Source organism: Citrobacter sp. wls619 (assembly GCF_005281345.1).
Taxonomy (GTDB): domain Bacteria; phylum Pseudomonadota; class Gammaproteobacteria; order Enterobacterales; family Enterobacteriaceae; genus Citrobacter.
In genome coordinates, this window is record NZ_SZXJ01000044.1 from 181486 (window position 1) to 239156 (window position 57671).

A 57671-nucleotide genomic window follows, 5' to 3' on the forward strand; every position below is an offset into this window, starting at 1 on the left:
TGAGCGGGAAAAGAACAGTAATATTTATAGCGTTACGGTGCCGGTAGAAAAGGGCTGGTACTGTGACTGGAAATTGAGTAATGTTGAATTTAAACTGAAGTATNGGAGCGGGAAAAGAACAGTAATATTTATAGTGTAACGGTGCCGGTGGAGAAGGGCTGGTACTGTGACTGGAAACTGAGTAATGTTGAATTTAAACTGAAGTATAAAAAAAAGAATAATTTTTATGAGGGAAGACAGGATACTGCCTTTAAAAGAATAATATTCCGATTTGATGATCATCAGCCTGGTGCAACGAATGGATTATTTGACAGTAGGTATGGTAGAAGGGAAGTAATTAATGAAGATATTTACCCATTTAAGATCGAACATCATATCATTGGGGATTTTAATGAATTAAGGTTTACTGGTCGAAGTTTTTTTTATACGTATCAATTTGAGCGTGATGTTGAATATATTTTTTTTAAACCGATTATACATTTTAATGAAGTGGTTACCTGGATAGATCCTNATGAACCTCAGCCAGGGAGGAATAAAATAATTAACGAGGAATTTTACCCTCGAAAAAAGGAAAACCATTTAGTCGGAAATCTGGTGACGCTTTCATTTACAGGACGGAAAAATTTCTACGCATATAGGCTTGATAGCGATATTGAACGTGTCATTTTCAGGCCAGTTATACATGTTAATGAAGTGGTTACCTGGATAGATCCTTTAACCTGGGGGCATGGTGAACAGGTAAAACTGGTTTATCCGGATGGTTCAGTCGAGCTTGGAGAAACTGAACCTGATTTCGAACGACTGCAGAAAATCAGTAGTGAACGCAAGGCATCGGCAAACTAACACTCAGTAGATATATATTTGCCCAAAATGTAACAATTAATTTAATCAAGGATTATGCCAAACATTGCTAGTTCTTCAATGTTTATAGTGGTTCCAAAATACAATCATTATATTAAATGATTGGTGAGATTATTTAATAGATATTTTATTAGGAGGTTCATTATGTCAAAAGGTTTTGTTTTACTTGGTGATAAAACGACTCATGGAGGAAGTGTGATATCTGCATCTTCCACGATGTTTGTTCAAGGTAAAAAAGTAGTTCTTCTGGGTGATATGGTCAGTTGCCCGATACCATTCCATGGTATTAATCCTATTGTTGAAGGTTCATCAGAATGGTTTTCTGATGGTAAACCGATAGTTGTCGATGGATGCCATAGTCTGTGTGGATGTCAGGTTATTTCAAGTGCGCCGGAAGCATCAATAGGATAAAATCATGGGCTGGGAACGCCATAGAATTATCACGCCCGTAGCTCCTGAACCCCTCTCTCTTTGGCGATGGACACTGGTCGGTATATTATCAGTAATAGTAAGCATCTTACTTTTTGTATTGCATGCAACAGAGCATCTGTTTTTTATTAATGATGTCAACATCTGGCTGGTTTCACTTTTTCCAGTGTTTCTGTGGTTAATAATTGCCAGTATTAGAGGGTATTTATACGGGCGGGCGCTTGAATATTATGAGTTTTTGCAAAAAGAAATATTGATTTCTCAGCGTGAATGGCAGTCTTGGGGGCAGCGCTCTATTGTCGTGGTGAATAGCTGCGTATTGCTACCAGAGAAAATAACTGTTGCAATGATTACGGATAATCCAAAAAATATTGAGAACCAATATGGTTTTGTTCATCGAATCAATTATTTACCTCAGGTCAAAAATCAATGCCATGCCGCGGGTGTTTTGCTTAACACTATCGCTGAGTCTCTGAGCATATTACCGACTGGCATTCCTCTGCATGTAACTCTCGTCGCAGATGGTTCAACTGAAGAAATTTGCTTACTGCAAACCAACTTTCATCGCATCTGGCAGACAAGTTTACCTGACAAGCTGCAGCCTTCCTCTGTACGGATTGTCACTGAATTTCCGTGCCACCGACTGGATACTATCCTGAAAAATGCTGAAGTCAGAAGCGATCTTTTTCTGATTATACAATTTAATGGACAGGATAAATATTCTGATGGCATGGCTGTTTTTCTTTTAACCAGTGATGATGTTGCGCGCTATTACGGTTTGGAAGGCAAATGTCGCTTATTGCGTCCAATGCCCTTGGATAAATCGCGTTTGCCGCAAGATTTAACCACTTTTATTACTACACAGGTCAGTGCGAAAAAAACCAGGACCATTGTGTCTGATTACCAGTCAATTGCTTCGTTGAGTACGCAACTCTATCCAATTGCTCATGAAAACAGTGTTCATTGGCAGGTTGAAAACACCATTGTTCTTGAACGATTTATGGGGATCCCCGGTCCATTTTCCGGTTGGCTATGTGCTGGTGTGACCGCTGATATGTCAAAGCAATACTCAGCACCATATTTGATCGTTTCTGTTCAGGAACAACAGCCATATATCTGTACCGTTTTACCCTGGAGTGATAATGAATACGACAAGCCATCTATGGAGTAGGGGAAGTCAGGCTGCTTTGTTTTTGTTAATCCTGGCGGGATTATCATGGCTGGCGAATTGCTTTGGTGAGTATCTGGGCGCAGATTCACCTATGAAGAAATTTCTCTTAGTTGTAGCCACGGCAATTTTAATTATTTTGATTCGCCTGTATCCACATATCAGCCTTTATGCAAGGGAGCATCTGTTTCGCGTCAAAGAGGAAAACGTCGGTGTTTTTCCTGAAAATGAATCCCGAATCGAGGAAACACTCTCCAGGAATATGCGGATAGGGGAAATTCGTGATGTACTTAAAGAGAATTACGGCCGCCGCTGGCGCGCCAAAATGCGTATTCTGCTGGTGATGGGGGATGCCTCTCAGGTTGAGCTATTGGTGCCAAAACTCACCTCTCTGCGCTGGGTTGAAGGGGATGGCGTGGTGTTAATCTGGGGAGGTAGGCTCACTGAAACGCCAGATGCCTCGTTGTTTGATGCGATACGCAAGCTGCATCGGCGCCCGCTGGATGGGATTGTATGGGTAACCCCCACTTTTCAGCACCAGCAGGCATTGGTTCAATCGACACCCGTTGTCTCTTTAACCGCAGAACAAATAGATAATGCCGCCCGCCATCTTCAGGCTGTTTTTACCACGCTTCGCTGGCGAGTGCCGTTATACCTTTGGTCGCTGCATGGCGCTCAATTCGTCCGGGATGACGTAACCCTGCACTCTGTGACGTGTTTGTTCCCTGCTGGATGCACCACGGCGTTATGTCGTTCGCAGTTGACCTCGCTGGCAATGCAGGTGGCGGAGCAAGGCACGCAGCAGGTTACGTGCAATATCCGCGATAACTTCTTACTGAAAATGGCTAATTTGCTGATACCTGGAGCAGAAGCCATCAGCGAATCGTTGTCCACTTTTTTCAGCCCGCACCGGCCTCTGCCGCTGGCGGCGGTCATCCTGAGCCAGTATGCGGAAAATACCTCATCGCGCGTTGCGCATGCCTGGATGCGTGATGATCGCTGGCGTGCGTTGCTTGATTCACTCCCTGCGTTACCAGCTGGACTTAAGGCACAGCGTACAGGCCGTTCAGGGATGCGCGTGTTGGCCGTCTGTACAGCCAGTTTGATGCTGCTATGGGGGGCAGGAATGGTGGTGTCTTTCCTGGCGAATCGCAATCTGATCGGCGAAAGTCTGGATCAGGCGAGACTGGCTGGCGGCCCGGATGCACCGCTCGCTGAGCGTTTTACGGCGCTATCTGCTCTTCAGCAAACGCCAGGCATGCTTCGCTGGCGTCAGCAGAATGGGGTGCCGTGGTACTACCGCTTCGGCTTAAGCCAAAATGATGCTCTGCTGGATGCGCTATGGCCGCGTTATACGCGTATCGCTATTCCGCTCCTGCGTGATGAAGCCGCTCAACATCTCACTCAGGAATTAACGGCTTTAACCCGACTGGCTCCAGACAGCCCACAGTTTGCCGCTCGGGCAAAAATTGCCTACAACCAACTGAAAATGTATCTGATGCTCTCCCGGCCTGAACAGATGGAGGCGTCATTTTTTAGTCAGACGTTGATGCAAGACTGGCCGGAGCGAGCAGGTATTTCGCGCGCATCATGGCAGGGCGTTGGGCCTGGACTTTGGCAATTCTGGGGAGAACACCTTCAGGCGCACCCTGAATGGAAAATAGCAGCCGATAAAAATCTGATTAGCCAGGTGCGAACGCTGTTAATTCGTCAGATGGGGATCCGCAATGGCGAAGCCGCCCTGTATCAGAAAATCATTGAACAGGTAACGCCGCATTACACCGATCTTCGTCTGGAAGACATGACAGGTGATACCCGGGCAGAGCACGTATTTTATACCCGGAATTCGGTTGCTGGCGTGTATACCCGCAAAGCCTGGGAAGAAGAGGTTTTGCCCGCCATAGAAAAAATCGTCAACAACCGCCGGGAAGAAATGGATCAGGTGCTGGGGGATGATACGCATTCTGCAAGCGATCCTCTCTCTCCACAGGCGTTAAAGGCGCGTCTTAGCGAGCGTTACTTCACGGATTTTGCCGACAACTGGCTCGATTTTCTCAACAGTATTCGCTGGAAGCGCACCCAGACGCTAAGCGATGCCATCGATCAACTCACGTTGATTGCAGATATCCGTCAGTCTCCTCTGGTTGCGTTAATGAATACCCTCGCCGTTCAGGGACGCACAGGGTTAACCGGTGAAGCGCTGTCGGACTCACTGGTGAAGTCGGCAAAGGATCTGTTTAACACGAAAGAAAAGCAAACCATTGACCAGCATGCGCGGGAAGAAGGCCCTATGGCGAGTACCTTCTCGCCAATTCTGGCATTGATGGATGAACAATCGGCTGGGCAGGATATTAGCCACCTGAGTCTGCAAACCTACCTGACCCGGGTAACGCAGGTCAGACTGAAACTCCAGCAGATTACTAACGCTGCCGATCCGCAGGGAATGAGTCAGGCTCTGGCGCAAACGGTGTTTCAGGGCAAAACCATCGATCTCACCACCACGCGTGACTATGGCAATCTGGTGGCGGCCAGTCTGGGGCAAGCATGGAGTGGATTCGGTCAAACGATGTTTGTTCAGCCGCTGGAGCAGTCATGGCAGCAGGTGTTGCAACCGACCGCGGCGGGCCTGAATGCGCAATGGAAGGCGCTGATTGTGAATGACTGGAACAGCGCATTCGGCGGACGTTATCCGTTTCGCGATGTTGGCAGTGAGGCTTCTCTGCCGCTGCTGGCGCAATATCTGCGAAGCGATAATGGTCGGATCCCGCATTTTCTCGAAAGCCATTTAAGCGGTGTGCTGCATAAACAGGGTAGCCACTGGGTTGCCGACACGGTGAATGCTCAGGGACTGGTGTTTAATCCGGTGTTCCTCGAGGCGGTGGACCAGCTCAGTCAAATTGCGGATGTCGCATTTATTCGTGGAGAAGCCGGGATGCGTTTTGAACTGCGTCCTGGAACGGCGCGGGATGTGATGCAGACTGACCTCGTGCTGGATGGGCAGAAACTCACCTACGTTAACCAGATGCCAGCGTGGAAAAACGTTGTCTGGCCTGCCGATACGCAAGCGTCAGGGGCAACCCTAAGCTGGGTGAGCACCAATACGGGAACCCGGATCTACTCAGATTACCCCGGTACCTGGGGATGGATAAGACTGCTTGAGAAAGCGGAGATAACCGACAACGCTGGCGTGAGCAGCGGTTTTAATCTGCGCTGGACTGCGCAGGATGGATTGCCGCTGAACTACACCCTGAGAACGGAAGCGGGTGAAGGCCCGCTCGCATTACTCAAACTCCGCGACTTTGAACTACCAGAAGCAATTTTTATTGTTAGCAGCAAGATTTCCTCAGAGGAAGAAGAATGAGCGCTCTGAAACGCCTACTGGCTGCCAGCACGGCTTCGCCAGATGAACAACCGCAACTAATGGAACAGGCGCAAACGCAGACTGCGCTATGGAAAAACTGGCTATTGCCCATTTCAGCAGCCAATCCCGGTGGTGAAGATCCAGGCTATGACGATGATTTTCAGCGTATGCGAGAGGAGGTGAATAAACTTTCTGGCGCGCAAACGGATCTCATCATTGAGCTCGCGGAAAAAATTCTGACCCATACCTGTAAAGATGTCCGTGTTGTCACCTACTACACATGGGCGCGTTTGCATCAGGATGGTGAGTCCGGCCTGGCGGATGGTCTGATTTTGCTGGCTGGCCTGATGCAGCAATATGGCGATTCTCTCCATCCCTTAAAAGCCAACAGCCATAAGGCCGCCCTTGAATGGCTGGCAGGCGGACGGATGCTGGATAGTCTGGCGCGTTTTCCCGAGGTTTCACGACCTGACACGCAACGGATTGCCGGTGCGCTGATGTTGCTGGAGCAGCAGTTTAGTCAGCGAGAGGAGAGCATTCGTCCAGGACTTGGGGCGTTGTATAGCGCGCTGGAAAATCGGCTGGCACAGTCTGGCGGCGCTCAGGCATTGGTACCGCAAAATATCAGTGCTCAACCCAGCCGGCACAGCGCAGAAAACCTTGTCCTCAAAAGTATTGCTTCTGGCCGTGAGCTGCTGGAACAGGCACGGTTGTTGGCGAAATACTTAAGCGATCAGCCGGATGGCTGGCTGGCGGCGCATCATTTGATGAAAAGCGTGCGGCTCGACACGGTCAGCCAGCTTCCTCCGCCAGATGGCACCGGACGTACACGCCTGGAATCGCCCAAGAGTGATTACCGCGCGCAGCTCAAGCGTCTGTATTTACAGCAAAACTGGACTGAACTGATTGAGTTAACTGACAGCTTATTTGTTGAGGGAGTGAATCATTTCTGGCTGGACGTGCAGTGGTACCTTCATCAGGCGTTAACCAGGGCGGGTTCGCCATGGGATAAAAATGCCACGATTATCATCAGCGATCTGAAAATGCTGCTACATCGGATGCCGGGTCTGGAAACGCTGGCTTTTAACGACGGAACTCCCTTTGCTGATGACGTTACCCGCGAGTGGATAGCCCGTGACGTGCTGCAGGAAAGTAACTGGCAGACGGAAAAAGTCGCCGCGATTACCGCAGGGGCAGACGACGATATTCTGTTACTTGAAAGCGAGGCGTTGGCGCTGGCGGATAGCGAAGGCGTTGAAGCCGCGCTTGCCTGGCTTCAGACTCGCCCCGGCATTATTTCACGTCGACAGCGTTGGTTACGCCAGCTATTGATGGCCCGTCTGACCGAACAATGTGGGCGCAACGATCTCGCGTTGCATTTGCTTGGCGAATTGAATACGACAGCACACTCTCTCACCCTCAAACAATGGGAGCCAGAACTGCTGTTTGAAGTCAAAGCGCGACGGTTGAAACTTCTGCGTTTAAAAGCCAACCGCAGTGAAGGTGACAAAGCGCGTCTGGCGCCAGAGATGGACTCCCTGTTGTCCGGTTTGGTCGCCATTGATCCCGCCAGAGCTGCCGTCTTGTGTGGCTAAAACTAAATAAGCGAACTGTAAAATGGAAGATTTAACTCTGCGTTATTATGACGCGGAAATGCGTTATTTAAGGGAAGCGGCAAAAGAGTTTGCACAGGCGCATCCGGATCGTGCTGCGATGCTGGATCTGGATAAAGCCGGCATTCCCGATCCGTATGTGGAGCGATTATTTGAAGGTTTTGCATTTTTGATGGGACGCTTGCGCGCCAAAATAGATGATCATCTCCCTGAATTTACCGAAGGCTTGATGAGTCTGCTGTGGCCGCATTATTTACGTACCATTCCCTCCTTAAGTATTGTCGAGCTTTTACCTGATATTGATGTACTGAAAATGAGCGAACGGATTAATGCGGGGTTTGGCGTATTGTCCCAGCCCGTTGGCCCGAAAAAAACGGTATGTCAGTATCGTACTACTCAGTCCGTCACGCTTAATCCGTTGTCTGTCATGGCAGTGAATATAGATGCCGAATCTGACGGACGCTCGGTTATCCGTATGCGAATAAAGTGCAACCCACAAATGGACTGGTCGCAAACCGATCTGACACGCCTCAGCCTTTACCTGAGCGGCGACGCGCCGGTGACGCACACGCTGCACCTTGCTTTGACAAAGCGTCTGGCCTCTCTTTATTTGAGACTCCCCAACAGCGTAGAACGTATTCGACTGGAGGGTTATTTTTCCCCGGGTGGATTTGCCGGTGAAGACAGTTTATGGCCAAAAGGCGATGCGGCGTTTGGCGGCTGGCAATTATTGCTTGAGTATTTTACGTTCCGTGAAAAATTTATGTTTGTCCATCTTAACGGCCTGGAAAAGGTAACGTTTCCTGCCGGTATAGATTGTTTTGAAATAGAAGCGGTACTGACTCAACAGTGGCGTTCTGAGCTTCCTCTGGGGAGTGAAAACATCCGTCTTCATTGCGTGCCGGTTATTAATCTCTTCACGATCGAGGCCGATCCGCTGGTCGTTAATGGTCTGGAAAGCGAATATTTGCTGCGTCCGCGCAGGTTGCAGGATGGCCACACGGAAATTTATGCAGTCGATGCGGTTTCAGGTTCACAGCGAACGCGTAATGCTGTTTATGCTCCTTTTACCAGCTTTCGCCATAAGGGTGGCATGATGCGCCAGAACGCGCCCGAGCGTTATTACCATACTCGCGTCAGACGCGGCGTATCCGGATTATATGATACCTGGCTGATCCTCGGAGGAGATGCCTGGGAGCGGGATCGTCTTGCTGAGTATGAAACCGTGTCATTGAAAGTGACCGGCACAAACGGTCAGCTACCCAGACGAGCTTTGCAGAGTTCATTGCTTAATCGTTGTGAGCAGATCCTCCAGACGCCGCTTGCCGTGCGTAATCTGTGTAAACCGACTCTCCCCGCTTATCCTCCCGCAGAGGACCGTTTTCACTGGCGCGTGTTGAGCCACCTGGGATCCAGCTTTCTGAATATGATGGCCAGCGCTGAAGTGCTCAAAGGAACGTTGTCTCTCTATAACTGGCAGGATGATGAGCTTAATTATCGTCGTCTGGATGCGATCATGGATGTTCAACAACATGAAATACAGCGCTTTGAAAAAGGATTTCTACTCAGAGGTGTGGACATAGAAATAACGCTTGATGAGAACGGATTTACCGGTGAGGGAGATATTCATCTGTTTGGAGAAATGCTTAACCGCTTTTTTGCATTATATGCGGATATTCATTTGTTTAATCAGCTTACTTTAATCATACAGCCGGCAGGGAAAAGCTTGCGATGGAAAGAGAATCACAATCAGCGGCTACCCGGCTGCTAAATAGCCTTGGCGAAAACCTGCCTCGTACCAATTTTTATCGTTTCTGCCAGTTGCTGGAACAGGGGAACCCGCAAGCGCCAGGTCCTGGGAGCCAACAAAGTCCGCGCTTCGATGCCATTCGTTTTCGCCCTCATCCGGGGATGGGGTTTCCGGCGGGTGAGCTTAAAAGTGCAGAATATGATCCGCAGCAACCCACACTGCCGCCAACGGTTCGGGTCACTTTTATGGGGTTGTATGGCGTGGAATCGCCGCTGCCGACAACCTATCAGGATGATATCGCCCAGCGTCAGGAAGGTTCGGACGTTGTCGCTGAGTTTCTGGATATTTTTAATCACCGCTTAATCACGCAGTTTTATCGAGTCTGGCGTAAATACAGTTATCCAGCGACCTTTCGCTCCGGCGGTACAGATGAAACATCGCAATATTTACTGGGGCTAATCGGGTTGGGGATTCCAGGATGCGCCACACAAACGGAAGCCCCGTTATCGCGTTTTTTGGCGCTGTTAGGAATAATGAGAATGCCAACGCGTACGGCGGAAGGAATATCCGCACTGGTTTCTTTATTATCGCCAACAACAAATATCACCGTGACCCCTCATGATAAACGCTTAATCCTGCTGGATAAGGCGTTAAAAATGAGTGCGCGGCAACCCGCCAGCCTCCATTCTCGACCGGTGATGGGACATAGAGCCGTAGATATTAACAGTCAGGTGCTAATTACTCTGACAACGGATGTTCCCGATGAGGTTCGCGATTGGTTACCCGGTGGTCAGCTTTACCATGATTTTCTCGCGCTGATGCACGTTTATTTAGGTGCCAGAGTGAATGCGAGGCTGCAATTACGTATTCCTCGCTCGGCGCTTCCGGATGCTCAACTTACCAGTCATAAAAGCGAACGCGCGGTACAACTCGGCCGCACGGCTGTCATGCGTCTGGATAATCCGGAAATTAAGAATCAACTCATAACGATTAAACTTGGGCTCTGGCAGAGCCTTAGTCAACACGATCAGCGGAGGGAAGCCGATGAGACTGGCGATTATCGCTATTAATTTTGCCGTAATAACCGCAATGACCAGCCAAATCACCGGATGTGGTCTGACACAAAAAGTATCTGAAGGCACAGTGTCATTAACGAAGTCAATTTTTTATAAGGAAATTAAAATATTGCATTTGGATCTTTCCGCCAGAGAAGCTGCTAATAAAAATGCGCAGGGCATCGCGCTTTCAACAGTCGTACGTATTTACCAACTCAAAGATCGTAAAGCATTTGATTCGGCAAACTATCAGTCTTTATTTGCGCAAGACAGCACGGTGGTGAACGCAGATTTATTGGCTCAGAAAGATATTCGGGTACGTCCTGGTGAAAGCGTAACTGTCGATATTCCACTCGAAAAGGAAGCGCAATATGTTGGTGTGGCGGGAATGTTCATTTCTCCCGATCAGTCTGAGGATTCATGGCGTGTCGTATTAGGTCGTGAAGATCTCGATTCTGATAAAGCGCGAGTGATTGAATTAAATTCTCAGGCTCTGGTTCTTCAGATGCAGGAGGACGCGTCATGATTAAACGGCCTTCTCTTTATGACATCTTGTTGGGTAATTTTTCCGGTGGTTTTCCTTTGCACGGAGTCAGTGAAAACACACAGGTCATCTTGTCCGTTCTGGATAATATGCAGCGAATTTTGAATACCCGTGCCGGTAGCCTCAAACATTTACCCGACTACGGTCTGCCGGATATGACCAAAATCCTCCAGGGTATGCCAGGAACGGCACATCAGCTTATCAGCACGCTTTCTCAGGTTTTGTTGAAGTATGAACCGCGGCTAAAAGGTATTCAGGTAACGATGCAGAAACAGGAAACGCCGGGGCATTTGCGTTATGCAATCGATGCTGAACTGCAGGACCTTGGCATTGTTCGCTATGGCACAGACTTTACCCCCGAGGGGCGGGTTCTTATTCGCCATCTTAAGAAGCAGGGCTGGCTTGAGACGAGAGTGTACTGACATGGAAAAGAATCGCATCACCACCGGTGGCGACCCGCGTGCTTTTACGGAGTTCGGGCAGTTACGCGATGAAATCAGCAAACTGACTCACCCCGCGCGCCCGGATGTTGACTGGCACAACGTTGAACAGTTAAGCCTGACATTGTTTCGTCATAACGGCGTCGAACTGCAAACCCTGGCCTGGTATACCGTCGGCAGAATACGTAATGCGGGCCTGATGGGGCTTGCCGAAGGCGCGGAACTCATGGAAGCCTTATTGACGCACCACTGGAGTGCTATATGGCCGGCGCAGACGCATGCCCGCGTTGAGATTCTGGCATGGCTGTCTGCCCGTTTACAGCAAGAATTGCGTACGCTGACGCTGTCATATGCTGATTTATCAATGGTGTATCGGGTTGAACAGAGTTTAAAACATGTCTGCGAAGTGCTGCAACGGCTTGAGTTGAAAGCGCTGAGTAAACTGGAGGCTGTTGTTACCTGGATGCACAATGCTGCTTTGCGCCTGGAGAAGGCTGAAGCGGATTCGGGAGCGGCCGCTGTGATGATACCGGCTTCAGGTGCGACCATTAACGTTGAGACGTCTTTGCCACAGTTGGTCTTTGTGGTTAATGCACCCGTGTCACCAGAGCAATCGGGCGCAACGGTTTTTGCTACTCAAAACGAACAGGGAACCCGACGGATGTGGTTAGGGTTTGCTATCGGTGTCATGGTGACTGCGTTCGTAAGTACAGGTGCTTTTCTTGGTATCACTCATATGCGCGCCGACGGATATGAACTCGTGAAGCCATTGCCGCAGAGGCTGACGCCAGAGCAATTATCCACCCTGAGGCAATCTTCAGATTTGCAGGAGCAGAAGCAGGAAATAATTACCGCAACGCAAGGGCAATTGGACGTTTTACATGACCTGTCACCTCTATGGTCGAGGGAGTATGCCGCATCATTAGCGCAACAGTTAGTCACCCTGTGGCCGGAGGAATCGCAGACTACGACATTCGTTAGTGGGTTACAGAAAGCGTTAACCACGGAAGCGTTGCCGGAAAGCGCTCTGCAAAACTGGCATGATGCCCAGCAGGGTCTGGAAGCGTTAACCGCCAGGCTAAATACGCTTGATGAACGCAAAGGTAAATATCTGACGGGGTCGGAGCTGAAATCAGCCATTTTCACTATCCGCCACCAGCTTGACCAAACGCCGCCGACAGAAGAGTTATTGCGTCAAATAGATGAAGAATTAAAAAAGCAGGGGAGTGTATCACCCGCTTTGTATCAGCAGCTCGATATGCGGATTAATCAGCTTCTTAATCGTTATGCGCTATTGAAACAAAGCGCTACGGGGAGTGAGTAAATTATATCAAACAAAAGCAAAAACCCGCCTTGTGGGCGGGTTCTTCTAAAATTTTGGTGCCGGACTCGGACTAACGCCGTGGCGTTGAACAGCGCGCTTGTCGCGCTGGCCCCGCAGGGGTGAGCCGCTGGCGGCGAATAATCGAACGAAGTTCGATGGAGAGTCCGTTTCTCCAAAAGCAAAAAACCAGCCCGTAGGCTGGTTTCTCTAAATGTGGTGCCCGGACTCGGGAACATTCAGCTATCTATTAAATTGAAAATTATCATAAATCTGTTTTTGGTTAATTGTCAAGACCCGGAGTTTGACCCGTANAGGCGCATTAAACCCGATTCACTTCGTTTCGTCAACGAAATTTCTTCAAATCAATGCAGACTGCACAATCTATCACCACATTGCTGGTATTGCACGCATTCTCAGGCAAAAAATGCCGTCCATGCTGCGGAAAGCGGCATTGCCAGTAGCAGGGCGGGAAGCATATTCACCACCGCAAACATTTTGATTCCGCAAATACGTAGACCCGTCGCCAGCAACAGCAGTCCGCCTACCGCGCTGAAATCGGCCATCATGGCTGGGGTTGTCAGCGGTAAAATCAGAGCCGCGCAGGTGGCGAGCGTCAACTGGATTGCCAGCATCGGTATGAAAATGGCAGACACGGCGATCCCTAGCGAGCAGGCGAAGATAATAGCGGTGAAGAAATCGAGAAATGACTTCGCGATTAAAATATTCGGATCGCCGGTCATCCCTTCATGGATCGCCCCGAAGATCCCGGTCCCGCTGGCGCAAAACAGCACGATGATGGCCACATAGCTCTGGATGAAGGATTCGTGCGTGGTGTTGGCATCCGACCGGGTGAAAAGCTGCTGCGCTTTGGCGACCGCGGTATTGATCCCTTTTTCCAGATAACAGAACTCGCCAATTAATGCACCGACCAACGTAGCCAGAACCATCACCGGTAGGTTAGCGCATTTGATAACCAGCAAAATACCAATCCCCAAAGAGCACAGTCCGAATATGGAGGTCATGGAGGCACGAATGCGTTCTGGTAAATGCTGGCTGAGTAGTGCGCCGAGAACGCCACCAAATAAAATGGCGGCAGCATTAATAAAGGGTCCAATTACCACGTTTGCTCCTGCATACCCATTATCGTCTTGATGCTAAAGGCAATTCTCTGGGTAAATTATGTTTTCAGAATGCATTATTATGCCGCGAATGGCAGACGAAATGCTTGTTTATCTGTGAGGTCTATGCACTGGATTTTATCTTGCGCCTGATAGTGAAAGCTGCCATGATTGCGCGAATTTTCTCCTGTCTTAATGGGGCTGCCTGGGATGTTATTATTACCCTTACATCACCTTTCTGCGCGACGTTTGCCCCTTCCTGCGACATCTCTTTATTCTCTCACCATGCGGTGACGGCAGCGCACGCTCACTGCAGGATAACAGTAAAATCAGAGGCTATCTGCTTTTACTGATGTCTGGCGGTCGGGGCTGGTGACCAGTTTGACCTGTCATTTCGTGGGGCTTAGCAATGCGGCTTTGCCCGGGACTTTTGATTCTCCCGATACGGGTTTTTGCGCTTATGAAATCAATGAATATTGCCGCCAGTGGTGAACTGGTTTCTCGTCTGTCTACTCATCGCAAGGTGGTGACGCTGGACAGTACCGATTTTACTGACGTCGCGGCAGTCGTCATTACCGTTGCGGACAGCCGCAGCGGGATCCTGGCTTTGCTGAAACGCACCGGGTTTCACATACCGGTGTTTATATTTTCAGAGACCAACGTGGATATACCCGCCGACGTTGAGGCGGTTATCTGCGGCAATGCGCAGGACTGGCTGGAGCTGGAGTCTGCCGCCTGTCGCTATGAGGAAGATCTGCTGCCGCCATTCTATGACACGCTGACGCAGTATGTTGAAATGGGGAACAGCACCTTTGCCTGCCCGGGACACCAACACGGTGAGTTTTTTAAGAAGCACCCTGCGGGCCGACATTTCTACGAGTTCTTTGGCGAGAATCTGTTTCGCGCGGATATGTGCAACGCCGACGTTAAGCTTGGTGATCTGCTGATTCATGAAGGATCGGCAAAACATGCACAAAAATTTGCGGCTAAAGTTTTCCACGCCGATAAAACCTACTTTGTGCTGAACGGGACCTCTGCTGCAAATAAAGTGGTGACCAATGCGCTGCTGACACGTGGCGATCTGGTACTGTTTGACCGTAACAACCATAAGTCGAACCACCATGGTGCGCTGATCCAGGCGGGCGCTACGCCAGTCTATCTGGAAGCGGCGCGTAATCCGTTTGGCTTTATTGGCGGTATTGATGAGCACTGCTTTGATGAGGCGTATCTGCGCCAGCAAATCCGCGATGTTGCACCGCATAAGGCTGACCAGCCGCGTCCGTTCCGTCTGGCGATCATTCAACTTGGCACTTATGACGGCACGATCTACAACGCCCGGCAGGTGATCGACAAGATCGGTAGCCTGTGTGATTACATCCTGTTTGATTCCGCGTGGGTTGGCTACGAACAGTTTATCCCGATGATGGCCGATGGCTCGCCGCTGCTGCTGGAGCTTAATGCTAACGATCCGGGGATCTTTGTCACCCAGTCGGTGCATAAACAGCAGGCCGGATTCTCGCAAACCTCGCAGATCCACAAAAAAGATAACCATATTCGTGGTCAGGCGCGTTTCTGCCCGCATAAGCGCCTGAACAACGCGTTTATGCTGCATGCTTCCACCAGCCCGTTTTATCCGCTGTTTGCGGCGCTGGATGTTAATGCCAAAATCCATGAAGGCGAGAGCGGTCGTCGGTTATGGGCGGAGTGCGTAGCGCTGGGAATTGAGGCCCGTAAAGCGATACTTACCCGCTGTAAGATGATTCAGCCGTTTATTCCCCCGTTGGTTGATGGTAAACCGTGGGAAACCTATCCAACGGCGGTGATTGCCAGCGAGCGTCGCTTCTTTAGCTTTGAACCTGGCGAAAAATGGCATGGCTTTTCCGGTTATGCGCGTGACCAGTATTTTGTCGATCCCTGCAAGTTGCTGCTAACCACCCCCGGCATTGATGCACAAACCGGGAAATATACGGCGTTCGGTATCCCGGCAACGATCCTGGCGCACTACCTGCGTGAAAATGGCATCGTGCCGGAGAAATGCGATCTGAACTCGATTCTGTTCCTGCTCACTCCGGCAGAAAGCGCAGAAAAAATGGCACAACTGGTGGCGATGTTGGCGCAGTTTGAACAGCATATTGAAGATGACACGCCGCTGGCTGACGTGTTGCCGACAATCTTCAATAAGTATCCGGTACGCTACCGGGACTACACGTTGCGTGAACTGTGTCAGGAGATGCATTCACTGTACGTCAGCTTTGATGTGAAGGATCTGCAAAAAGCGATGTTCCGCCAGGAGAGTCTGCCTGCCGTAGCGATGAACCCGCAGGATGCCAACAGCGCTTTTATCCGCGGTGATGTTGAACTGGTGCGTATTTGTGATGCCGCTGGTCGCATTGCGGCAGAAGGTGCGCTGCCTTATCCTCCGGGCGTGCTCTGTGTGGTACCAGGTGAAGTCTGGGGCGGGGCGGTACAGCGTTATTTTCTGGCGCTGGAAGAGGGCGTGAACCTGCTGCCGGGCTTTTCGCCGGAGCTGCAGGGCGTTTACAGTGAGACTGATGCGGACGGTATTAAGCGTCTGTATGGTTATGTTGTGAAGTAAGCGCCATCTGGCCAAAAAGAAGGTCACCATTAGGTGACCTTCTTTCATCAATAAAGATTAATGTGCGATAGTCTGCGTGCCAGTCGGAACGCGTACGTGTTTGTATTTAAACAGTGCCACGAAAGCGAAGGCCAGAACCAGTGAGTAGCCAGCGAAGATCAGCCACACCGTCTGCCAGTCAGTGATACCATTCAGCGTGTAGTACTCAACCACTTTACCGCTAACCAGGCCACCCAGAATACAACCGAAGCCGTTGGTCATCATCAGGAACATACCCTGTGCACTGGCGCGGATTTCAGGACGTACCTCTTTCTCTACAAACACGGAGCCAGAGATGTTGAAGAAGTCGAAGGCGCAGCCGTAAACAATCATCGACAGAACCAGCAGCACGGTACCGAACGGAGTCGGATCGCCGTAGGCAAACAGACCGAAGCGCAGCATCCACGCCACGATACTGATAAGCATAACGTTCTTGATACCGTAACGGCTTAAGAAGAACGGAATGGTCAGGATAAACAGGGTTTCAGAGATCTGGGAAATCGACATCATCACCGACGCGTGCTCAACGATAAAGCTACCAGAGAACAGCGGGTTGTTATCGAAGCTGTGCAGGAAGGTATTACCGAACATATTGGTAATCTGCAATTCTGCGCCCAGCATCATTGAGAAGATGAAGAAAATAGCCATCCGCTTGTTTTTAAACAGCGCGAAGGCGTCCAGACCGAGCATTGATGTCCAGCTCTGGTTTTTCTGCTGATTGGCTACCGGAATGTGCGGCAGCGTCAGGGTGAACAGGACCAATACGACGGATAACGTTGCGCCGATATAAAGCTGCATGTGGCTCAGTTCAAAGCCAGAGAAGCTAACCGCCCACATGGCCAGAATAAAGCCGATGGTGCCCCAGATGCGGATTGGCGGGAAGTCGGTGACAATATCCATCCCGGCAGACTGCAGGCGATAGTAAGAGATGGTGTTGATTAACCCGAGCGTTGGCATATAGGCCAGCGAGTTAAGCAAAATCACAAAGAACATGGCCCCAGGCGTGGTCACTTCGGCTGCGGCGAACAGCGTTCCTGCACCGACCAGGTGGCAAAGCGCATAAACCCATTTCGCACTGATCCATTTGTCTGCCACGATCCCTAACAGGGTCGGCATAAACACGGCGGCAATCCCCAGCGAGCTATACACTGCGCCGATGGATGCACCGTCAAATTTAAGGGTGACAAACATATAGGAGCCGAGGGTTGTCAGCCAACTCCCCCACAGGCAGAACTGCAGAAACGAGAGAACTTTCAGCTGCAGCTTAAGATTCATGTTAATTTCCTCACACCGTAATGCGGATGGATGTTTTAAAAGGCACATTTGCCGTTGCAATATGATGTGATTCTATCAATGAGAGACACTCTTTTTTTGTTAGCTGTGACAAATATTTGCAAACAATTTCTAATTGCAAAGCAAAATAGTGACGGAGTTAACACTTTTCCCTCCTCTGCTGCGGGAATGAGCGAGCAGAGGAGGAGGGGATTATCGACGTCGATAGGTTTTCTGTGCGGAATTGACCTTGTAAAGATAGCGACGTGATTCTGCAGAGGGATGTCGTGTGGTCAGCGTTTGGTAAACGTCCCCTGGTGACATGCTATTGATAATATTCGCGGCCTGAATTTTATCGTTAGAGAAAACGCGCAGCACGCTTCCCGCGCCGCCGTTATAGGCGGTGATGACCGCATAGCGACGCGAGGTTGGATTATCAATACCGCCCAGATAGACGTTGTTGAGCATCGCCAGATAGGCCGTCCCCGTATCAATGTTGCTGGCCGGGTCAAACAGGAAGCTACGGCTTGGCGTACCTGAGCGCCCCTGAGAACGGAACACATCTTTCCCGGCGCTATGTTGTACTACCTGCATGAGCCCCAGTGCATCGGCATGGCTGACCGCATAGGGGTTAAAAGAGGATTCGGTCTGCATGATAGCCAGAATCAGCGACTCATCAACGCCATACTTCCGTGATGCCTGACGCACCATACCAACGTACTTATGCGCACGCTTATCAAGGTGGTTTGGCACCAGATTAATGGTCACGCTATAGATGATACGCAGCCCGTTGCTGCGGCTCTTCAGTCGCGTTTGCAGCAGGTAGTTGGCAAAGTTGGTGGCACGTCCCTCCCAGCGAATCGGTTGGCCGGTGTTATCCACCACCTGCCCGTAGAGGAACGGTTCTTTGGAAATTTTGATGTCATCGACATCGGAATAGAGATCAATAGATCCCGGATCATCACCCATCAGCAATGTCTTGATGATCGCCCGACGCAGGTGTCCGGCGGGATCTGTCCCGGCAATGGTCTCGACGGTGATTGTACCGTCATCGAAGTTGATATGGCTGCGGGTTTGATACTGATCGGTATACTTCACGTAGTCCTTCGGACCCGCAATCAGCACTTCCTTAAATCCCCACAGATTCTCAATGTTATGGGCAAACTGCCCCATCAGAATATCAAAACCGTTGGTATCCTTGACCCAGGCTTCATTATAGGAATCGCCCTTTTTGGTCGAACTGGAACAGGAGATGAGCAACGGCGCAATAACGGCAAGCGCGAGAAATTTTTTCATCATTCCGGGAGTGCGTGTTGTGTTTGTTATTTGCAAGGACCAGATTAAATCGTAGGCCGGATAAGCGCAGCGCCATCCGGCTACGGTTCTTATGACTCTGGCGTATAGCCTTCAATATGCACATCCTTACCTTCAAACAGGAAGTTAATCATTTCCTGTTCCAGTAACTTACGGTGTTCGACGTTCATCATATTGAGTTTTTTCTCGTTAATCAGCATGGTTTGCTTATGCTGCCATTGCGCCCATGCTTCTTTAGAAATTTCGTTATAGATACGTTTTCCCAGATCGCCCGGGTACAGCTGAAAATCCTGTCCTTCTGCTTCGCGTTGCAGGAAAGTGCAAAAAATCGTTCTGCTCATAAAAAATCCTCTCTATCGACCGGTACGTTAAACCTGGGTGCCGGCACGTAATTGCTGTAACAAACGCTCCACGGGGGCCGCCAGTCCGACCGACGGCGGTTGCGCTAAGTTATACCAGAGCGCGTTGCCTTCATCCATGCATGAGCTGAATGAAGACACGGGAAGCCACATAGGCACAATATCTAAGTGGAAATGGCTAAAGGTATGGCGAAACGCATTAAGTTGGGTCAGATTATCTGCGTTAATTTGTCGTTGCGCCAGCCAGTTGCGTAGCCCATCTTCATCGTCAAACTGCGGAAAACAGTATAAGCCACCCCATAAGCCGCTGGGTGGCCGCTGTGCAAGCAACACGTCATCGCCTTGCTGCAACAGTAAAAAATAGCCTGTACGTTCGGGTAGCGTCTGTTTGGGCTTTTTACCTGGGTACTGCGCCCAGCTTGCATTGGCGCTTGCCACACAGCCATTTTCTAACGGGCACAGGGAGCACTTAGGCTTTGAGCGCGTGCAGACCATGGCCCCTAAATCCATCATTGCTTGGTTGAAACGCTCAACGCCGTGGGCGGGTGTGACTTGCTCGCTCAGTTCCCACAGTTTCTTCTCGACCTCTTTCTTACCCGGCCAGCCGCTGACAGCATAACAGCGAGCGAGCACGCGTTTGACGTTGCCGTCGAGAATCGGAAAATGCTGACCCAGAGAAAGCGAAAGGATCGCGCCTGCAGTTGAACGTCCGACGCCAGGCAGGGCGGCCACCTCATCAAAGGTTTGCGGAAATATACCGCTATGCAGGGTGACCACCTGCTGCGCGGCTTTATGCAGATTTCGGGCTCGGGCGTAATAGCCAAGGCCGGTCCATAAATGCAACACTTCATCCAGCGGCGCATGGGCTAAATCCGTAACCGTTGGGAAGCGCGCCATAAAACGCTCATAATAAGGGATGACGGTCGCAACCTGGGTTTGTTGCAGCATGACTTCTGAGAGCCATACTTTGTAAGGCGTCTTGTCAATTTGCCAGGGCAGCGTTTTCCGCCCGTATTTGTCGTACCAGCTCAACACCTGAGCCGAAAATTGAGACGCTTGCATGATTACCGTTTCATTATTGCCGGGGGCAAGATTGCAGCACAGCGGCAACGGGGTGTAAACCGGAACTTTCCGCTGCTCACTTTCTTCCTTTACTTGCATCCGGCAACTAACTTTGGATAATGCCCGTTTTCGGAACTCAAACACAGCAGACTAAACTTTTATGAAGAACGACGTCATTTCACCGGAATTTGATGAAAACGGCCGCCCTTTGCGCCGGATTCGTAGTTTTGTTCGTCGCCAGGGGCGACTGACGAAAGGGCAAGAACACGCGCTGGAAAACTACTGGCCGGTGATGGGCGTTGAGTTCAGCGAAGAGCCCGTGGATTTCACAACGCTGTTTGGTCGCGATGCGCCAGTGACGCTGGAAATTGGTTTTGGTATGGGTGCTTCGCTGGTAGCGATGGCGAAAGCGTGCCCGGAACAAAATTTCCTCGGCATTGAGGTTCACTCGCCGGGCGTTGGCGCGTGTCTGGCATCAGCCCATGAAGAGGGCGTCGAGAATCTGCGCGTCATGTGCCATGATGCCGTTGAAGTCCTGCATAAAATGATTCCTGACAATTCTTTATCTATGGTTCAGCTGTTTTTCCCTGACCCGTGGCATAAAGCACGTCATAATAAACGCCGTATCGTTCAGGTACCGTTTGCTGAACATATCTTAAGCAAGCTGAAGCTGGGCGGCGTGTTCCACATGGCAACCGACTGGGAAGCCTATGCGGAGCACATGCTTGAAGTGATGTCCTCGATTGACGGGTATAAAAACCAGTCAGAGAGTAACGATTATGTACCGCGCCCACAATCGCGCCCGGTAACCAAATTTGAACAACGTGGTCATCGTCTTGGCCACGGCGTATGGGACTTAATGTTCGAGAGGGTGAAATAATGGCAAAGAACCGTAGCCGTCGTTTGCGTAAAAAAATGCACATCGACGAATTCCAGGAAGTCGGATTTTCGGTTGCATGGCGTTTCCCGGAAGGTACATCGGGCGAGCAGGTTGATAAAATCGTTGATGACTTTATTGAGGAAGTGATTGAGCCGAACAAGCTGGCTTTTGACGGCAGCGGCTATCTGGCCTGGGAAGGTCTGATCTGCCTGCAGGAAATCGGCAAATGCACCGAAGAGCATCAGGAGATTGTCCGTAAGTGGCTGGAAGAGCACAAACTTGAAGAAGTGCGCACCAGCGAACTTTTCGATGTTTGGTGGGACTAAGTAGCACAGGGTCGGCAAATGCCGGCCCGATTTGTATTGAGGGATAGATATGATGCGCAAAACGCTGCTGGCGGCAGTCCTCACGTTCACGGCGATGGCCGCACATGCAGATTATCAGTGCAGCGTCACCCCACGTGACGATGTGATTTTGAGCCCGCAAACGGTGCAGGTGAAAGGCGAAAACGGCGATCTGGTTATCACGCCGGCTGGCAACGTCACCTTCAACGGCAAACAGTACACCCTGAATGCTGCACAGCGTGAGCAGGCCAAAGATTATCAGGCGGCATTGCGAAGCAGTCTGCCATGGATTGATGAGGGAGCCAGAGCGCGTGTGGAAAAAGGACGCGTGGCGCTGGATAAAATCATCGCCAAAGAAGTGGGTGAAAGCAGCAACATGCGTGGCCGCTTAACCAAGCTTGATGCGCAATTAAAAGAGCAGATGAATCGTATCATCGAGCACCGTACAGACGGTCTGACCTTTCATTATAAGGCAATCGATCAGGTGCGTGCTGATGGCCAACAGTTAGTCAATCAGGCGATGGGCGGCATTTTGCAGGATAGCATTAACGAAATGGGTGCTAAAGCCGTGCTCAAAGGCGGCGGTAATCCGCTGCAGGGTGTGCTCGGTAGTCTGGGCGGTTTGCAAACGTCAATTCAGAATGAGTGGAAGAATCAGGAACAAGACTTCCAGCAGTTTGGCAAAGATGTTTGCGCCCGCGTCGTGACGCTGGAAAACGATCGTAAAACGCTGGTTAGTAGTCTGAAATAATCTTCACCTCTTTTTAACGGCACAGAAACATTTCTGTGCCGTTTTATTTTGTGTTTATCTTCTTTTTTGATATCCATCTCTAAGAATGACAATTTGATGGAGATATAAATCTGGTTAATTGGATTGCATCACATTATTCATCTGTGGGATGGACATAATGCAGCAAATTCAAGTAACTGGAGAAATAACATGGAGTTTTTCAGAAAAACGGCACTGGCAGCACTGGTTATGGGTTTCAGCGGTGCAGCGCTGGCATTACCTAATATCACCATTTTAGCGACTGGCGGGACGATTGCTGGTGGCGGTGATTCCGCGACAAAATCTAACTACACGGCGGGTAAAGTTGGTGTAGAAAACCTGGTAGATGCAGTGCCTCAGCTGAAAGACATTGCGGTCGTGAAAGGTGAGCAGGTAGTGAATATCGGCTCCCAGGATATGAATGACGAAGTCTGGTTAACGCTGGCGAAGAAGATTAATACCGAGTGTGATAAAACCGACGGCTTCGTGGTAACGCATGGTACGGATACCATGGAAGAAACCGCCTATTTCCTCGACCTGACCGTCAAGTGCAACAAGCCGGTGGTACTGGTCGGCGCAATGCGTCCGTCTACGGGTATGAGCGCCGATGGCCCGTTCAACCTGTATAACGCAGTGGTAACCGCCGCAGATAAAGCCTCAGCTAACCGCGGTGTGCTGGTGGTGATGAACGACACCGTTATGGATGGTCGCGACGTGACCAAAACCAATACCACCGATGTCGCTACCTTCAAATCCGTTAACTATGGCCCGCTGGGTTATATCCATAACGGAAAAATCGATTACCAGCGTACGCCTGCGCGTAAGCACACCACATCGACTCCGTTTGATGTGTCTAAGCTGACCGAGCTGCCGAAAGTGGGGATTGTTTACAACTACGCGAATGCTTCTGACCTGCCGGCAAAAGCGCTGGTTGATGCCGGTTACGCCGGGATCGTCAGTGCAGGTGTCGGTAACGGCAACCTGTATAAAACCATTTTTGATACGCTGGCAACTGCCGCGCATAAAGGTACGGTAGTCGTACGTTCATCCCGTGTACCGACGGGGGCAACTACCCAGGATGCGGAAGTGGATGATGCGAAATACGGATTTGTGGCGTCAGGCTCGCTGAACCCGCAAAAAGCGCGTGTTCTGCTGCAGCTGGCGCTGACCGAAACCAAAGATCCTAAGCAGATTCAGGAAATGTTTAATCAGTATTAATGGCTGAAGATGGCTGCGCTTATCGTCCTAACCCTGTAGGCCTGATAAGCGTAGCGTCATCAGGCAATTTGCCGGATACGGCTCAAGGCCTTATCCGGCTACATCGTAAGCGTATTACTCCGCCAGAAACAGCTCCAGCAGTGAGTTTAAAAACAGCTTACCGTGCTGAGTAATCTGCCAGTACTCATCGCACTCGCTCAAATAGCCCTGCGCGATAGCCTCTTCAATCTGTTGACGAATAACCTCTTCGCGAAGCCCGGTGTACTGCGTGAATTCAGCGCGTGGCGCGGCTTCCAGCAGCCGGAAACGATTCATAAAGAATTCGAACGGCTTATCGGCTTCAGCGACATCACGCTGGCTTTCGAGATAACGCCCTTGCATATAGCCGCGTGGATGCCGCGTTTTGGTGGTGCGGAGGATCCGCCCGTCCGGGAAGGTGACTTTACCGTGTGCGCCGCAGCCAATGCCAAGATAGTCACCAAAGCGCCAGTAGTTCAGGTTGTGCTGACATTGATAGCCCGGCTTTGCATAAGCTGAGGTCTCATACTGCTGATACCCTGCGGCGGTCAGCAACTGGTGGCCTTGCTCAAAAATATCCCACAGCGCGTCATCGTCCGGTAACACCGGCGGTCGGGAACCGAACAGCGTGTTGGGTTCGATGGTCAACTGATACCAGGAAAGATGCGGCGGGTTGAGCGCGATGGCCTGCTGTAAATCGCCCAAAGCTTCTTCCAGCGTCTGATCCGGTAAACCATGCATCAGGTCGAGGTTAAAGCTACGTAGCCCCAGACCACTCGCCAGGTGCGCGGCACGTTTGGCTTCTTCCGGCCCGTGAATACGTCCCAGACGCTCGAGTTTGGCGGAGCTAAAGCTCTGTACGCCAATCGAGATGCGGTTGACACCAGCGCGTTGATAATCAATAAAGCGATCGGCTTCTACCGTCCCGGGATTCGCCTCCATCGTGATTTCTGCATCTGCGGCCAGATTCAGCCGTGCGCGTACGCCGTCGAGCAGCGTTTGCATTGCCGGGCCAGAGAGCAGGCTCGGCGTACCGCCACCAATAAAGATAGTCTTTATTTCACGTCCCTGAGCGTGGGCTACCTCGGTATCCAGATCGCTCAGCAGATGTTGCACATAGTCGTCATGTGGAACTTCGCCCTTCAACGCATGCGAGTTGAAATCACAGTAGGGGCATTTCTGCACGCACCACGGGATGTGAATATACAGACTTAGCGGTGGAAGCTTAACCATTACGCAGGGCGTCCAGCAGCAGCTTCAGCGCCTGCCCACGGTGGGAGATCGCACTTTTTTCTTCACGGGTCAGCTCGGCGGCGGTTTTCCCTTCAGACGGCACAAAGAAGATGGGGTCGTAGCCAAAGCCACCGTTTCCGGCAGGTTCGCGGGTGATTACGCCAGGCCAGCTTCCGTGGCAAACAATGGGGGTCGGATCATCTGCGTGGCGCAGATAAACCAGTACGCAGTGGAATTGCGCCTGGCGCTTCTCGTCGGGCACATCCTGCAAAGTATGCAGCAACTTTTCCAGGTTCTGCTGATCGGTCGCATCTTCGCCGGAATAGCGGGCTGAATAGATGCCTGGCGCGCCGCCAAGGGCATTTACCGCCAAACCTGAGTCATCAGCAATGGCCGGTAAGCCGGTAATTTGCGCGGCATGACGCGCCTTCAGAATGGCGTTCTCAATAAACGTCAGTCCGGTCTCTTCTGCAGAATCAACACCCAGATCCGTTTGGGCAACAACATCAAGACCGAAATCACTCAGAAGAGAGGCGAGTTCACGCACTTTACCGGCATTGCCGGTCGCGAGGACAACTTTTTGCATGGGATACCTAATCAGTTAACGCCGCAATTTCGGGCGGGATCTGTTGCGGATGAATGATTTTAACCTGTTTGTGACGGCCAAGCTCGCCCTTCTCAATGACGACCTGGCTTTTTGCCACACGGAACTGTTTGCCGAGAAACTTTACCAGATGGCTATTGGCCTGGCCATCTACTGGCGGGGCGGTAATGGCGACTTTTATTTCGTCGCCATGTAAACCCACAATACTGTCACGGCTGGCTTTCGGCTGAATGTAGAGCCGTAAAACCAGACCGTCATCGCAGGGTGTCACGGCACTCATAGCGCCATCCACAGCCCCGGCAGCAACATATTGCCTGTCGCCTGTAACACTTCCGCGATACCCATGTTAATGACATAGAGCAGCAGAACCAGAATCATTGGGGAGAAGTCGATTCCGCCCATGCCTGGAAGTATGCGACGGATAGGGCGCAGCAGCGGATCGGCCAGTTGAATCAGCACGTATTCCACAGGGCTGCGGCCCTGGCTGACCCAGCTCATAATCGCCATCACCAGCAGTACCCAGAAAATCAGCAATCCGATGGTTTTCAGGACGATCAGCACGGCGGCGATCCAGATGATCGGCTGGAACGTCACCACTTTGAACAGCACGATGGCTTTGATAAAGCTGAGAACCAGCGCAACTAATGCCGATGCGCTGTCGATCGGCCCCATCGGGGGAATAATGCGGCGTAATGGCCCAATAATGGGCTGGGTGATTTTCACAATAAACTGTGAGAACGGGTTGTAAAAATCGCAGCGAGACCACTGCATCCACACGCGCAATAGCAGCGCCATGGTATACAGCTCAATTACCGTTGAGAGCAGGAAGGTCAACGTATTCATGGTGTTCCTTAGTTTTCCTTAATTTTTTGTGTAATCACGAGCACCAAAAATGGCAGTGCCAATGCGCACCATCGTGCTACCCGCCGCGATGGCGGCATCCATATCATCAGACATCCCCAGTGAGAGGGTGTCGATATCTGGGTAGCGCGTTTTCAACCCGGCAAATGCTACAGCCATTTGCTGTGCAACTTCAAACTGCCTTACATAATCTGACTCTGGAGCCGGAATCGCCATCAGACCACGCAGGGTAATGCGCGGCAGTACAGCGACTTCAGCGGCCAGTGCATCAAGCTCTGCCAGCGGAATACCTGACTTACTGTTCTCATCGCTGATATTAATTTGAATCAGTACATTGAGCGGTGGCAGTTCCGCTGGGCGCTGTTCGCTCAGACGAGCCGCGATACGCAGACGGTCGATCGTATGGCACCAGTCAAAGTGCTCAGCGACCAAACGGCTTTTGTTGGACTGCAGTGGGCCAATAAAGTGCCACTGCAGATCGTTGACGCCTTTTTCCTGGAAATAGCGGATCTTATCCACGCCTTCCTGAACATAGTTTTCACCGAAGGCTCGCTGCCCTGCGGTAATGGCTTCTTCGATGGCGCTCGCAGGTTTGGTTTTACTGACTGCAAGCAACGTAACTTCTTCTGAAGACCGCCCGCAACGCGTCGCGGCGGCTGAGATTTTGTCCCGGACATGTGCCAGGTTATGCGCGATATCGTTCATTTTCCGAGGATGTTCATATGAATATGGAAGAAATAGTGGCCCTTAGTGTAAAGCATAACGTGTCGGATCTACACCTGTGCAATGCATGGCCTGCGCGTTGGCGCATACGCGGAAAGGTCGAAATCGCGCCATTTGCTACGCCGGACGTAGAGACGCTGCTGATGTACTGGCTCAATGATCAACAGCAGGTACAGTGGCGTGAGCAGGGGCAAATTGATTTTGCTATTGCGCTGGCAGATTCCCGGTGTTTACGCGCCAGCGCTTTTGTTCATCAACAGGGAACGTCGCTGGCGCTAAGATTGCTACCGCTTGATTGTCCTCGTTTAGACGATCTCCAGGCTCCCGAGACCATACCTGAACTGCTGCACAGTGAAAATGGGTTAATTCTGGTGACAGGCGCTACCGGCAGCGGTAAGTCAACGACCCTGGCGGCGATGGTAGAGTACCTTAATCAGCATGTTGCGGGGCATATTCTGACGCTGGAAGACCCGATTGAATATCGCTACACCAGCCAGCGCTGTCTTATTCAACAACGGGAGGTGGGCGCACACTGTGCTTCTTTTGCCGCCGGCTTGCGCGGCGCGCTGCGTGAAGATCCCGACGTCATTTTGCTGGGCGAACTGCGCGACGTGGAAACCATTCGTCTGGCATTAACGGCAGCGGAAACCGGGCATCTGGTGCTAGCAACGCTACACACGCGTGGGGCTGCACAAGCCATTGCTCGGCTGGTAGACACCTTTGCGGCATCAGAGAAAGATCCCGTGCGTAACCAATTGGCAGACAGCCTGCGGGCAGTACTTTCGCAAAAGCTGGAGGAAGATAAGCAGGGCGGACGGGTGGCGTTATTTGAACTGCTCGTCAACACACCCGCCGTTGGCAACCTGATCCGCGAAGGGAAGAACCATCAGCTACCCGGCGTGATTCAAACCGGGCAGCAATCAGGTATGCAGACATTTGCTCAAAGCTATCAACAGCGACAGGCGCAGGGGAGGCTTTAGTCGCCCTGCTCGAAATAGCTTTCGAGGATCACAACGGCTGACGCGGAGTCTACTTTGCCTTTATTCAGCGCACGGTATCCACCCTGTTCAAACAGGCCGGAGCGGGCTTCGACGGTACTTAGCCGTTCGTCATGCAATGTCACGGTGACACCGAAACGACCATGAATGCGGTTGGCAAATTTGCGCGCGCGCGCGGTCAGGGGTTGCTCAGTACCATCCATATTGAGCGGCAGGCCGACGATGATTTCATCTGGTTGCCACTCTTTTAGCAGGCGTTCAATCAAATTCCAGTCCGGCGTACCGTCCTGAGCTTTGATAGCAGGCAGGGGTCTGGCTGTGCCGGTAATGCGTTGACCAATCGCCACGCCAATGCTTTTGGTACCAAAATCAAACGAGAGTAACGTTTCGCTCATTATGCATGTCCCGCCACACCAGGCATGGTCAAAATATCTATGCCGATAAGTTTTGCCGCATCGCGCCAGCGATCGGCGATCGGCGTTTTAAACAAAATATTGAGATCGGCGGGGGCGGTGAGCCAGGCGTTATCCAACAGCTCTTGTTCCAGTTGGCCCTTTTCCCAGGATGAATAACCTAATGCGACCAGCACTTCGGACGGTTGTTCCTGGGTGCCTAAGGTTTCTAAAACATCGCGGGATGTCGTGATGATGGTGTTATCGGAAATTAAGATACTGGATGCAAAACGGGCGGGCGGGGTATGCAGAATAAATCCACGGTCTTCCGCCAACGGGCCGCCAAGCATCACTGCTTTATCCAGACGGATGGACGGATCGCGTCCTTCCGGCGTGATCTTCAGCTTTTCCAGAATCCCTTCAATCTGTAGGTTTTCCAGGGGCTTATTGACGATAATCCCCATCGCACCGTTCTCATTATGTTCACAGATGTACACCACGGCGCGGCGGAAAATAGGATCCTGGAGAGCAGGCATGGCAATCAGAAAGTGATGCTGTAAATTCATTGTCAGAGGTTCTGTTTCCTGGTTCAAAAAAGCAACAGCGCCCAGTATGTGGGCAAAGCGAGAAGATGTCACCCTCTGAAAATAGCGTTGCCGGATGACGGTGGCGCCTTATCCGGCCTACGGGGTGCAATTTCTGGCCGGATAAGACGCGAAGGCGCCGCTACCCGGCAACGTATTTACTTCTGGAGACGCGCCTCGATGGCATCCATCAGCATTCCGGTAATCGAGACCGGGAATTCCGCTTCGATTTCACGAATACAGGTTGGGCTGGTAACGTTAATTTCCGTCAGACGATCGCCAATGATATCCAGACCGACAAAGATCAGACCTTTGGCTTTCAGCGTTGGTCCAATGCGGCGGGCAATTTCCCAGTCGCTGTCAGTTAATGGACGCGGTTCGCCACGACCACCGGCAGCCAGGTTGCCTCGGGTTTCCCCACCCTGCGGAATGCGCGCCAGGCAATACGGTACAGGTTCGCCATCGACGACCAGGACACGCTTGTCGCCGTCTTTGATTGCGGGCAGATAGTTCTGCGCCATGCAGTAGCGGGTGCCATGCTCGGTCAGCGTTTCGGCAATCACGCCGAGGTTCGGATCGCCTTCCTTCACACGGAAGATAGATGCGCCACCCATGCCGTCCAGCGGTTTGAGAATAATGTCGTTGTGCTTTTGCCAGAAGGCTTTCAGCTGTGCCTTGTTACGCGTGACCAGCGTTTCTGGTGTCAGGTCGGCGAACCAGGCGGTAAACAGCTTTTCGTTGCAATCACGCAGACTCTGCGGCTTGTTAACGATCAGCGTCCCTTGTTCTTCAGCACGTTCCAGAATGTAGGTTGCGTAGATGAACTCAGTATCAAACGGGGGGTCCTTACGCATCAGGATGACGTCCAGATCTGCCAGCGGCAGATCCTGCTCGCTCTTGAACTCATACCATTTGTCGTAGTTCTGCTCGACGCTCAGAGTACGCGTACGGGCGCGGGCTTCCCCGTTTTCCAGATAAAGATCGGCCATCTCCATATAGTGAAGTTCATAACCACGACGTTGTGCTTCCAGCAGCATAGCAAAACTGGAATCTTTCTTGATGTTGATGCTTGCGATGGGATCCATCACGATGCCGAGCTTAATCATGTTCTTCTCCGTTTATGCCTTAGCCCAGATCGCCAAAACGCACCTGAAGCGCGGTAATGGCGGTGAGCGCAGTTGTCTCTGTACGCAGAACGCGAGGTCCTAACAGGATATCAGTAAACTGATACCGTGCGGTCATGGCAATTTCATCTGCCGACAGCCCACCTTCCGGGCCAATCAGCAAGCGGATACGCTCTACGGGTAGCGGCAGTGTGTTAATGCTGGCGCTGGCGCGCGGGTGCAGGTTCAGCTTCACCCCTTCGTCCTGTTCCGCGCACCATGTTTCCAGATCCATTGCCGGGCGAATTTCAGGTACCCGGTTACGACCGCACTGTTCGCAGGCGGCAATGGCAATTTTCTGCCACTGCTGGAGCTTTTTGTTCAGGCGTTCACTGTCCAGTTTAACGCCGCAGCGCTCAGAAAAAAGTGGCGTAATGAGGCTTACACCCAGTTCGATCGATTTCTGGATAGTGAATTCCATTTTTTCGCCACGTGACATGACTTGTCCAAGATGGATATGCAACGGTGATTCACGATCGTCGAGCTCGGCGTTAAGTACCTTCACGTCCACGCTTTTCTTACTGGCATGGGTGATTTCGGCGTCAAATACCTGATTACTGCCGTCAAACAGCTGTAGCGCCTGGCCGGGTCCCATACGCAGTACGCGACCAATATGATTGGCGGCATCCTCACACAGTGAAATTTGGCTACCGGAAGTGATTGGCTCAGGGTGATAAATGCGGGGAATGCGCATAGTTAAACATCCGCGTCATGGCCCTGAGCTATTAAAGGCCAGGGCATGGTTAAAAATATTGACGCTAGTGTAGGTTAGCTCTTTTGCGCCTGGCAAGCGCGTTGCACATATGGGTTGTGGTTACCCTGTACCTTTGCAATACGTTCATCACGCTCACACTCCCAGTCGGTGACCGGATACTGCTTATTCCAGGCGTTAAAAAGCTGGGTTTGTTGGCGGGAGAGCGTCAGGTCGTACTGGTCACGCATGTAAAAGTAGGTGCGTGCAATAGCGCCACGGGCGCGGGCTGGCGGCTCGGCAACTTTCTCTTTGAAGTCGACTTTCATGGCGCACTGTCCATATTGGCCTTCGCCGCCGTTCCACTGGCTGTACATGAAGTTTGCGCGATCGCCATTGACTTCACCTACCGCCGGCTGCAGGTTATGCATATCGCTTTCCATCTTGCGATAGACCGGGTCTTTGGCGCAGTTTTTACGCCCTCCATCCTGCCAGCACTGGCGCTGATGGCCAAATTGCCATGCAGGAACCACGTGCTCCCATTCAATTCGGCTGGCGCGGTTTTCATTTTTTCGTACTTTATAGCCGCAGGACTCGAGGTCCACGACCCCTTTTTTGCCTTGCCAGTTAATTTTACAGCCACAGTAGAAATCGCCTGGCGCATCGGCGTTAACTTTGACGCCAGCGGCTTTTGCCTGGGAAAAACTATTGATGCCTTCGGCGAACACCGTGCCTGAGAACGCAGCGGCCAACAATGCTGCTGCAAAAGAAAGATTACGGTACATCACGAACTCCGTGTCAAAACGAGCCCGCAACGTAGCGAAAGTTGTTCCTGTATGCAATCAGTTAGATCAGAAAAGTTCCTGATAATTCTGAAGATTATTCTGCAATCAGCGGCTCACCGCAGTGGACGCAGCGGTAGGTGGCCTCACCGCGTACAACACGGTTATGTCGACGAACGGTCAGTTGGTGTTCCTGACACTTACAGCGGTAGGTAAAGGTCTTACGCTGTACGGATTGCAGTTCAAACTGATGCGTGCGTCGGGCCGGGACGCCCAGCACGCTCTCCATCATCCATTTCCACTCTTTGCCGTGCGGCGGTACGCGGCCAAAGTGCTTCCACACCAGCAAATGTGCCAGTTCATGGGGTACCACTTCGTTAACGAACGCATCGACGTTCTCCATCAGCAGGACGGGGTTAAGGCGGATTTCGTAGGTTTGTAACCACGCGGTGCCTGCAGCGGTGCCGCGCTGTTGGTACACCAGCTTAGGTTCCGGATAATTACGCTCGAGCTTGAGATTGGCCTGTGCGAGTTTTTCCCGCAGGCTGCGCATAACGGCTTGCTGGATAGCGATGGGAAGACGGGAGGTTTTCATAACGCCAGAGGATAGTGCGACAGGGAAGGGACTGCAAGAGGAAGGCTTCCTCCCGGCGGGAGGAAGCCTTTGGTGATTAGTCGTGTGCACCAATTTCGCGCAGTTTACGACCTTTCATCAGGTTACGTTCGATGTGTTCCAAAGAGACGTTTTTGGTTTCCGGAATCAGCCACAGGGTCAGGAAGATGAACAGTACGTTCAGGCCACCGTAGACCCAGAAGGTGTTGGCGCTGCCCAGCGAGTTAAGCATCGTCAGGAAGGTCGCACCGACAATCATGTTGGCTATCCAGTTGGTTGCGGTAGAGCAGGTGATACCGAAATCGCGGCCTTTCAGCGGCTGAATTTCAGAGCACAGTACCCAAATCAGCGGACCAGCACTCATGGCGAAGCCAACAATAAACATCAGCAGCATCAGCACCGCGAAGTATTGGGCGGCTGCCGAGTGAATGCCCACGTGCATCATCGTGCCCAGTACGCCCATTCCGACGGCCATGACGATAAAGCCGAGGATCAGCGTAGGTTTACGGCCCCAACGGTCAACCAGACCAATGGCGATAAAGGTTGCCAGCACGTTAGTCAGACCGACAATAACGGTCCCCCACATCTGTTCGGTGGTGTTGGTGTAACCCGCAAGCTCAAAGATTTTTGGCGCGTAGTACATGATGACGTTCATCCCGGTGAACTGCTGCATCACCTGTAACAGTACGCCCAGGAACACCGCGCGACGGAAGTTGCTGTTTTCTTTAAACAGCGCCCAGCCGCTCTGTTTAACCTGCAGGCTTTCACGAATTTCATCCAGCTCGCGCTTAGCTTCTGCGCTGGTATCACGCAGGCGCAACAGGACGCGCTCGGCATCGACAAAGCGACGTTTAGCCGCGAACCAACGCGGGCTGTCTGGCAGGAAGATAACGCCAACCAGCAGTAACAACGCAGGGATGATGATCACGCCCAGCATCCAGCGCCATGCGCCGCTGTAGCTAAACGCGGTATCGGACAGATAGGCACCAAGGATCCCGATGGTGATCATCAACTGATACATGGATATCATGCTGCCGCGAATTTTTTCCGGTGCGATTTCGGACAGATAAAGCGGCGCGGTGTAAGACGCAACGCCGACAGCCAGACCCAGCAGTACGCGAGAAACCAGCAGTACTTCCACGTTAGGCGCCGCGGCGGAGAACAGTGAACCGGCAACAAACAGGATGGCGCCGATCATCAGGCTTTTTTTACGACCCAGTTTGAAGGAGAGCCAGCCGCTACCGACAGCACCGACTGCGGCACCAAACATCATGGAACTCACCACCCATTCCTGAGTGTGTGCAGTAATTTGGAACTCATCGGTGATGAAAGGTAAAGCACCCGCAATAACACCGATATCCAGGCCAAAAAGTAATCCTGCCAGGGCGGCAAGGAAGCAGACAAAGAATGTCATGGCTTTGTTGGAACGCCCCGCTTTTTTATAGTCAGGCATGATGCCCTCCGGTTGGGTAACTAGTTTTGTTGATGTTAAGGGTAGGTGAGTACGGGGTAAAAAAATGCGAATCACATCACATTAGTGTAATCGGTTACACTAACATTCATCACGATTATTGGTTAACTATTTGAAAGTTAACATTTTATAATGCGCTTAAATATGGCTGATTGCCTGAAATTAAGACAATCACTGAAAAGTGATGTAACACTGATGCAGTCGCGGCGGAAAAGAGATGTTAACTCGTTGTGGATAGAAAAGCGGTGATGTGTAATCGCTTTCATTTTTATTGAAAGAGATGATTCACTGTATTGTTCAGGTGACGAGGTGTTGGAGGAGAATAGGGGAATAAAAAAAAAGACCAGCACGAGGCTGGTCTTACTAAGCGGACAGTCTTCAGTAAATTACTTCAGACCGGCAGCGTCACGCAGCAGTTGCGCTTTGTCGGTTTTTTCCCATGGGAAATGTTCACGACCAAAGTGACCGTAAGCTGCGGTTTCTTTGTAGATCGGGTGCAGTAGATCCAGCATCTGAATCAGACCGTATGGACGCAGGTCGAAGAACTCGCGCACCAGCAGGGTCAACTGCTCTGAAGGTACTTTTTCGGTACCAAAGGTTTCAACCATGATAGAGGTCGGTTCGGCTACACCGATAGCGTAGGAAACCTGAATCTCACAACGGTCTGCCAGGCCTGCGGCAACGATATTTTTCGCCACGTAACGGGCTGCATAGGCTGCGGAACGGTCAACTTTAGACGGATCTTTACCAGAGAATGCACCGCCGCCGTGACGCGCCATGCCGCCGTAGGTATCAACGATGATTTTACGACCGGTCAGACCGCAGTCGCCCATCGGGCCGCCGATCACAAAACGACCCGTTGGGTTGATGAAGAATTTGGTCGCAGCGGTCAGCCATTCGGTCGGCAGTACCGGCTTGATGATCTCTTCCATAACGGCTTCTTGCAGCGATTTCTGGTCGATATCTTCAGAGTGCTGAGTAGACAGAACCACGGCATCAATACCGACGATTTTGCCGTCGTCATACTGGAAGGTTACCTGGCTTTTTGCATCCGGACGCAGCCAGGATAAGGTGCCGTTTTTACGCACTTCAGCCTGACGCTGCACCAGACGGTGAGCATAGGTAATAGGTGCTGGCATCAGCACGTCGGTTTCGTTGGTTGCATAACCAAACATCAGGCCCTGGTCGCCTGCGCCCTGTTCCAGCGGATCGGCACGGTCAACACCCTGGTTGATGTCCGGAGACTGTTTACCAATCGCGCTCAGTACCGCACAAGAGTTGGCGTCAAAGCCCATGTCGGAATGCACATAGCCAATTTCGCGAACCGTGTTACGCGTTATCTCTTCGATATCTACCCAAGCGCTGGTAGTGATCTCACCGCCAACTAAAACCATACCGGTCTTGACGTAGGTTTCGCAGGCTACGCGTGCTTTCGGATCCTGCTCGAGGATTGCATCCAGCACGGCATCAGAGATTTGGTCAGCGATTTTGTCAGGATGCCCTTCTGATACGGACTCGGACGTAAAAAGGTGTTTTGCCATATTTAATTTCACCTAAGGAGTATTTAGTTAGCTCAAACTGTCGAGTGGAATAGCCATGTGTAGAAGATTCTACCATGAGTCTGCAGATGACGGACACTGGCAGTCTGAGTGTTAATCGGTATAGATGGATTAACATCTGGACGGCTATTTTAGGATGTTTCTTCGCCTGATTTCCAGCTTTTTTTGATTAAGGTCGCATTGTACTGAAAATGTAACTGGAAATTTTTCCTGACGGTGCTGGCAATGTGCATATTTATCTTTTGCATTTTGACCTTCTTATCGGTATAAAACGCGGCGCGCGGCTCATATCCGTCATACTTCAAGTTGCATGTGCGTTGGCAGTACTCGCTCGCCCCAGTCACTTACTCATGTAAGCTCCCGGGGACTCCCTGCGTTGCCGCCTTCCAGCAACTCGAATTATTTAGGATAGACAAAAGCACACGACGTTTTCATCGTGTTGCCACTTCCAGCCGGGTTAAAACTTTAGCTTTGGCTTGTGGGTTCGTTCCGTCAGGAGCAGCCGTGGAGGTGATACGAGATAATGAACCGTTGTATTCTGCTGAATCTGTCACACCGTTCTGGTGTACATATGTCCCCCGCAATCTGCATCTTGCATACCTGCCGATGTTATACCCATCTCGGCGCTTCTCAGGACTCCAGGGCCGGCTACGGTCACTAAGGACTGAACAAGGGCGCTCTTGGTAAACAAGAGTTTTCTCGTGGTTTCGCCGAACCGTCAGCATTAAGTTCGGTTACGTGTTTACAATGATATGAAAAAGAAACCGGTCGCACAGTCGGAGCGTCAGCACTATCTGCTGGAAAATCTGCCTGTTTATGGGTTGTTATCGCCTCTTCGGATTGCGATAGTAGTCAACTGTTTTACACTTGTTAATAAAATCTGAGGTTCGCTATGTCTGACGACATTTTCATGGGTTCGCCTTCGTCAGCGGGCGGACAGGGTGTACTACGCTCCATGCAGGAGGTTGCAATGAGTTCCCAGGAAGCCAGCAAGATGCTGCGTACATACAATATTGCCTGGTGGGGTAATAATTATTACGACGTCAATGAATTAGGCCACATTAGCGTGTGCCCGGACCCTGACGTCCCAGAAGCGCGTGTCGATCTCGCCGAACTGGTAAAAGCCCGTGAAGCACAGGGGCAACGTCTACCCGCGCTGTTTTGCTTCCCGCAGATCCTGCAGCATCGTTTGCGCTCGATTAACGCGGCGTTCAAACGTGCACGTGAATCATACGGCTACAACGGCGACTACTTCCTGGTTTACCCGATCAAAGTAAACCAGCATCGTCGTGTTATTGAATCGCTGATCCACTCTGGCGAACCGTTAGGTCTGGAAGCGGGTTCGAAAGCGGAACTGATGGCGGTGCTGGCGCACGCGGGGATGACCCGTAGCGTGATCGTGTGTAATGGCTATAAAGACCGCGAATACATTCGCCTGGCGCTGGTCGGTGAGAAGATGGGCCATAAGGTCTATCTGGTTATCGAGAAGATGTCTGAAATCGCCATCGTGCTGGAAGAAGCCGAGCGGCTGAACGTCGTGCCACGCCTCGGTGTTCGTGCGCGTCTGGCCTCCCAGGGTTCCGGTAAATGGCAGTCTTCTGGCGGCGAGAAATCCAAGTTTGGCCTGGCGGCAAACCAGGTGCTGCAACTGGTGGAAATTCTGCGCGAGCGCGGTCGCCTGGACAGCATTCAACTGCTGCACTTCCACCTTGGTTCGCAGATGGCGAACATTCGCGATATCGCTACCGGCGTGCGTGAATCAGCCCGTTTCTACGTTGAACTGCATAAACTGGGCGTCAATATCCAGTGCTTCGATGTGGGTGGGGGTCTGGGCGTGGACTATGAAGGTACCCGCTCGCAGTCCGACTGCTCTGTGAACTACGGCCTGAACGAATACGCCAACAATATTATCTGGGCGATTGGCGATGCCTGTGAAGAACATGGCTTGCCGCACCCGACGGTGATCACCGAATCTGGACGTGCTGTTACCGCGCACCATACCGTGCTGGTGTCGAATATTATCGGCGTTGAGCGTAGCGAACACACCGAAGCCACACCGCCGGCTGAAGATGCTCCGCGCGCCCTGCAAAGTATGTGGGAAACGTGGCAGGAGATGCACGAGCCGGGTACCCGTCGCTCGTTACGTGAATGGTTGCACGATAGCCAGATGGACTTGCACGATATTCACGTCGGCTACTCTTCAGGCACTTTTAGCCTGCAGGAACGCGCATGGGCTGAACAGCTCTATCTGAATATGTGTCACGAAGTGCAGAAACAACTCGACCCGAGCAACCGCGCGCATCGTCCGATTATCGACGAGCTGCAGGAGCGTATGGCGGATAAGATTTACGTCAACTTCTCTCTGTTCCAGTCGATGCCGGATGCGTGGGGTATCGATCAGCTGTTCCCGGTGATGCCGCTGGAAGGGCTGAACCAGGCCCCTGAACGCCGGGCGGTACTGCTGGACATTACCTGTGACTCCGATGGTGCTATCGACCATTACGTTGACGGCGACGGAATTGCTACCACCATGCCGATGCCGGAATACGATCCGGAGAACCCGCCGATGCTGGGCTTCTTTATGGTGGGGGCGTATCAGGAGATCCTCGGTAACATGCATAACCTGTTCGGTGATACCGAAGCGGTTGACGTGTTCGTCTTCCCTGATGGCAGTGTCGAAGTTGAGTTGTCTGACGAGGGCGATACCGTGGCAGACATGCTGCAGTACGTGCAGCTTGATCCGAATACCCTGCTGACACAGTTCCGTGATCAGGTGAAAAACACCGATCTGGACGCGGAGTTGCAGCAGCAGTTCCTCGAAGAGTTCGAAGCAGGGCTGTACGGATATACCTATCTCGAAGACGAGTAACGGTAAATGTTCAGTGGTGTTGCGCTTACCGGACCGACGAAAGTAGGCCGGATAAGGCGCAATCGCCATCCGGCAGTCAGATTCAGAGAGGGCGGCATTTACGGCGCTCACTTGAATCCGTACAAATTAACGGCGATAATTCGCCCATACAAGTAGTCACGTAAATCAATCCCTTCCTCGTCGGGCTTAACGACGCGGAGGGGATTTTTTTTCACCGATTTTATAAGAGGTCAGTACATGAGCACCTTAGGTCATCAATACGACAACTCCCTGGTTTCTAACGCCTTTGGTTTTTTGCGTCTGCCGATGAACTTCATGCCATACGACAGCGACGCCGACTGGGTAATCACCGGCGTACCGTTTGATATGGCAACATCTGGTCGTGCGGGCGGGCGTCATGGTCCGGCGGCGATCCGTCAGGTTTCCACTAACCTGGCCTGGGAACACAACCGTTTCCCGTGGAATTTCGATATGCGTGAACGTTTGAACGTCGTGGACTGCGGCGATCTGGTTTATGCGTTTGGCGATGCACGTGAAATGAGCGAAAAGCTGCAGGCTCATGCTGATAAGCTGCTTGCTGCTGGTAAACGTATGCTCTCTTTCGGTGGTGACCACTTTGTCACACTGCCGCTGCTGCGCGCTCACGCGAAGCACTTTGGCAAAATGGCGCTGGTGCACTTTGATGCGCATACCGACACCTACGCCAACGGTTGTGAATTTGACCACGGTACGATGTTCTACACTGCGCCGAACGAAGGTCTGATCGATCCGAATCACTCTGTGCAGATTGGTATTCGTACTGAATTCGATAAAGACAACGGCTTTACCGTACTGGATGCCTGCCAGGTGAACGATCGCAGTGTGGATGACATCATTGCGCAGGTTAAGCAGGTAGTTGGTGATATGCCGGTATACCTGACCTTTGATATCGACTGCCTGGATCCTGCGTTTGCCCCAGGTACCGGTACGCCAGTGATCGGCGGCCTGACTTCCGATCGTGCAATCAAATTGGTACGTGGTATGAAAGATCTGAACATCGTCGGCATGGACGTTGTAGAAGTCGCGCCTGCTTACGATCAGTCAGAGATCACCGCGCTGGCAGCGGCTACGCTGGCTCTGGAAATGCTGTACATCCAGGCAGCCAAAAAAGGCGAATAAGTTGTTTTTGCCGGATGGCGCTGCGCCTATCCGGCCTACAAGTATCAACCCGCTGTAGGCCGGAAAGGCAACGCCGCATCCGGCACGATTAACGGTTATTTGATCCCGTCCGCGCTCATGCGATCGCGAATATGTTGCGCACGTTCTGCGGATGCCGGGTGATCGTCAAACATTGAGCTTTGACGTCCTGCCTCCAGTTTTGCCAGTTTCTCAAAGCTGGTGGCTAAACCCGCCGGGTTGATGCCGCGCTTGCGCAACAAATCATACGAGTAATCATCCGCTTCGGATTCCTGGCGTTGAGAGAACTGTGAATTCACCAGTTTCTCGCCAAGATCGCCCAGTTGTGATTGCGACAGGCTGCCGACGATGCCGCCCGCAGATGCCGCCGCAGCACGCACGGCGTTGGTGCCTAGCGCAACCTGCATACCTTTTTTCACGTGACCCAGCGCAACGTGACCCATTTCGTGGCCGATGACTGCTTCAACTTCGTTATCCGTCATCATATCCATCAGGCCGCTGTACACGCGGATACAGCCGTTTGCCATGGCAAAGGCATTCACATCTTTCGCCATATAGACTTTGTAGTTCACTGGCTGACCGTTAATGTTGTCGCCAAGCGCAGTGGCGATTTTGCTAAGACGCGTCGCATATTCGCTGTCAGCCGGAGCGATGGTAGCTTTGCTGTCCATATCCTTACAGGCCTGATCGCTGAGCGCTTTCACCTGAGCATCGCTCAGGCTGTAGGCCTGAAAAGCCTCTGCGCCAGAAGACAGCAGTCCATTGGAGTCCATATTCTGGCAACCGGTCAATGCCGTCGCCATGCTCATAGCAAGCAGTAAAGCGCGAATTTTCATGTTTTCTCTTCCGCACAAAGTCAGGATTATTCTAAAAATTGCGTCGTTTGCAGGTAAACCGACGCTCAGCCTAAGTATAAAGAAAAGAACAATAAGCGGGCGAGTAGATTGCGCAACATGCGCGCATGATCCAGAGATTTCTGAAACAGTAAAAGGATGCTCCATGTACATGACACGCGGCTTGGGTTACATTGTTGGCACTTTTTTCCGGCGTAGCCCAAAACGCTCTGTCGTCAAGTCGTTAAGGGCACGGCCTTCATTATCCGATCTGGAGTCAAAATGTCCTCACGTAAAGAGCTTGCCAATGCTATTCGTGCGCTGAGCATGGACGCAGTACAGAAAGCCAAATCCGGTCACCCGGGTGCCCCGATGGGTATGGCTGACATTGCCGAAGTCCTGTGGCGTGATTTCCTGAACCACAACCCGACTAACCCGTCCTGGGCTGACCGTGACCGCTTCGTGCTGTCCAACGGTCACGGCTCCATGCTGATTTATAGTCTGCTGCACCTCACCGGCTACGATCTGCCGATGTCCGAGCTGCAGAACTTCCGTCAGCTGCACTCTAAAACCCCGGGACACCCGGAAGTCGGTTACACCGCAGGTGTGGAAACCACGACGGGTCCTCTGGGTCAGGGTATTGCGAATGCAGTGGGTATGGCTATTGCTGAAAAAACACTGGCGGCGCAGTTTAACCGTCCGGGCCACGACATTGTTAACCACTTCACCTATGCGTTCATGGGCGACGGCTGCATGATGGAAGGTATCTCTCACGAGGTATGCTCCCTGGCCGGTACGCTGAAGCTGGGTAAACTGGTGGCGTTCTACGATGACAACGGTATCTCCATCGATGGTCACGTTGAAGGCTGGTTCACTGATGACACCGCTAAGCGTTTTGAGGCTTACGGCTGGCACGTGGTGCGTGGCGTTGATGGCCACGATGCTGACGCGATTAAGCGCGCCGTTGAAGAAGCCCGTGCGGTTACCGATAAACCGTCCCTGCTGATGTGCAAAACCATCATCGGTTTCGGTTCCCCGAACAAAGCTGGCACCCATGACTCTCACGGTGCGCCGCTGGGCGATGCTGAGATCGCACTGACCCGTGAACAGCTGGGCTGGAAATACGCGCCGTTTGAAATCCCGTCTGATATTTACGCGCAGTGGGATGCGAAAGAAGCAGGCCAGGCGAAAGAAGCGGTATGGAACGAGAAGTTCGCTGCTTATGCCAAAGCCTTCCCACAGGAAGCCGCTGAATTCACCCGTCGTATGAAAGGTGAAATGCCGTCTGATTTCGACGCAAAAGCGAGCGAATTCATTGCTAAACTGCAGGCGAACCCGTCCAAAATCGCCAGCCGTAAAGCATCCCAGAACGCGATTGAAGCATTTGGTCCGTTGCTGCCTGAATTCCTTGGTGGTTCTGCCGACCTGGCGCCATCAAACCTGACTATCTGGTCTGGCTCTAAAGCGATTAACGAAGATGCTGCCGGTAACTACATCCATTACGGTGTACGTGAATTCGGTATGACCGCTATCGCCAACGGTATCTCTCTGCACGGTGGTTTCCTGCCGTACACCTCTACCTTCCTGATGTTCGTGGAATATGCCCGTAACGCGGTGCGTATGGCTGCGCTGATGAAACAGCGTCAGGTGATGGTCTACACCCACGACTCCATCGGTCTGGGCGAAGATGGCCCGACTCACCAGCCGGTAGAGCAGGTCGCTTCTCTGCGTGTGACCCCGAACATGAGCACATGGCGTCCGTGTGACCAGGTTGAATCCGCTGTGGCGTGGAAATACGGTGTTGAGCGTCAGGACGGCCCGACCGCGCTGATCCTCTCCCGTCAGAACCTGGCGCAGCAGGAACGTACTGCAGAACAGCTGGCGAACATCGCTCGCGGCGGCTACGTGCTGAAAGACTGTGCCGGTCAGCCGGAACTGATCTTCATCGCGACCGGCTCTGAAGTTGAGCTGGCGGTGGCTGCATGGGACAAACTGACTGCTGAAGGCGTGAAAGCGCGCGTGGTATCCATGCCGTCTACCGATGCTTTCGATAAGCAGGATGCGGCTTACCGCGAATCCGTACTGCCAAAAGCGGTCTCTGCGCGTGTGGCAATTGAAGCCGGTATCGCTGACTACTGGTTCAAATACGTGGGTCTGAATGGCGCAATCGTCGGGATGACCACCTTCGGTGAGTCTGCACCGGCAGAGCTGCTGTTTGAAGAGTTCGGCTTTACCGTCGACAACGTCGTCGCGAAAGCAAAAGAACTGCTGTAATTTCGATTACAGATGAAAACGGGTCGCTCAGGCGGCCCGTTTTTTTTGCTTATCAGAGCCGTTCAGGGTGCAGTTGCCCGGACTCAAGCCGCACCATGCGGGAAAAGTGGCGCTGTGTAAACGCCGGATCATGACTTATCGCGACGACGCTGGTTCCTCGTGCGCGACACACCGCAAGCCAATTTTCGAATACGCCCAACCAGTGTGCGTCAAAATCCCGGCTGGGTTCATCAAGCAGCAAAATGGCGGGTGCAATAGCCTCCAGACTGGCAACGGCGACCATGCGGCGCTGCGCGGTATGCAAATCCAGTGGATGGGCATCGGCAACCTCTTCTAACTGGCAGAGTTGCAGTGCGGCTGCAGTGCGTTGCGCAACTTCTGTTGCAGGGCGTTTCTGCAATCGCAATCCAAAAGCCACTTCCTCTGCCACCTTGCTGTGAAAGAGTTGATTTTCAGCTTCCTGAAACAGGACGCCGAGCGATTTAGCACGCTCCCGGTTTTTCAGTTGCGCAATCGGACGGCTCTGCAGGGTGATTGTGCCGGACGACGGGGACAGTAGTCCGGCCATGACGCGCAGCAATGTGGATTTTCCGGCACCATTATCGCCCGTTAAGGCCAGCCATTCCCCTTCTCTGAGTTCAAGCGAGATAGTGCGCAAGCAGTCATCGGCGGCGTTCGGCCAGCGATAGCTGACCTGGTTGAGCGTTAGCATAATGGCGAGAGTGCTCCGTCGTGCAGTCGCCACGCCTGCTGGCAGTAGCTAAGGAAAGGGGAATGATTGCGCTCGAACAACACAATCAATGCTTGATGTTCTTGTGCCCATTGCTGCAGTCGCTCCAGTAGCATCGTAGTTGCCTGTACCGTCAGGCGGCTGAATGCTTCATCGAGAATCAATATTTTCGGCTGCATGGCGAGCGCGCTGGCAATTACCACCCGCTGGGTTTCGCCGCCGGAAAGCGATCCGGGATGGCGATGACGTAGTGGCTGGCATGCTGTCAGTGTGAGGGCTGCGTCAATTCGACGCATTATTTCAGCCTCGTCCAGACAGAGGTTTTCCGGGCCAAATGCCACTTCCTCCTCAACGCTAAAAGTACAACCGGACAGTTGCAGATAAGGTGATTGCTGTACGAGTTGGATGGTGCATGATTGTTCGACGAGCGACAATTGTCCGACAGGATTGCCCAGCAGTGTTCCTTTACCTTCGATCTTCCCGGGAAGAAAATCGGGGCACCAGCCTGCTATCAGTTGCGCCAGCGTACTTTTCCCGCTGCCATTATCGCCAAAGATAGCCACCATACCGGGGTCAGCGTAGTGGAAATTGAAGCGGGCGGACGGACGTGTGGCATGCGCCGGAAGATAGCAAAACTGTTCTAACGTAACCATATCCAGACTCCTGTTTCGACCACCATCAGTACGACCATGGCGTAGCGTGCCAGGCGCTGGACGGTGCTGTCTGGCGGCGCCCATAGCGTGGTACGTGTACGATGCAGGCGAAACCCCCGCATATCCAACGCCGCACCGCGTACAACCAGATCGTTGAGCGCATTATGGGTAAGGGGCACAATCAATGCAGGCATAGCACGTAAACGTTGGTGCCAGCCCTCATCCAGCGGCACGCCGCGTGCACGCTGGGCTTCATGAATAATCGCTAACTGATGTTTTAGCTGTTCGACGACCAGTAATGGTCCTGCAAACAGGTAGGCCACACCAGGCGGTAGCCGAGAAGCAAACAGGGCGCGCATAAATCGTGAGACCGGAACGTACTGCATCCACAGTTGTGACGTGGATACGATGGCCAGGATCCGTAGCCAGAGCGTAATGGCATTTGCCCAACGCTCGGGTTCGCGCGGTTGCCCACCGATCCATTCGGTAAGCCATCCGCCATGTACCAGCCACAGCCCCAGGCCGAAGGGGATCACCAGCCAGACGACATACTTCGCCCGCGGTCGTGTCGCCTTCATACACAGCAAGCAGAGAAAGGTTGCTGTGCTGTACAGGCTAAGTAGTACTCCTGCTGGTAACAGGAGTGTGGTGCAGGCGGCGAGCGCCCACAGCGCTAATGACGTAAACGGGTGCATTTAGCGTACAGCAGACATCGTTGGGAAATGACGAGTTGTGCGCAGCGGAAGCTGACGCAGCAGTACCCAGACGATCACCGCCGTCAGAATTTTATCGACCAGATTCGCACCGAGAACCGTGATAGCAACAGATTCAACCAGGTTCTGGCCGACGGAATGCATCCAGGCGACAAATAAATCAGCACCGCTGCCAGTGACGCCACCAAACAATGTGGTGCGGATAGGCACGGCAACAAGCGTGACGGCCAGGGTGATGATCACACCGCTGACGACCACTTTAGGTAAGGTGCGAAACCAGCCTGCCCGCGCCAGCCAACCGGCAACCAGGCCGATAACCATCGCCACAGGAGCGAAGGCGGCTGCAATTGGATCGGTCAGCAGTCCCCACAGCAGGTTCGTGAGCAAGCCGGTCAACATCCCCACAACCGGGCCTAACAGTACCGCGCTAATTAAGGTGCCAATGGAGTCGAGAAAAATGGGCAATTTCAACATACTGATAAGCTGCCCCCCGACCATGTTGATAGCGATAGCAATGACAATCAGTACCAGAGACTGGCTGGAAAATTGGCGACGCGCCATAGAAGACCTCTTTTAAGTGAAGCGTTAGCGGGATGAAATAACCAGTTCGTCATAACCGGAAACGGCGCAGGGTTGACGACTAAATGCCAGACTTGTTAGCTCGCCAATGACCAGTTCCAGCGTGGTGCGCACGGTGCAGCCTGCCATCATGTGGCCCCCCAGCATGGCGCCTTGTGGATCGGACACCGCAAGATGGAGGTGTTCGCCAGTAAGTTCCAGCGTGCCGTTCAGGGAGATGACTTCCCAGGTACCGGTGAGTAATGTGGTTTCTTCACGTCCGGCGTAGCGTAACGCGACGTTGGTCAGGCTTCCGGTACAACCTGCTATCCATGCCGCCTGCAACTGGTGTTGTTGGACAAAGGCATGTAGCTGAGAAAAAACTTCCTGACCGGGTAACAAACGCAGCGCATGAAAGCGAGCTTCAGATGATTGAGGATTGAATGTAGCCATTATTGAGGGACTCCGAGACTCGGACGTAGCGCTGATAATATAGACGCAGGTTAGGGAGCTTTCTGATATAAATCAGGATTTGTGACACGGCAACGAAATAATCTTGCTACGCTTATTCGCAATTCTGGAATATGGAATAAATTTAGCCGTGAAGGGCTTTAAAATGTGACGCAAGTCAGATAACTGTGTTCTGTTGCTGGACAATCATTCCTTTTATTCCTTGTTTCGCTTATTCTAGCTGAAGCGTTTCAGTCGATTAAATGTTCGACAATTAATCAATTAGTCGCAGTTTGCGACAGGTAAGGTTTCCCTGAGCGGTTTGCTGCATTACTCTGTCAGCCACATCGTTTCTGAGAAATCCTTGCAGGAGACCTATGACCGTACGCGTAGCGATTAATGGTTTCGGTCGCATCGGACGTAACGTGGTTCGTGCTTTGTATGAATCCGGGCGTCGGGCGGAAATCACCGTGGTGGCAATCAACGAACTGGCGGATGCCGCAGGCATGGCGCATTTGTTGAAATATGACACCAGCCATGGGCGTTTTGCCTGGGATGTTCGTCAGGAACGTGACCAGCTCATCGTTGGCGATGACGCGATTCGCATTCTGCATGAGCGAACCCTTGATGCGCTTCCGTGGCGTGAATTGGGCGTCGACGTTGTGCTGGACTGCACCGGTGTCTTCGGCAACCGCGAACACGGCGAGGCGCACATTGCCGCTGGTGCTAAAAAAGTGCTCTTTTCACATCCTGGCAGTCACGACATCGACGCAACCGTTGTGTTTGGCGTTAACCAGGAGCAACTGCGCGCTGAGCACCGGATCGTCTCCAACGCCTCCTGCACCACGAATTGTATAATTCCCGTCATTAAATTGCTGGATGATGCTTACGGCATCGAGTCTGGTACCGTCACGACGATCCACTCCGCGATGCACGATCAGCAGGTTATTGATGCCTATCATCCCGACCTGCGTCGCACGCGAGCGGCCAGCCAGTCGATCATCCCGGTTGATACCAAACTGGCGGCGGGTATCACACGAATTTTTCCGCAATTTAACGATCGTTTTGAAGCGATTGCGGTACGTGTACCGACCATTAATGTGACGGCGATCGACTTAAGCGTGACGGTGAAAAAACCGGTAAAAGCCAGTGAAGTCAACCAGTTGCTGCAAAAAGCAGCACAAGGTGCATTTCATGGTATAGTTGACTATACGGAATTACCGTTGGTCTCTGTAGATTTTAACCACGACCCGCACAGCGCCATCGTTGATGGTACGCAAACGCGCGTGAGTGGCGCTCACCTGATCAAGACCCTGGTCTGGTGCGATAATGAATGGGGCTTTGCTAACCGTATGCTCGACACAACGTTAGCGATGGCTGCTATTGGTTTCAGGTAAGGCGCGTGAGCGCTTGCAAAACTTTAAGAATCAACGAGAGGATTCACCATGTCTGTAATTAAGATGACCGATCTGGATCTTGCTGGTAAACGTGTTTTTATCCGTGCGGATCTGAACGTACCAGTTAAAGAAGGGAAAGTAACCAGCGATGCGCGTATCCGTGCTTCCCTGCCAACCATCGAACTGGCCCTGAAACAGGGTGCTAAAGTGATGGTAACTTCCCACCTGGGTCGTCCTACCGAAGGCGAGTACAACGAAGAATTCTCTCTGCTGCCGGTTGTTAACTACCTGAAAGACAAACTGTCTGCTCCGGTTCGCCTGGTAAAAGATTACCTGGACGGCGTTGAAGTCGCTGCCGGTGAACTGGTTGTTCTGGAAAACGTTCGCTTCAACAAAGGCGAGAAGAAAGACGACGAAGCGCTGTCCAAAAAATATGCCGCACTGTGCGACGTATTCGTCATGGACGCATTCGGTACTGCACACCGCGCACAGGCTTCCACTCACGGTATCGGTAAATTCGCTGATGTAGCGTGTGCGGGTCCGCTGCTGGCTGAAGAGCTGGATGCACTGGGTAAAGCGCTGAAAGAACCAGCTCGCCCAATGGTCGCTATCGTTGGTGGTTCTAAAGTTTCTACCAAACTGACTGTTCTGGACTCCCTGTCTAAGATCGCTGACCAGCTGATCGTTGGCGGTGGTATTGCGAATACCTTTGTTGCCGCTCAAGGCCACAACGTCGGTAAATCCCTGTACGAAGCTGACCTGGTTGACGAAGCTAAGCGTCTGCTGACCACTTGCGACATCCCGGTCCCGACCGACGTCCGCGTAGCGACTGAATTCTCTGAAACTGCACCGGCTACGCTGAAATCCGTTAGCGATGTGAAAGAAGACGAGCAGATTCTGGATATCGGCGACGCTTCTGCACAGCAGCTGGCTGACATCCTGAAGAATGCGAAAACCATTCTGTGGAACGGCCCGGTTGGCGTGTTCGAATTCCCGAACTTCCGCAAAGGTACTGAAATCGTAGCTAACGCCATTGCAGACAGCGAAGCGTTCTCTATCGCAGGCGGCGGTGACACCCTGGCAGCAATCGACCTGTTCGGTATTGCTGACAAAATCTCCTACATCTCTACTGGCGGCGGCGCATTCCTCGAATTCGTGGAAGGCAAAGTCCTGCCAGCAGTAGCGATGCTCGAAGAGCGCGCTAAGAAGTAATTCAGTTCAGGCGGGGTGACCCGCCTGTTTTTCAGCGCGCTTAAACGCTCGCGAACCTTCTTCAACGGTCGAAGATACAGATACAGGACTACGTAACATGTCTAAAATTTTTGATTTCGTAAAACCGGGCGTCATCACTGGCGACGACGTTCAGAAAGTTTTCCAGGTAGCTAAAGAAAACAACTTTGCTCTGCCAGCTGTTAACTGCGTTGGTACCGACTCCATCAACGCCGTTCTGGAAACCGCTGCAAAAGTTAAAGCGCCGGTAATCGTTCAGTTCTCCAACGGTGGTGCTTCTTTCATCGCGGGTAAAGGCGTGAAGTCCGACGTTCCTCAGGGCGCTGCAATCCTGGGTGCTATCTCTGGCGCACATCACGTTCACCAGATGGCTGAACACTACGGTGTTCCGGTTATCCTGCACACTGACCACTGCGCGAAGAAACTGCTGCCGTGGATCGACGGTCTGCTGGACGCGGGTGAAAAACACTTTGCAGCAACGGGCAAACCGCTGTTCTCTTCTCACATGATCGACCTGTCTGAAGAGTCTCTGGAAGAGAACATTGAAATCTGCTCCAAATATCTGGCGCGTATGTCCAAAATGGGCATGACTCTGGAAATCGAACTGGGTTGCACCGGTGGTGAAGAAGACGGCGTGGACAACAGCCACATGGACGCTTCTGCCCTGTACACCCAACCAGAAGACGTTGATTACGCGTTCACTGAGCTGAGCAAAATCAGCCCGCGTTTCACCATCGCTGCTTCCTTCGGCAACGTACACGGCGTGTACAAGCCAGGCAACGTGGTTCTGACCCCGACCATCCTGCGTGATTCTCAGGACTATGTTTCTAAGAAACATAACCTGCCGCACAACAGCCTGAACTTCGTCTTCCACGGCGGTTCCGGTTCTACTGCTCAGGAAATCAAAGACTCCGTAAGCTACGGTGTAGTGAAAATGAACATCGATACCGATACCCAATGGGCTACCTGGGAAGGCGTTCTGAACTACTACAAAGCCAATGAAGCTTACCTGCAGGGTCAGCTGGGCAACCCGAAAGGCGAAGATCAGCCGAACAAGAAATACTACGATCCGCGCGTATGGCTGCGTGCTGGTCAGGCAACCATGATCACCCGTCTGGAACAGGCTTTCAAAGAACTGAACGCGGTTGACGTTCTGTAATTTACGTCGTTCTACGTGACATGAGGCCCGCAAATGCGGGCCTTTTTTATTGCCATGACAATGTGCTGCTGACAGAGAATTCTGTGATCTGTTTGGCAAAATTCGGATTTATTGTTTACCCTTGTCAGGTTGCCCGCCCCGGTGGGGTGGCTTTATTTCTCCCGTTTGGGTAAGCAAAAAAGGAATAGTAAATGGAAGATTTGAATGTTGTCGACAGCATAAATGGTGCGGGCACCTGGCTGGTCCGCAACCAGGAACTGCTGTTGAGCTATGCCGTCAACATCGTTGCGGCCATCGCCATTGTTATTATCGGTATGATTGTGGCGCGTATCGTATCGAACACGGTTAACCGTCTGATGGTGGCGCGTAAGATTGATGCGACCGTAGCCGACTTCCTCTCTGCGCTGGTGCGCTACGGGATCATTGCGTTCACGCTGATTGCCGCCCTTGGACGCGTTGGGGTGCAGACGGCTTCGGTGATTGCCGTTCTCGGTGCCGCAGGTTTAGCCGTTGGTCTGGCATTACAAGGTTCGTTGTCTAACCTTGCCGCAGGTGTGCTGCTGGTGATGTTCCGCCCGTTCCGTGCGAGTGAGTATGTTGACCTCGGCGGCGTAGCCGGAACCGTGCTTAACGTGCAGATTTTCTCCACGACCATGCGTACCGTAGACGGTAAGATTGTGGTGATCCCCAACGGCAAAATCATCGCCGGGAATATCATCAACTTCTCTCGTGAACCGGTTCGTCGTAACGAATTTATTATCGGTGTAGCCTACGATTCCGATATCGATCAGGTGAAGAAAATCCTTACCGATATCATCCAGTCTGACGAGCGTATCCTGAAAGATCGTGAAATGACGGTGCGCCTGAATGAGCTGGGGGCTTCCTCCATTAACTTTGTGGTACGTGTCTGGAGTAACAGCGGCGACCTGCAAAGTGTTTACTGGGATGTGCTGGAGCGTATTAAACGTGAGTTCGATGCCAACGGTATCAGCTTCCCATATCCGCAGATGGATGTGAATTTTAAGCGCGTGAAAGAGCGCGCGGCCGAGTAATCACGTGCCCGGTGGCGTTACCGCTTACCGGGCCTACAAAACCTCCAGGCCGGAAAAAGCGTCAGCCGCCATCCGGCATTTTCCCTCCAGCTATTAATTCCTCTTATCCCTGATTAATATTATCAATTTCCGCTAATGATTTTCCCGCGCTATAGTCTGCGCTTAAGAGAAATAGCTCGGGATAAATAACGTGATATCTTATTATTTTCAAGGTCTTGCGCTTGGCGCGGCCATGATCCTTCCACTTGGACCGCAGAACGCTTTTGTGATGAATCAGGGTATTCGTCGCCAGTATCACATCATGATTGCCTTACTTTGCGCCATCAGCGACTTAGTGCTGATCTGTGCCGGTATCTTTGGGGGGAGTGCCTTGTTGATGCAGTCGCCGTGGTTGATGGCGCTGGTGACCTGGGGCGGGGTGGCGTTTTTACTCTGGTATGGCTTTGGTGCATTAAAAACGGCGCTGAGCAGCAACCTGGAGCTGGCCAGTGCCGAGGTACTGAAGCAGGGCCGCTGGAAAATCATCGCCACCATGCTGGCGGTGACCTGGCTAAACCCACATGTCTATTTGGATACTTTTGTGGTGCTGGGCAGCCTCGGCGGCCAACTGGATGTGGAACCTAAGCGCTGGTTTGCACTGGGAACCGTCAGCGCATCGTTCCTGTGGTTCTTTGGTCTGGCACTACTGGCGGCCTGGCTGGCCCCGCGTCTGCGTACTGCTAAAGCCCAGCGCATTATCAATACGCTGGTGGGATTAGTGATGTGGTTTATCGCTTTTCAGCTGGCAAAAGAAGGTGTTGCGCACGTTCATGCGCTGTTCAACTAAGTGTTGTCTGATGGACAATGCGGCGAGATCGGCTAAGCTTGCCTGCATGCGCCCTGAGTTTAGGGGTATATGTAACATGGAGGAACGACAGTGAAGTTCAAAGTCATCGCCCTGGCGGCATTAGTCGGATTCAGCGCACTATCGGTACAGGCAAACGAATTGCCCAATGGACCACACATCGTGACTTCCGGAACGGCAAGCGTCGATGCGACACCTGATATTGCCACTCTGGCAATTGAAGTGAACGTAGCGGCGAAGGATGCAGCATCTGCGAAAAAGCAAGCCGATGAGCGTGTGGCGCAGTATCTTTCCTTCCTTGAGCAAAACCAGATAGCGAAGAAGGATATTAGCTCCGCCAATCTGCGTACGCAGCCGGACTACGACTACCAGAATGGTAAAAGCGTACTGAAAGGCTATCGTGCGGTACGTACTGTTGAGGTTACGTTGCGTCAGCTGGATAAGCTGAACGCCCTGCTGGATGGCGCGCTGAAAGCGGGTCTGAATGAGATCCGCTCGGTATCGCTGGGTGTGGCTCAGCCAGATGCCTACAAAGACAAGGCACGTAAAGCCGCAATTGATGATGCCATTCATCAGGCAGAGCAGCTGGCTGCGGGCTTCAATAGCAAACTTGGCCCGGTGTACAGTGTGCGCTACCACGTTTCCAATTATCAGCCGAGCCCAATGGTACGGATGATGAAGGCAGACGCGGCACCTGCTGCATCGGCTCAGGAAACCTACGAACAGCCGGTCATTCAGTTTGACGATCAGGTTGATGTGGTCTTCCAGATCGAACCCGCGGCGGGTCAGCCAGCAGCAGCGCCTGCCAAAACGCAGTAATCTTTTCAGACCCGGCTTATCCGCCGGGTTTTTTCTGTGAACAACTGTAAAAATGCGACCGCATCGCGAGTCTTTTTTTTGTCTTGATGAGGATATGCCGTAGTGATTTTATGAGGTGGCTATGGATATTTTTATCTCGAAAAAGATGCGTAATTTTATTCTGCTGGCGCAAACGAATAACATCGCCAGAGCGGCAGAAAAAATACACATGACAGCATCACCGTTTGGCAAAAGCATTGCTGCACTGGAAGATCAAATCGGCTATACGCTGTTTACCCGTAAAGATAACAACATCAGTCTGAATAAAGCCGGTCAGGAGCTGTATCAGAAATTATTTCCCGTCTATCAGCGGCTATCTGCTATTGATAACGAAATCCATAATGCCTCTCGTCGCTCGCGGGAAATCGTCATTGGCATCGACAACACCTACCCAACCATTATTTTTGACCAGTTGATTAGCCTTGGCGATAAGTACGATGGTATCAGCGCCCAGGCCGTCGAGTTCAGTGAAAACGGGGTGATTGATAATCTGTTCGACCGACAGCTCGATTTTATTATCTCGCCGCAGCATGTGTCTCCCCGGGTGCAGGAGCTGGATAATCTGGCAGTAAGTGAATTACCGCCGTTACGCCTGGGGTTTTTGGTATCCCGGCGTTACGAAGAAAAACAACCACAGGATTTGCTGCGTGAGCTGCCCTGGTTGCAGATGCGCTTCCAGAATCGCGCCAACTTTGAGGCGATGCTGGATGCTTACATGCGTCCCTGTGGGATCAACCCGACGATTATCTATCGCCCGTACAGCTTTATGGCCAAGATTAGCGCCGTGGAGCGGGGGCAGTTTCTGACGGTCATCCCGCATTTTGCCTGGCGACTGGTGAATCCTTCAACGTTGAAATATTTCGATGCCCCCGGCAGTCCAATGTACATGCAGGAGTTTCTCTATTCGCTGAAAAATCATCGCTATACCGCCACCATGCTACAGCATATTGCTGAGGATCGTGACGGTACGGCAACTTAACCCAGCATGGAACCGGTCTCGATAAGATTGCGATGTAGATCAAAGGCATGACTGAGATCGTGATGGATATGCCCGCCGGGCGCTTTTTCCAGATAGCGGTGCAGGTAGTCCCGGTACAGCGGATGAGCACAGTTGTCGATGATGGTATGTGCCCGTTGCAGAGGAGATAACCCGCGCAGATCGGCAATGCCCTGTTCAGTGACGATCACTTTCACGCTATGTTCGCTGTGATCGACATGGCTGCACATCGGCACAATAGTGGAGATTTTCCCGCCTTTGGCGATTGACGGGGCCATAAAGATTGACAGATAGGCGTTACGTTCGAAATCGCCGCTGCCGCCAATCCCGTTCATCAGATTGACCCCCGCGACATGCGTGGAGTTAGCATGACCATAGATATCAAACTCCAGGCCGACATTAAGCGCAATCACCCCCAGACGACGGATAATCTCCGGGTTATTGGAGATCTCCTGCGGGCGCAACACAATCCGGCTGGTGAAGAAATCCATGTTGTTGTAGATCTTTTGCAGCGATAGGGCGGAAATGGTCAGACTCGAGGCGCTGGCGCCGGTTACTTTCCCTGTTTCCAGCAGATGTACCACCGATTCCTGCAGTACCTCCGAATACATCATAAAGGGCGGAATATCCGGGTTTTCCCCCAGTCGTGCCATCACTGCGTTATTAATATTGCCCACGCCGCTCTGCAGGGGCAAAAACTCAGGTGGAATTCGCTTGTGCGCCATTTCTGCCAGCAGAAAGGTGACCACGTTATCGGCTATTTGCTGGCTGACCGGATTGGTTTTATCTGACGCATTACCGGCATCTGGCAGCTCGGTATCCACTATCGCAACGACCTTTTTCGGGTCTACCTGCACGCACTGTGTCCCTACACGATCCATGGTATGAAAGATTGGCACGCTGTTCCGCCGTGGTGGCGCGCCTGGAATAACAATGTCGGCAAGCTCTGACACACGCGGGTTATGATAGTGGTTCAGTTCGATTACCACTTTTTTTGCCCGCAGCAGCCAGGTTGGCGCATTGCCGATCCCGCTGGTGAGCCAAATCCGTCCATCTGGCGCGACGGCTGAAGCTTCAATAACGGCAATATCGATCTCGCCAAAAAAGCCGTAATTGACCATCTGCGCAACCTCACTCAGATGGAGATCGACAAATCTCACCAGGCCCTGGTTAATTTTCTCGCGCAGGCCGGAGGAGGTTTGATAAGGCGCACGCCAGGAAACGGCATCTGCTTCTGATAACGCATCGTCAGCGGCAGCACCAATTGACGCCCCAGTCAGTAACCGAATCTGAAAGGGCAGCCCGGCCTGATGCTGTTCGCAGGCGCGTCGGGCAAGCGCTGTCGGCAATGCTTTTGGTGAGCCTGCTGGTGTGAATCCGCTAAATGCCACCATATCATCGTGTTGGATAATTTCTGCCGCTTCTTCAGCGCTCATCCGTTTCATGGCTCTCTCCTTTCTCTGACCGCAATTAGTGGCCGACAAAATTCGGTTTACGTTTTTCCATAAACGCATTCATCCCTTCCTGATAGTCCTCGCTGTCGTACACCGCGCGACGCATACCCTGGATACGTTCGAACTCGTCGGAATTCATGGTGTGTGCTTCACCCAGCACGCGCAGCTCTTCTTTGATAACGGCGATCGCCAGCGGCGCTTTTTCTGAGATGTGGTGCGCCATTTGCAGGGTGAAATCTTCCAGTTCGTCGACAGGGACGACATGGTTAAGGATCCCGACAGCCATGGCGCGTTGTGCTGTAATGGGCGAGGCGGTAAAAATCAGCTCTTTCACGATGTGAAAGCCTGCATCACGAGTCAGGTTATGGATGCCCACCAGGTTATAGGGCACACCAAGATTGACTGGCGTCATCGAAAAGGTGGACGTTTCAGCGGAGATAATCAGATCGGAACTCATGATCATCTCAAATGCCCCTCCCCAGACGCTGCCTTCAACCATGGAGATCACGGGTTTCGGATATTTTTGGATCATGCGGGTTATCTGACGCAGCGGATCGTCATAGGAGAGGGGATCGCGACGTCCGGTTGGGAGTTCATGAATATCATGCCCGGCAGAGAACACTTTTGCCCCGCTTGGTGCGCGCAGAATAATGCAGCGAATTTCCGGGCGATTGAGATCGCTCAGCGCCTGTATCAGATCGTCGATAAATACTTTACTCAGGGCATTGAGCTTGCGGGCATAGTTGAATTCAATGACCGCGACTTTCTGGATGATGACAACGTTGACGTATTGATAAGACATAATGTTCTCTTTATTCAAAGTAATGATGCTGGATAAATTCGCTGATGTGCCGCAGCCCGGTGCGCGGCGAAAGATCATTGTTTTTCACGGACTGTAGCGTTTGCTGGTAATAGCGGTCGAAATCCGCACAGGCAAACAGCAGATGCAGCGCTTCTTCTTCAGCCTGTTTCTGTATCCACTCAACCGCCTGTTGTTGACGCACTTTTTCCAGCCGACCGCTGGTGGTAAGACGCGTTCTGAAGTCGGTTATCGTCTGCCAGATTTCCTCGATGCCACGCTTTTCGAGCGCACTACAGGTCAGAACCTGCGGCTGCCACTCGTCATACTTGCGGCGCAGAATGTGCAGGGCGGATTGATACATGTGGCGGGTAATGGCGACGTTGCTGCGGTTATCACCGTCATCTTTGTTGATAACGATCAGGTCAGCCATCTCCATCATCCCTTTCTTGATGCCCTGTAGATCGTCACCGCCACCGGCTATCTGCAACGAGATAAAGCAATCTACCATCCGGGCCACTTCGGTTTCGGACTGCCCGACGCCGACGGTTTCCACAATCACCACGTCAAAGCCCGCTGCTTCGCACAGCAGCATTAACTCACGCGCACGCTGGCTGGCACCGCCTAAATGCCCGCCGGAAGGCACCGGGCGAATAAACGCGGATTCTGCGCGGGCAAGCTCCGTCATGCGGGTTTTATCACCCAGAATGCTGCCGCCGCTGACCGGGCTGCTGGGATCGACGGCGATCACCGCCACCCGTAATCCGTGGTGGATCAACAGCATACCGAACGCTTCCAGGAACGTGCTTTTGCCCGCGCCCGGCGTACCGGTGATCCCTAGGCGCAGGGCGTTACCGGTGAACGGCATAATCGCGTCCAGCAATTGCGTACTCAGCGTCTGGTGGCGCGGATGGCAACTTTCGACCAGCGTCATCGCCTGCGCGAGCGTGGCGCGCTCACCCAGGCGCAGGCGCCGGACGGTATCCTCAAGCGTGGCGGCGTTAATCATGATGTTGGCTAATGCGGGTCAACACATCGCGGACGCTGTCGAGCATCGGCGTACCAGGGCCATAAATGGCAGCGACGCCACGTTCGTGCAGGAAGGTGTAATCCTGCGGCGGGATAACCCCTCCAGCGACCACGCAGATATCTTCGCGCCCCCAGTTTTTGAGCGCGGTGACCAGTTCCGGGATTAGCGTTTTATGACCTGCTGCCAGTGATGATGCGCCAATCACATGCACATCGTTTTCTACGGCCAGGCGGGCAATCTCTTCCGGTGTGGAGAACATCGGGCTGAGATCAACATCGAATCCGAGGTCGGAGTAGGCGCTGGCGATCACCTTCGCGCCGCGATCGTGACCATCCTGACCCATCTTGGCGATCAGAATACGGGGGCGGCGGCCATGCTCCGCCAGGAACCGCCCGGTTTGCGCAACAATGGCGTCAAATTCGTCAGCTGATTTATCGGACTGATGGTAGCTTTGCGCAATCACGCCGGTAACGCACTGGCTGGGAACCAGATAGCGGTCAAAGGCAACCTCCAGCGCGTCGGAGATTTCACCCAGCGTGGCGCGAACGCGGGCGGCGTTGACGGCGGCGGTCAACAGGTTTTCATTGTGCTGTGCGGCGTGGGTCAGCGCTGACAGTGCAGTTTTGACGGCATCATTGTCACGCGTAGCGCGGATATGCTGCAACGAAGCAATCTGCTCGTTACGCACTTTCACGTTGTCGATCTCCAGAACCGACGTCTCGTCTTCTTTATCCAGCTTGTACTTGTTCACGCCAACGATGACGCGCTTGCCCTGGTCGATCAGCGATTGTTCACGTGCCGAGGCTTCTTCGATCATCCGTTTCGGCAACCCGGCTTCGATCGCTTTCGCCATGCCGCCGACTTCATCGATCTGTTTAATGATCGTGCGTGCCTGCTTAACGATGTGATCGGTGAGCGACTCGACGTAATACGATCCGGCCAGCGGATCGACGGTGCGGCAGATCTCCGATTCTTCCTGAATGATGATCTGCGTATTGCGCGCAATGCGCGCGGAGAAATCAGTGGGCAGACCGAGCGCTTCATCAAAGGCGTTGGTATGCAAAGACTGCGTACCGCCGAGTGTGGCACCGAGTGCTTCGATGGTGGTGCGAATGACGTTGTTGTACGGGTCCTGCTCGGTCAGGCTCCAGCCGGATGTCTGACAGTGGGTTCGCAGAGCGAGAGATTTTGGGTTGGTCGCGCCAAAACTGCTGACCGCTTCGCTCCACAAATAACGCGCTGCGCGCAACATGGCGACATTCATGAACAGATCCATGCCGATGCCGAAGAAGAACGACAGGCGCGGGGCAAAGTCATCAATTTTCAATCCAGCAGAGAGTGCAGCTTTGATGTACTCAATACCGTCTGCCAGCGTAAAGGCCACCTG

General features: G+C 52.2%; 55 protein-coding genes (1 of these 55 running past the window's edge). 27 read left to right on the top strand and 28 right to left on the bottom strand.

What is annotated here, in order from left to right:
• The first annotated feature begins 1005 nt into the window (after positions 1-1005).
• The 9 genes from FDX19_RS10125 to FDX19_RS10165 are packed head-to-tail and all read left to right on the top strand — an operon-like array spanning position 1006 to position 12545.
• The gene (locus FDX19_RS10125) at positions 1006-1272 is read left to right on the top strand and encodes a PAAR domain-containing protein (protein ID WP_137382597.1); all 267 of its coding nucleotides are present in this window, start codon (positions 1006-1008) and stop codon (positions 1270-1272) included.
• A 4-nt stretch (positions 1273-1276) separates the two neighbouring features.
• Positions 1277-2461 carry a hypothetical protein gene (locus FDX19_RS10130; protein ID WP_137382598.1) on the top strand — a complete coding sequence of 395 codons (1185 nt, stop codon included), beginning with the start codon at positions 1277-1279 and terminating at the stop codon, positions 2459-2461.
• Positions 2433-5819 (top strand): ImcF-related family protein, encoded by a 3387-nt coding sequence (locus FDX19_RS10135; RefSeq protein WP_212734708.1) that lies wholly within the window; start codon positions 2433-2435, stop codon positions 5817-5819. Before FDX19_RS10130 ends, FDX19_RS10135 begins: the two co-directional genes overlap by 29 nt.
• Entirely contained in the window at positions 5816-7414 is a 1599-nt protein-coding gene (tssA, locus tag FDX19_RS10140; protein ID WP_137382599.1) for a type VI secretion system protein TssA, read from the top strand. The genes FDX19_RS10135 and tssA overlap by 4 nt, the downstream gene beginning before the upstream one ends.
• 22 nt (positions 7415-7436) lie before the next feature.
• Positions 7437-9203: a type VI secretion system baseplate subunit TssF gene (tssF, locus tag FDX19_RS10145; RefSeq protein WP_137382600.1), complete on the top strand. Its 1767-nt coding sequence runs from the start codon at positions 7437-7439 to the stop codon at positions 9201-9203.
• Positions 9164-10252, top strand: coding sequence for a type VI secretion system baseplate subunit TssG (gene tssG, locus FDX19_RS10150; RefSeq protein WP_137382601.1), 1089 nt, complete (start codon positions 9164-9166; stop codon positions 10250-10252). Before tssF ends, tssG begins: the two co-directional genes overlap by 40 nt.
• On the top strand, positions 10227-10763 hold the full coding sequence (gene tssJ / locus FDX19_RS10155; protein ID WP_137382602.1) for a type VI secretion system lipoprotein TssJ: 537 nt from the start codon (positions 10227-10229) through the stop codon (positions 10761-10763). The genes tssG and tssJ overlap by 26 nt, the downstream gene beginning before the upstream one ends.
• Positions 10760-11203 carry a type VI secretion system baseplate subunit TssE gene (gene tssE, locus FDX19_RS10160; RefSeq protein WP_137382603.1) on the top strand — a complete coding sequence of 148 codons (444 nt, stop codon included), beginning with the start codon at positions 10760-10762 and terminating at the stop codon, positions 11201-11203. Before tssJ ends, tssE begins: the two co-directional genes overlap by 4 nt.
• A gap of 1 nt (position 11204) precedes the next feature.
• A complete protein-coding gene (locus FDX19_RS10165; RefSeq protein ID WP_137382604.1) occupies positions 11205-12545 on the top strand; it encodes a VasL domain-containing protein in 1341 nt (446 codons plus the stop codon).
• A gap of 413 nt (positions 12546-12958) precedes the next feature.
• Here the strand turns inward: FDX19_RS10165 and FDX19_RS10170 are convergent, their stop codons facing one another.
• Positions 12959-13666 carry a DUF554 domain-containing protein gene (locus FDX19_RS10170; protein ID WP_137382605.1) on the bottom strand — a complete coding sequence of 236 codons (708 nt, stop codon included), beginning with the start codon at positions 13664-13666 and terminating at the stop codon, positions 12959-12961.
• A 457-nt stretch (positions 13667-14123) separates the two neighbouring features.
• Between FDX19_RS10170 and FDX19_RS10175 the strand changes: the two genes are divergently transcribed.
• Positions 14124-16259, top strand: a complete 2136-nt coding sequence (locus tag FDX19_RS10175) for an ornithine decarboxylase (protein ID WP_137382606.1) — start codon at positions 14124-14126, stop codon at positions 16257-16259.
• 57 nt (positions 16260-16316) lie between these two features.
• Here FDX19_RS10175 and FDX19_RS10180 read toward each other — a convergent pair whose 3' ends face one another.
• The 4 genes from FDX19_RS10180 to mutY form a co-directional block, all read right to left on the bottom strand.
• Positions 16317-17573, bottom strand: coding sequence for a nucleoside permease (locus FDX19_RS10180; protein ID WP_137382607.1), 1257 nt, complete (start codon positions 17571-17573; stop codon positions 16317-16319).
• A gap of 210 nt (positions 17574-17783) precedes the next feature.
• The gene (gene mltC / locus FDX19_RS10185; RefSeq protein ID WP_137382608.1) at positions 17784-18869 is read right to left on the bottom strand and encodes a membrane-bound lytic murein transglycosylase MltC; all 1086 of its coding nucleotides are present in this window, start codon (positions 18867-18869) and stop codon (positions 17784-17786) included.
• An 86-nt stretch (positions 18870-18955) separates the two neighbouring features.
• Positions 18956-19225, bottom strand: coding sequence for an oxidative damage protection protein (locus FDX19_RS10190; protein WP_003027126.1), 270 nt, complete (start codon positions 19223-19225; stop codon positions 18956-18958).
• A gap of 27 nt (positions 19226-19252) precedes the next feature.
• A complete protein-coding gene (mutY, locus tag FDX19_RS10195) occupies positions 19253-20305 on the bottom strand; it encodes an A/G-specific adenine glycosylase (protein ID WP_137382805.1) in 1053 nt (350 codons plus the stop codon).
• 160 nt (positions 20306-20465) lie between these two features.
• Here mutY and trmB point away from each other — a divergent pair, with 160 nt between their 5' ends.
• The 4 genes from trmB to ansB all read left to right on the top strand — a co-directional run bounded on the left by trmB (position 20466) and on the right by ansB (position 23516).
• Complete coding sequence (gene trmB / locus FDX19_RS10200; RefSeq protein WP_137382609.1) at positions 20466-21185, top strand: tRNA (guanosine(46)-N7)-methyltransferase TrmB; 720 nt, start codon at positions 20466-20468, stop codon at positions 21183-21185.
• Positions 21185-21511 carry a YggL family protein gene (locus tag FDX19_RS10205; protein ID WP_137382610.1) on the top strand — a complete coding sequence of 109 codons (327 nt, stop codon included), beginning with the start codon at positions 21185-21187 and terminating at the stop codon, positions 21509-21511. Before trmB ends, FDX19_RS10205 begins: the two co-directional genes overlap by 1 nt.
• A 49-nt stretch (positions 21512-21560) precedes the next feature.
• Positions 21561-22280: a DUF2884 domain-containing protein gene (locus tag FDX19_RS10210; protein WP_005123277.1), complete on the top strand. Its 720-nt coding sequence runs from the start codon at positions 21561-21563 to the stop codon at positions 22278-22280.
• 189 nt (positions 22281-22469) lie between these two features.
• Complete coding sequence (gene ansB, locus FDX19_RS10215) at positions 22470-23516, top strand: L-asparaginase 2 (RefSeq protein ID WP_040232083.1); 1047 nt, start codon at positions 22470-22472, stop codon at positions 23514-23516.
• Positions 23517-23630: 114 nt separating this feature from the next.
• Here ansB and hemW read toward each other — a convergent pair whose 3' ends face one another.
• Genes hemW through FDX19_RS10240 form a run of 5 tightly spaced genes read right to left on the bottom strand, consistent with a single transcriptional unit; the run spans position 23631 to position 26937 of the window.
• On the bottom strand, positions 23631-24767 hold the full coding sequence (gene hemW / locus FDX19_RS10220) for a radical SAM family heme chaperone HemW (protein ID WP_137382611.1): 1137 nt from the start codon (positions 24765-24767) through the stop codon (positions 23631-23633).
• On the bottom strand, positions 24760-25353 hold the full coding sequence (locus FDX19_RS10225; RefSeq protein WP_137382612.1) for an XTP/dITP diphosphatase: 594 nt from the start codon (positions 25351-25353) through the stop codon (positions 24760-24762). The genes hemW and FDX19_RS10225 overlap by 8 nt, the downstream gene beginning before the upstream one ends.
• A gap of 7 nt (positions 25354-25360) precedes the next feature.
• The gene (gene yggU / locus FDX19_RS10230; RefSeq protein WP_137382613.1) at positions 25361-25651 is read right to left on the bottom strand and encodes a DUF167 family protein YggU; all 291 of its coding nucleotides are present in this window, start codon (positions 25649-25651) and stop codon (positions 25361-25363) included.
• Entirely contained in the window at positions 25648-26214 is a 567-nt protein-coding gene (locus FDX19_RS10235) for a YggT family protein (protein ID WP_003825417.1), read from the bottom strand. Before FDX19_RS10235 ends, yggU begins: the two co-directional genes overlap by 4 nt.
• A gap of 18 nt (positions 26215-26232) precedes the next feature.
• Entirely contained in the window at positions 26233-26937 is a 705-nt protein-coding gene (locus FDX19_RS10240; RefSeq protein ID WP_137382614.1) for a YggS family pyridoxal phosphate-dependent enzyme, read from the bottom strand.
• Between the two features lie 17 nt (positions 26938-26954).
• Here FDX19_RS10240 and FDX19_RS10245 point away from each other — a divergent pair, with 17 nt between their 5' ends.
• Positions 26955-27935, top strand: a complete 981-nt coding sequence (locus FDX19_RS10245; protein ID WP_137382615.1) for a type IV pilus twitching motility protein PilT — start codon at positions 26955-26957, stop codon at positions 27933-27935.
• Here the strand turns inward: FDX19_RS10245 and ruvX are convergent.
• From ruvX to metK, 8 genes are all read right to left on the bottom strand, one after another.
• On the bottom strand, positions 27932-28348 hold the full coding sequence (gene ruvX / locus FDX19_RS10250) for a Holliday junction resolvase RuvX (protein WP_137382616.1): 417 nt from the start codon (positions 28346-28348) through the stop codon (positions 27932-27934). The two genes, FDX19_RS10245 and ruvX, sit on opposite strands and share 4 nt — an antisense overlap.
• The gene (locus FDX19_RS10255) at positions 28348-28911 is read right to left on the bottom strand and encodes a YqgE/AlgH family protein (RefSeq protein ID WP_170974365.1); all 564 of its coding nucleotides are present in this window, start codon (positions 28909-28911) and stop codon (positions 28348-28350) included. The genes ruvX and FDX19_RS10255 overlap by 1 nt, the downstream gene beginning before the upstream one ends.
• A gap of 176 nt (positions 28912-29087) precedes the next feature.
• Complete coding sequence (gshB, locus tag FDX19_RS10260) at positions 29088-30035, bottom strand: glutathione synthase (RefSeq protein ID WP_137382618.1); 948 nt, start codon at positions 30033-30035, stop codon at positions 29088-29090.
• Positions 30036-30054: 19 nt separating this feature from the next.
• Positions 30055-30786: a 16S rRNA (uracil(1498)-N(3))-methyltransferase gene (rsmE, locus tag FDX19_RS10265; protein WP_137382619.1), complete on the bottom strand. Its 732-nt coding sequence runs from the start codon at positions 30784-30786 to the stop codon at positions 30055-30057.
• 74 nt (positions 30787-30860) lie between these two features.
• Positions 30861-31568: a deoxyribonuclease I gene (gene endA / locus FDX19_RS10270; RefSeq protein ID WP_137382620.1), complete on the bottom strand. Its 708-nt coding sequence runs from the start codon at positions 31566-31568 to the stop codon at positions 30861-30863.
• A 94-nt stretch (positions 31569-31662) separates the two neighbouring features.
• Positions 31663-32160 carry a SprT family zinc-dependent metalloprotease gene (locus FDX19_RS10275; RefSeq protein WP_137382621.1) on the bottom strand — a complete coding sequence of 166 codons (498 nt, stop codon included), beginning with the start codon at positions 32158-32160 and terminating at the stop codon, positions 31663-31665.
• Between the two features lie 76 nt (positions 32161-32236).
• Positions 32237-33631, bottom strand: coding sequence for a galactose/proton symporter (gene galP / locus FDX19_RS10280; protein WP_137382622.1), 1395 nt, complete (start codon positions 33629-33631; stop codon positions 32237-32239).
• A gap of 404 nt (positions 33632-34035) precedes the next feature.
• Positions 34036-35190, bottom strand: coding sequence for a methionine adenosyltransferase (gene metK / locus FDX19_RS10285; protein ID WP_137382623.1), 1155 nt, complete (start codon positions 35188-35190; stop codon positions 34036-34038).
• Between the two features lie 541 nt (positions 35191-35731).
• On the opposite strand from metK, the gene FDX19_RS25640 reads away from it, so the two are divergent.
• From FDX19_RS25640 to speB, 4 genes are all read left to right on the top strand, one after another.
• A complete protein-coding gene (locus FDX19_RS25640; RefSeq protein WP_271441202.1) occupies positions 35732-35869 on the top strand; it encodes a hypothetical protein in 138 nt (45 codons plus the stop codon).
• Positions 35870-35960: 91 nt separating this feature from the next.
• On the top strand, positions 35961-36092 hold the full coding sequence (gene yqgB / locus FDX19_RS10290) for an acid stress response protein YqgB (RefSeq protein ID WP_137382624.1): 132 nt from the start codon (positions 35961-35963) through the stop codon (positions 36090-36092).
• Positions 36093-36100: 8 nt separating this feature from the next.
• Positions 36101-38077 carry a biosynthetic arginine decarboxylase gene (gene speA / locus FDX19_RS10295; protein WP_137382625.1) on the top strand — a complete coding sequence of 659 codons (1977 nt, stop codon included), beginning with the start codon at positions 36101-36103 and terminating at the stop codon, positions 38075-38077.
• A 237-nt stretch (positions 38078-38314) separates the two neighbouring features.
• Entirely contained in the window at positions 38315-39235 is a 921-nt protein-coding gene (gene speB, locus FDX19_RS10305; protein ID WP_137382626.1) for an agmatinase, read from the top strand.
• 95 nt (positions 39236-39330) lie between these two features.
• On the opposite strand, the gene FDX19_RS10310 is transcribed toward speB, so the two are convergent.
• Positions 39331-40089 (bottom strand): M48 family metallopeptidase, encoded by a 759-nt coding sequence (locus tag FDX19_RS10310; RefSeq protein WP_137382627.1) that lies wholly within the window; start codon positions 40087-40089, stop codon positions 39331-39333.
• 279 nt (positions 40090-40368) lie between these two features.
• Here FDX19_RS10310 and tkt point away from each other — a divergent pair, with 279 nt between their 5' ends.
• On the top strand, positions 40369-42360 hold the full coding sequence (gene tkt, locus FDX19_RS10315) for a transketolase (protein ID WP_137382628.1): 1992 nt from the start codon (positions 40369-40371) through the stop codon (positions 42358-42360).
• Between the two features lie 52 nt (positions 42361-42412).
• Here the strand turns inward: tkt and FDX19_RS10320 are convergent, their stop codons facing one another.
• The 5 genes from FDX19_RS10320 to FDX19_RS10340 are packed head-to-tail and all read right to left on the bottom strand — an operon-like array spanning position 42413 to position 45467.
• Entirely contained in the window at positions 42413-43072 is a 660-nt protein-coding gene (locus FDX19_RS10320; RefSeq protein ID WP_137382629.1) for an ABC transporter ATP-binding protein, read from the bottom strand.
• Positions 43066-43743 carry an ABC transporter ATP-binding protein gene (locus FDX19_RS10325; protein WP_137382630.1) on the bottom strand — a complete coding sequence of 226 codons (678 nt, stop codon included), beginning with the start codon at positions 43741-43743 and terminating at the stop codon, positions 43066-43068. Before FDX19_RS10325 ends, FDX19_RS10320 begins: the two co-directional genes overlap by 7 nt.
• Positions 43731-44438: an energy-coupling factor transporter transmembrane component T gene (locus tag FDX19_RS10330; protein WP_137382631.1), complete on the bottom strand. Its 708-nt coding sequence runs from the start codon at positions 44436-44438 to the stop codon at positions 43731-43733. Before FDX19_RS10330 ends, FDX19_RS10325 begins: the two co-directional genes overlap by 13 nt.
• Positions 44439-45017, bottom strand: a complete 579-nt coding sequence (locus FDX19_RS10335; protein ID WP_137382632.1) for an ECF transporter S component — start codon at positions 45015-45017, stop codon at positions 44439-44441. It abuts the gene before it with no gap.
• Positions 45018-45041: 24 nt separating this feature from the next.
• Positions 45042-45467, bottom strand: coding sequence for a PPC domain-containing DNA-binding protein (locus FDX19_RS10340; protein ID WP_137382633.1), 426 nt, complete (start codon positions 45465-45467; stop codon positions 45042-45044).
• Positions 45468-45841: 374 nt separating this feature from the next.
• Between FDX19_RS10340 and epd the strand changes: the two genes are divergently transcribed.
• The 7 genes from epd to FDX19_RS10375 all read left to right on the top strand — a co-directional run bounded on the left by epd (position 45842) and on the right by FDX19_RS10375 (position 52983).
• Positions 45842-46861, top strand: coding sequence for an erythrose-4-phosphate dehydrogenase (epd, locus tag FDX19_RS10345; RefSeq protein WP_137382634.1), 1020 nt, complete (start codon positions 45842-45844; stop codon positions 46859-46861).
• Positions 46862-46909: 48 nt separating this feature from the next.
• Positions 46910-48073, top strand: a complete 1164-nt coding sequence (gene pgk / locus FDX19_RS10350; protein WP_043017527.1) for a phosphoglycerate kinase — start codon at positions 46910-46912, stop codon at positions 48071-48073.
• Positions 48074-48170: 97 nt separating this feature from the next.
• Positions 48171-49250, top strand: a complete 1080-nt coding sequence (fbaA, locus tag FDX19_RS10355; protein WP_135324390.1) for a class II fructose-bisphosphate aldolase — start codon at positions 48171-48173, stop codon at positions 49248-49250.
• 191 nt (positions 49251-49441) lie between these two features.
• Positions 49442-50302 carry a small-conductance mechanosensitive channel MscS gene (locus FDX19_RS10360; RefSeq protein ID WP_137382635.1) on the top strand — a complete coding sequence of 287 codons (861 nt, stop codon included), beginning with the start codon at positions 49442-49444 and terminating at the stop codon, positions 50300-50302.
• A 190-nt stretch (positions 50303-50492) separates the two neighbouring features.
• Entirely contained in the window at positions 50493-51128 is a 636-nt protein-coding gene (argO, locus tag FDX19_RS10365; protein ID WP_137382636.1) for an arginine exporter ArgO, read from the top strand.
• Between the two features lie 90 nt (positions 51129-51218).
• Positions 51219-51965: an oxidative stress defense protein gene (locus tag FDX19_RS10370; protein WP_137382637.1), complete on the top strand. Its 747-nt coding sequence runs from the start codon at positions 51219-51221 to the stop codon at positions 51963-51965.
• Between the two features lie 121 nt (positions 51966-52086).
• Positions 52087-52983 (top strand): LysR family transcriptional regulator, encoded by an 897-nt coding sequence (locus tag FDX19_RS10375; RefSeq protein WP_137382638.1) that lies wholly within the window; start codon positions 52087-52089, stop codon positions 52981-52983.
• On the opposite strand, the gene FDX19_RS10380 is transcribed toward FDX19_RS10375, so the two are convergent.
• The 4 genes in view from FDX19_RS10380 to scpA are tightly spaced (at most 25 nt apart) and all read right to left on the bottom strand, a layout consistent with a single transcriptional unit that may run on beyond the window.
• A complete protein-coding gene (locus tag FDX19_RS10380; protein ID WP_137382639.1) occupies positions 52980-54446 on the bottom strand; it encodes an acetyl-CoA hydrolase/transferase family protein in 1467 nt (488 codons plus the stop codon). The two genes, FDX19_RS10375 and FDX19_RS10380, sit on opposite strands and share 4 nt — an antisense overlap.
• Positions 54447-54471: 25 nt before the next feature.
• The gene (scpB, locus tag FDX19_RS10385) at positions 54472-55257 is read right to left on the bottom strand and encodes a methylmalonyl-CoA decarboxylase (protein WP_137382640.1); all 786 of its coding nucleotides are present in this window, start codon (positions 55255-55257) and stop codon (positions 54472-54474) included.
• 10 nt (positions 55258-55267) lie between these two features.
• Complete coding sequence (gene meaB, locus FDX19_RS10390; RefSeq protein WP_137382641.1) at positions 55268-56263, bottom strand: methylmalonyl Co-A mutase-associated GTPase MeaB; 996 nt, start codon at positions 56261-56263, stop codon at positions 55268-55270.
• A protein-coding gene (gene scpA, locus FDX19_RS10395; RefSeq protein ID WP_137382642.1) for a methylmalonyl-CoA mutase crosses the window boundary here: on the bottom strand, positions 56256-57671 show its 3' portion. The gene runs 729 nt beyond the window's last position; only the last 1416 of its 2145 coding nucleotides appear in the window; its start codon lies off the right edge, out of view — the gene reads right to left on this strand; the stop codon is at positions 56256-56258. Before scpA ends, meaB begins: the two co-directional genes overlap by 8 nt.

Bases quoted from the DNA above. Each gene is read 5' to 3' on its own strand.
- FDX19_RS10125 (WP_137382597.1), top strand. From the start codon at position 1,006: ATGTCAAAAGGTTTTGTTTTACTTGGTGATAAAACGACTCATGGAGGA.
- FDX19_RS10130 (WP_137382598.1), top strand. From the start codon at position 1,277: ATGGGCTGGGAACGCCATAGAATTATCACGCCCGTAGCTCCTGAACCC.
- FDX19_RS10135 (WP_212734708.1), top strand. From the start codon at position 2,433: ATGAATACGACAAGCCATCTATGGAGTAGGGGAAGTCAGGCTGCTTTG.
- tssA (WP_137382599.1), top strand. From the start codon at position 5,816: ATGAGCGCTCTGAAACGCCTACTGGCTGCCAGCACGGCTTCGCCAGAT.
- tssF (WP_137382600.1), top strand. From the start codon at position 7,437: ATGGAAGATTTAACTCTGCGTTATTATGACGCGGAAATGCGTTATTTA.
- tssG (WP_137382601.1), top strand. From the start codon at position 9,164: ATGGAAAGAGAATCACAATCAGCGGCTACCCGGCTGCTAAATAGCCTT.
- tssJ (WP_137382602.1), top strand. From the start codon at position 10,227: ATGAGACTGGCGATTATCGCTATTAATTTTGCCGTAATAACCGCAATG.
- tssE (WP_137382603.1), top strand. From the start codon at position 10,760: ATGATTAAACGGCCTTCTCTTTATGACATCTTGTTGGGTAATTTTTCC.
- FDX19_RS10165 (WP_137382604.1), top strand. From the start codon at position 11,205: ATGGAAAAGAATCGCATCACCACCGGTGGCGACCCGCGTGCTTTTACG.
- FDX19_RS10175 (WP_137382606.1), top strand. From the start codon at position 14,124: ATGAAATCAATGAATATTGCCGCCAGTGGTGAACTGGTTTCTCGTCTG.
- FDX19_RS10180 (WP_137382607.1), bottom strand. From the start codon at position 17,573: ATGAATCTTAAGCTGCAGCTGAAAGTTCTCTCGTTTCTGCAGTTCTGC.
- mltC (WP_137382608.1), bottom strand. From the start codon at position 18,869: ATGATGAAAAAATTTCTCGCGCTTGCCGTTATTGCGCCGTTGCTCATC.
- FDX19_RS10190 (WP_003027126.1), bottom strand. From the start codon at position 19,225: ATGAGCAGAACGATTTTTTGCACTTTCCTGCAACGCGAAGCAGAAGGA.
- mutY (WP_137382805.1), bottom strand. From the start codon at position 20,305: ATGCAAGCGTCTCAATTTTCGGCTCAGGTGTTGAGCTGGTACGACAAA.
- trmB (WP_137382609.1), top strand. From the start codon at position 20,466: ATGAAGAACGACGTCATTTCACCGGAATTTGATGAAAACGGCCGCCCT.
- FDX19_RS10205 (WP_137382610.1), top strand. From the start codon at position 21,185: ATGGCAAAGAACCGTAGCCGTCGTTTGCGTAAAAAAATGCACATCGAC.
- FDX19_RS10210 (WP_005123277.1), top strand. From the start codon at position 21,561: ATGATGCGCAAAACGCTGCTGGCGGCAGTCCTCACGTTCACGGCGATG.
- ansB (WP_040232083.1), top strand. From the start codon at position 22,470: ATGGAGTTTTTCAGAAAAACGGCACTGGCAGCACTGGTTATGGGTTTC.
- hemW (WP_137382611.1), bottom strand. From the start codon at position 24,767: ATGGTTAAGCTTCCACCGCTAAGTCTGTATATTCACATCCCGTGGTGC.
- FDX19_RS10225 (WP_137382612.1), bottom strand. From the start codon at position 25,353: ATGCAAAAAGTTGTCCTCGCGACCGGCAATGCCGGTAAAGTGCGTGAA.
- yggU (WP_137382613.1), bottom strand. From the start codon at position 25,651: ATGAGTGCCGTGACACCCTGCGATGACGGTCTGGTTTTACGGCTCTAC.
- FDX19_RS10235 (WP_003825417.1), bottom strand. From the start codon at position 26,214: ATGAATACGTTGACCTTCCTGCTCTCAACGGTAATTGAGCTGTATACC.
- FDX19_RS10240 (WP_137382614.1), bottom strand. From the start codon at position 26,937: ATGAACGATATCGCGCATAACCTGGCACATGTCCGGGACAAAATCTCA.
- FDX19_RS10245 (WP_137382615.1), top strand. From the start codon at position 26,955: ATGAATATGGAAGAAATAGTGGCCCTTAGTGTAAAGCATAACGTGTCG.
- ruvX (WP_137382616.1), bottom strand. From the start codon at position 28,348: ATGAGCGAAACGTTACTCTCGTTTGATTTTGGTACCAAAAGCATTGGC.
- FDX19_RS10255 (WP_170974365.1), bottom strand. From the start codon at position 28,911: ATGAATTTACAGCATCACTTTCTGATTGCCATGCCTGCTCTCCAGGAT.
- gshB (WP_137382618.1), bottom strand. From the start codon at position 30,035: ATGATTAAGCTCGGCATCGTGATGGATCCCATCGCAAGCATCAACATC.
- rsmE (WP_137382619.1), bottom strand. From the start codon at position 30,786: ATGCGCATTCCCCGCATTTATCACCCTGAGCCAATCACTTCCGGTAGC.
- endA (WP_137382620.1), bottom strand. From the start codon at position 31,568: ATGTACCGTAATCTTTCTTTTGCAGCAGCATTGTTGGCCGCTGCGTTC.
- FDX19_RS10275 (WP_137382621.1), bottom strand. From the start codon at position 32,160: ATGAAAACCTCCCGTCTTCCCATCGCTATCCAGCAAGCCGTTATGCGC.
- galP (WP_137382622.1), bottom strand. From the start codon at position 33,631: ATGCCTGACTATAAAAAAGCGGGGCGTTCCAACAAAGCCATGACATTC.
- metK (WP_137382623.1), bottom strand. From the start codon at position 35,190: ATGGCAAAACACCTTTTTACGTCCGAGTCCGTATCAGAAGGGCATCCT.
- FDX19_RS25640 (WP_271441202.1), top strand. From the start codon at position 35,732: ATGAACCGTTGTATTCTGCTGAATCTGTCACACCGTTCTGGTGTACAT.
- yqgB (WP_137382624.1), top strand. From the start codon at position 35,961: ATGAAAAAGAAACCGGTCGCACAGTCGGAGCGTCAGCACTATCTGCTG.
- speA (WP_137382625.1), top strand. From the start codon at position 36,101: ATGTCTGACGACATTTTCATGGGTTCGCCTTCGTCAGCGGGCGGACAG.
- speB (WP_137382626.1), top strand. From the start codon at position 38,315: ATGAGCACCTTAGGTCATCAATACGACAACTCCCTGGTTTCTAACGCC.
- FDX19_RS10310 (WP_137382627.1), bottom strand. From the start codon at position 40,089: ATGAAAATTCGCGCTTTACTGCTTGCTATGAGCATGGCGACGGCATTG.
- tkt (WP_137382628.1), top strand. From the start codon at position 40,369: ATGTCCTCACGTAAAGAGCTTGCCAATGCTATTCGTGCGCTGAGCATG.
- FDX19_RS10320 (WP_137382629.1), bottom strand. From the start codon at position 43,072: ATGCTAACGCTCAACCAGGTCAGCTATCGCTGGCCGAACGCCGCCGAT.
- FDX19_RS10325 (WP_137382630.1), bottom strand. From the start codon at position 43,743: ATGGTTACGTTAGAACAGTTTTGCTATCTTCCGGCGCATGCCACACGT.
- FDX19_RS10330 (WP_137382631.1), bottom strand. From the start codon at position 44,438: ATGCACCCGTTTACGTCATTAGCGCTGTGGGCGCTCGCCGCCTGCACC.
- FDX19_RS10335 (WP_137382632.1), bottom strand. From the start codon at position 45,017: ATGGCGCGTCGCCAATTTTCCAGCCAGTCTCTGGTACTGATTGTCATT.
- FDX19_RS10340 (WP_137382633.1), bottom strand. From the start codon at position 45,467: ATGGCTACATTCAATCCTCAATCATCTGAAGCTCGCTTTCATGCGCTG.
- epd (WP_137382634.1), top strand. From the start codon at position 45,842: ATGACCGTACGCGTAGCGATTAATGGTTTCGGTCGCATCGGACGTAAC.
- pgk (WP_043017527.1), top strand. From the start codon at position 46,910: ATGTCTGTAATTAAGATGACCGATCTGGATCTTGCTGGTAAACGTGTT.
- fbaA (WP_135324390.1), top strand. From the start codon at position 48,171: ATGTCTAAAATTTTTGATTTCGTAAAACCGGGCGTCATCACTGGCGAC.
- FDX19_RS10360 (WP_137382635.1), top strand. From the start codon at position 49,442: ATGGAAGATTTGAATGTTGTCGACAGCATAAATGGTGCGGGCACCTGG.
- FDX19_RS10375 (WP_137382638.1), top strand. From the start codon at position 52,087: ATGGATATTTTTATCTCGAAAAAGATGCGTAATTTTATTCTGCTGGCG.
- FDX19_RS10380 (WP_137382639.1), bottom strand. From the start codon at position 54,446: ATGAAACGGATGAGCGCTGAAGAAGCGGCAGAAATTATCCAACACGAT.
- scpB (WP_137382640.1), bottom strand. From the start codon at position 55,257: ATGTCTTATCAATACGTCAACGTTGTCATCATCCAGAAAGTCGCGGTC.
- meaB (WP_137382641.1), bottom strand. From the start codon at position 56,263: ATGATTAACGCCGCCACGCTTGAGGATACCGTCCGGCGCCTGCGCCTG.